Source organism: Paenibacillus sp. FSL M8-0142, from assembly GCF_038597315.1.
GTDB lineage: Bacteria > Bacillota > Bacilli > Paenibacillales > Paenibacillaceae > Paenibacillus_AQ > Paenibacillus_AQ lactis.
This window is the reverse complement of record NZ_CP152008.1, coordinates 287,959-345,629: the sequence shown is the minus strand read 5'-3', so window position 1 is coordinate 345,629 and position 57,671 is coordinate 287,959. Positions and strand designations below refer to the sequence as shown.

The following is a 57,671-nucleotide window of genomic DNA, read 5'->3' as shown; positions in this document are numbered from 1 at the left end:
TCACAAGATCGGGCAGCAGCTCCGTCCCGTCCCCTTCTATGAACCGAATATCAGACCGGCTCTTAAGAAGAGCTGCGGCCTGCTCGAGCATCGATACCCGGCGGGGATTGCCCGGCCAAATGAGCGCCCGCAGCCATAATACATCCTCTGCGCTGTGCACATCGTTCACGTGAAGATCGATCCCCATCCGGTATACGACCGGGGGACTGGAAGAGAGCAGAAACGGGGACTTCCCGCCCTTGATCTCGGAATCGATGCGAACGACGGACTCCTTGTTGCCGTATACCTCCTGGCCACCGTAAGCATAGCTGTACTGATCCCACAGCAGTTGCAGTCCGGCGCTGCACCCCAGCTCCACAAGGGCAAGCGGCTTCCGAACCTTGGCATACACGGAGCAGAATACCGGATAAAGATACGCACAGCGACGGACCTCGTTCGTCTGCACCCGCTTGCTTCGGAGGATCTCTATAATCCCTTCCCTATGCTCCAGCACAAATGACCGGAAATGCGGGTAGCTTGCCTCCATTTCCTTCGGCTGCTCCGCGAGCCCCGGGTAATAGGCGCTAAGCACCGCCCCCTTCCCCTTTAGCAGCAAATATTGAACCGCTCCGAACAGCAGATTGGGCACTGGCTGTCCGGGCGATGCCTGCGCAGCTATCGACAAAACCTCCGCATCGCCGGCGATCTGCCGCGCCAAATGCGCGTACAAATCGCTGGCTCCCGGAAACTCCTTATCGGCAAAATGCTGAAACTCCCTCACCAGCCGCTCCTGATCCATATGTCACTCTCCTAACGAAAAAATGTATAGACCGGTCTAAGACCATGTTACATCTTTCCAGCCGCGCTTTGGATTGCGATCTTTTATCGGTCCGATAAGAGAAACAGCGGAATGGTTCAGGACCTATTCCGATTATGCGCCGGGGCGGTCCAGCCGATACAACCCGCGATACCTTGGGTAGCGCTCCATCAGCTCGTCGTGCGTACCGCGCATGACGACTTTCCCTTGCTCCAAGAACAGGATCTCATCCATCTGCTCGACGCCGACGAGATGATGGGTCACCCAGATCAGCGTCCGGTCCTGAAGGCTGGAGAAAATGGTAGAGAGCAGCTCGCGCTCCGTTCTGGGATCCAGCCCGACCGTCGGTTCGTCAAGGATAACGACCGGACTCTTCTGCAGCAGAATGCGGGCAAGGGCCACTCGCTGGCGTTCTCCTCCTGAAAAACGCTGCCCTGCTTCCTGCATGCGGGTATGGAGGCCGTCCGGAAGGGAATCGACCAGCGTAGTTAGCTGGGCCATCGCAGCGGCCTGCCGGATATCCTCTTCCGTGGCATCCGGTCGTCCGAGCCGGATATTGTTTGCCAGCGTGGTGTCGAATAGATGAGGGCTCTGATTCAGGACGGAAATCACGGACGAGATATCGTCGCCAAAAAGCGCTGCATCCGTGCCGCCGATCGTGACCGTGCCCGATGAGGGTGCCAAGACGCCCTGGATAAGCTGCAGCAGGGTCGATTTGCCGGCTCCTGAACGTCCGATGACCGCCACCTTGGCTCCGGCGGGAACGTCAAGGGAAATGTCCCGGAGCGCGTGTGTACCGTTGTCCAAACAGCCTGATGCTGTCGCGCCTGCCCAACGTGCCGAATGTGCTGCATCTGTCGCTTCTGGTTGATATGCTGTATCTGCCGCTTCTGGTTGATATGCCGCATCTGCCGTTTCTGGTGAGTGTGCTGCTGGCGAATATGCTGCTTCTGTCGCATCTGGCGAAGGTGCTGCTGGTGAATGTGCTGAGTGTGCTGCATCTGTCCCATTTGCATCGTATTGAAACGAGACGGCCTCCACCTTTATATGCGCGCCGCTTCGAATGACGGCATCCACTTCGCCCCGGCTCAATGACAGCTGCTCCGGGTATCCAGTGGTGGCGGAGCCCTCTCCATGCCCGATGGCCTTCAGTCTCTGAACCGATTGACCGTACAGCGGAATCCGCTCTACCGCCTCGGACACCGGCAGAAAAGCGTCCATCAGTGGAAACACCGCAAGCACCATCGCCGCGATCAGCGTAACGTCCAGTGAACCGCCCGCATACTCCTTGCCAGCTACATACACGACCGTGACGACCGTTACCGCAACGACCGAATGCCCGATGAAGCCGCGCAGCCGCGCCCACCGCTTGAGCGCCCGGTCGGTCCGGTCCACCTCGGCTTCATCCTCCTCGTATCCCGTCAGAAACTGCTGCTGCCGGCCGCTGACGTACCATTCATGCATGCCAAGCACCGCATCGGTCAGCTTCTGGTACAGCCGGTTCCTTGCCTGCTTCATCTCCCGGTTCTTCCGCTTCGTCAGCAGCAGGGAAATGAGCGGCAGCACGAATACCAGAACGGCCACATACAAGGCCAGCAGAAGAGCAAATCCCGGATCGAATCGTCCAGCGGCCGCAATCACGCCGGCATATAGGACCAGCGCCACGAACGACGGAAATACCGTGCGGATGTAAACGTCCTGCAAATATTCAATGTCATCGGAGAGCACGCCGAGGAGATCGCCGGTCCGGTAGCGGGAAGTTAACCGGAGTGCCTGAGGCTCCAGAATCCGGTACAGCCTCAGCCGCATCCGGGACAGGATACGGAGAATCGTATCATGCCCCACAAGGCGCTCCGCATAATGCAGGACGGCGCGTCCGATCCCGAATGTGCGGACACCTACCGTCGGCACGTACACCATCAGAATGTTCTCCGGACGGAGCGCGGATTTGGAGATTAAATACCCGGACGTAAACATCAGCATGCACGCAAACAGAACGGTAAGCACGCCGAGCATGGCAATCAGCAGAAAGCGCCAAAAATTTGCCGTCACATAAGGCCGAAACCACGATTCCTGCTTCATCCGATTCCCTCCATCTGCGAAGTAATCAACCCGTAATACACGCCCTTCAATTGCATGAGCTCCTCATGCGTTCCCGTCTCTGCGACGCGCCCCCGGTGGAGCACGATGATAACATCCATATCCTGCATCCAATGCAGTCTGTGCGTAGCAAGGAATACCCACTTGTCCCGGAATAGGGACAGCATCGTCTCTTTCAGCTCATATTCCGTCTCGATGTCAAGATGGGCCGTCGGCTCATCCAGCAGCAGCACCTGCCGCCCGCCGAGCAGCGCTCTCGCCAAGGCGACGCGCTGGGCCTGCCCGCCGCTTAAGGCTCGCCCTCCAGCTCCAATCATTTCATGAAGTCCATTCGGCAACGCGCGCACAAGGTCAATCAGTCCCGCCGCCTCAACAGCGGCCCGTACGTCCGCATCGGAAGCATCCGGCGCATAGAACCGCACATTATCCTCAAGCGTACTGCTGAACAAATACGGATGCTGCGGCATATACGTCACCCCGCTTCGCCAAGCCTCGCGGTTCCCGTCCTCCAGCGTCACGCCGTTCAGCCTGATCTCACCTGCGGTAGGAGCCGTAAAGCCACCAAGCAGATCAATCAGCGAGGATTTGCCGGCTCCGCTCTCCCCCACGATCCCGATCCTGCCCTTGCCCGGAATCCGGAAGCTGACGTCCTCCAGAGAAGCCGGCCCGTGCTCTTCATGCCGCAGGCCGACACCGGACAGCTCCAGCATGCTGCAATCATCCCATCGAAATACAGCCGGCGAGCTTCCGCAGTTTGTCGAACTATCCTTAATTTTAAGTATCGGGGCCGAGAGAGGCGTTCCGACTTTACGTGCCGTATCCGTTGTCGCCGCATGCGGTGCATCAGCTGTCATCCCCATTGCGGTATTGATTGTCTCGACTTTGGCCGCGTTAGTCGCTCGGGCGATAGCCGTGTCGGTTGTCTTCGGCACCGCTCCTTCAGCATCGGCAGCTGCATCAGCTGTGTGTATCCAACCTGCACCGCCGGCAGCCTCACCAACACCCGAATGGGCCACAGCGGCTTCGCCGAAGCCAACGGCGCCCGTATACCGAGCAGTCTCCACCGCTTCCGGCTTGCCGGTCTCCTCGGCCCGCGATGCCCGAATGATCGACTGCATCGCTTCCCCCGCCTGCTTGCCGTCCAGCGTCGCATGGAAATCGGCGCCGACCATCCGCACCGGAAGGAAGTACTCCGGCGCGAGAATCAGAACCAGCAGCGCCGGCAGCAGCTCGATACTTCCGTTTATGAGCCGCAGACCAAGGTTGACCGCAACGGACGCAACGGACAGCATGGTGAAGAAGTCCAGCGCGAAGGAGGACAGAAAGGCCACGCGCAAGGTGCGCATGGTCGCTTTCCGGTAATCTTCGCTGACCTGCCGAATGCTGCCGCTGTGCTTGCGGCTCTGGCCTAGAAATTTCAGCGTCATAAGCCCCCTGAGCGAGTCGACGAAATGATTGGACAGCATCCGGTAAGAATCCAGCTGCCGCTCAGTCTGCTTCCTTGCAGCGAGGCCGACAAGAATCAGGAAGGCAATCAGAATCGGCATGGTCACGAGCAAAATAATGCCCGAAATCCGGTCGGTCATGAATACGTACAGCCATACCAGCGCAGGAGTTATGCCCGCGCCCATCATCCGGGGGATGGTCAGCTCCGCATATTTGCGGAACTTGCCGATGCCCTCCAGCACAAGCGTAACCACATTGCCCGTTCCTTCCTTCCGGATCAGCGCCGGCCCTCTCCGGAAGAGCACGCCGAGCAGCTCCTTACGAAGGCTTGTGCCGGTCTGCTCCGCAGAGCGCTGCGCAATCCCTTGCTGGACGGCTCCGACCCCGTGCCGCATCAGAAAAGCAAGCAGGAACAGGGCAATGGTTCCCCCCTGCTCCTGCAGCGAGGCTCCCGCGAACAGCGCGGAAACCGTCTGTGCAAGCCATTTGGCCTGCAGGAGGATGGCCATGCTCTGTGCCAGGGTACATACGGCGACCAGAAGAAACGTCGTCTTGGCGCCACGGTAGCCCAGCAGATCTTTTCCCATCAGTATTCCAAATGCTCCTTCTCATGTACCCGTTTGTGGAAAACGAAGTAACTCCAGATTTGATAACCCAAGACGAAAGGCAGCAGCGTGACGGCCACGATGGTCATCACCTTCAGCGAATACGGGCCGGAAGCCGCATTATAGATCGTCAGATCGAACGCCTGGCTGATAGAGCTGATCATGACCCGCGGGAACAATCCCGCGAACACGGAGGCTACCGTAAGAGCGATCACGGCACCGGTCATCCCGAACGCCCAGCCATCCCGCTTGAGGCTCATGAAATATCCGCCGAGCAGGAAGGCCAGCAGCGCCAGCCCCAGCAGAACGGCGATCAGGCCGCCCCGGCGCTCGAACACGTCCGTCATGAAATACGTCATGACGCCGAATGCCGCGAACAGTCCCGCAACCGGAAGCAGCAGCTTCCGTGCCATGGAGCGTGCGCGCTCTTGCAAGTCCGAGGTCGTGCGAAGCGTCGTGAACATCAAGCCGTGCAGCAGGCACAGCAGCGTCATCGTCAGCCCGCCAACCACCGTATAGGCATTGACGATATCGAAGAAACCGGCGTGCATTTCCATTGCTTCGTTAATCGGCAGCCCCTGGATCAGGCAGGCAAATACGACGCCGAGCAGGAACGGAGGCAGCACGCTGCCTGTGAAAATGGCGCCGTCCCATACCCTTTTCCAGCGGGCATTCCCCACCTTCCCCCGGAACTCAAAGGCTACGCCGCGGCCGATCAAGGCCAGCAGGAGGAAGACAAGCGGAATGTAGAACCCGCTGAACAAGGTCGCGTACCAGTTCGGGAACGCCGCGAACATCGCGCCCCCTGCCGTTAGCAGCCATACCTCGTTCGCGTCCCAGAACGGGCCGATGGAATTGATGAGCACGCGGCGCTCCGTGTCGCTTTTGGCCAGAAGCTGCGTGGACATCCCAACGCCGAAATCAAAGCCCTCGAGAAAAAAGAACCCGATAAACAATACCGCAACCAGCACAAACCATACTTCATTAAGAGACAGCATTGTAGCCCTCCTTGTTAAACGGATCGCTTGCGTGGCGGTGGTCCGCCTCCTCCGCATACGGCCCTTTCTTAATCACCTTGACGAACAGATAGGCCATGACAGCCGCCAGCACCGCGTAAATCGCCGTAAACACGATCAGCGAGAACAGAATCGACCCGGCGCTGACATTCGGCGAAATGCTGTTCTCCGTCGTAATGAGCCCGAACACCGTCCACGGCTGGCGCCCGATCTCCGTCATAATCCAGCCCGAGCTGTTCGCTATGATCGGCAGGGAGATGCCAATCAGCATCATGCTCAGGAACCACTTCCCGGCCTGCTCGACCTTTTTGCGCAGCATCAGCCAAGCACCGTACAGACCAAGCAGAATCATGGCCGTTCCGGCCGCCACCATAATCCGGAAGCTCCAGAAGGTCGTGCGCACCGGAGGAATATAATCGCCCGGGCCGTATTCCTGCTCGTACTGGTACTGCAGCTCTTTCATCCCGATCACTTCGCCGCTAAATTTGCTGTAAGACAGGAAGCTGAGCAAATACGGGACTTTGAATTCCGCCGAGTTCTCCTGCTTATCCGGATCGATCGACGCAAAGACCGTCCACGGCGCCGGGTCATCGCTCGTTTCCCACAGGCCCTCCGCAGCAGCCATCTTCATCGGCTGAGTCTGCACGAGGTACTGCGCCTGCTGGTGGCCGAACACCGCAACCAGAATGGAGGTAATCAGGCCAACCACAATCGCGAGGTTGAACGATCTTTTGAAAAAGTCCAGGTCCTGCTTCTTCATCAGCTTATACGCGCTCACCCCGGCTACGAGGAAAGCGCCGGTAGCCAGCGCCCCGAAAATCGTATGCGGGAACTCCACCAGCAGCTGACCGTTCGTGATCAGCGCGAAAAAGTCGTTCATCTCCGCCCGACCGTTGTTGATCTCGAATCCGACCGGACGCTGCATGAACGAGTTGGCGGCCAGAATCCAGAACGCCGACATCAAGGTGCCGAAGGACACCAGCCAGATGCTCAGCAGATGGACCTTCTTCGAAAGCCGGTCCCAGCCGAAGATCCACAGGCCGATGAACGTCGATTCGAGGAAAAAGGCCAGCAGTGCCTCGATCGCCAGCGGCGCGCCAAACACGTCCCCGACGAACCGGGAATAATCGGACCAGTTCATACCGAACTGGAATTCCTGCAGAATCCCCGTCACTACGCCGACCGCAAAGTTAATGAGAAACAGCTTGCCCCAGAATTTGGCCATCCGTTTATACACGTCCTGGCCTTTGACAACGTACATCGTCTCCATGACGGCGATCAGAAACGCCAACCCGATGGAGATCGGTACGAAAATAAAGTGAAAAATAGTTGTCGATGCGAACTGTATTCGCGCCAGCATCACCGGATCCATAACATACCCCTTCCTTTAGCTCACGTCATCATTTTAACTTTGATTCTTTTAGTATTGTCGCAGACTGGAGCAGGCAGGATTGTGATTAACATCACAATATCGGAGTCGAAAACGGATAAAAAGTTATAAATTTGTGACAAAAATCACGAAGTCCCGAACTTAAAAGGGACAGGCCCGCCATCCCTGGTGAGCCTGCCCCTTGTATCCTATACCACGTGCCTCTCCCGGCGCGCGTCGTTCCTCATCACTGCTGCACGACCCTCGTCGTTATTGCTCGTACGATGCGGCATGCAGATCATTGCATTAGCTTGTACATTTTATTGAACCGGACCCACCTCAGTCTCGATCAGCTTAAACTCTATCACATCCGCAATCCCGCGGTTCGTGATGCGGATTTCCGGAATGACCGGGAGCGCGATGAGGGAGAAGGTCATGAACGGCGCGTTGATGAAGCAGCCAAGCTCCTTCCACGCATCCTCCAGCGCCGCCACCTCCTCGGCCACGATTTCCACCGGGCGGTCAGCCAGAAGGCCGGCAATCGGCATTGCCACCTTCGCCAGCACCTTCCCGTCCCGGACGACGATCATGCCTCCGCCGCAAGCCGCCAGCTCGTTGGCGGCAAATGCCATATCGTCCACATTCGTGCCCATCACCAGCAGGTTGTGGCTGTCATGGGCCACGGTCGAAGCGACCGCACCCGACTTCAGACCGAAGCCGCTCGCGAACCCTAGCGAGATTTGGCCGGTTCCGCGGTGACGCTCGATACAGGCAAGCTGCACGACGTCCTGCTCCAGGTCCGGCCGGATGATACCGCCCTCCACCGGGAGAACCGCCGTCATTTTAGCTGTACGGGCACTGTTCTCAATGACGCGCACGACATTGACTTCCGTTCGCGCTGCCGAACCCGATTTGCTGCGGAGCAGGAAATCTTCCGGGGTGAGGGCCCGGGCTAGACGCACCGATTGATAAGCCTTCTCCGGGTATTGGTAGGACGGAAACTCCACCACAAGGCGGCCGTTCTCCGCAACGACCTCGCCATCGGCAATGACGACCGATGGAACCATGCGCTTCAAATCGTCAATGAGCAGGATGTCCGCCGATTTTCCCGGGGAGATGCTGCCGAGGTCCAGCTCCATTCCGAAATAGCGAGCAACGTTGATCGTGCCCATTTGAATCGCGGTTACGGGGTCAACCCCTTCTTCCATCGCCCGCCGCACGATATGGTTCATATGGCCGAGCCGCACCAGCGTCTGCGGGTATACATCGTCGGTAATGAGCGACATGTTGTCCGTGCGCACCTTATCCTCGGTCACCACTTTGATGACCTCCTTGATGTCCTGCCATGCCGAACCCTCGCGGATCATCAGATGCATCCCGAGCCTAACCTTCTCCAGCGCCTGCTCCCGTGTCACCGTCTCGTGGTCGGAGCTAACCCCTGTAGCCAAATAAGCCTGAAGCATTCGGTCATCCTCAGCCGGAAAATGTCCGGTTACCGTCTTGCCCGCACGCAGCGTTGCTTCAATCTCTCCGAGCATCGTCGGATCGCCGTTCACGACGCCTGGGAAGTTCATTACTTCACCGAGGCCTGCCGTGCCGGGCCAGGTCAGCCCCTCTTCGATATCGGATACGCCAAGCTGGGCGCCGCCATCCTCCAGATCGAATGTTGCGGGGACGCAGGAAGGAATGGTCGTGAATACCTTCAGCGGCAGCTGCTGACCTTCCTCATGCATCCAGCGCACGCCTTCCATGCCGAACACGTTGGCAATCTCGTGCGGATCCATATAGATACCGGTCGTTCCGCTTACGATGGCCGCCTTGGCAAATTCGGTCACCGTCAGCATCGTGGATTCGACGTGCATATGGCCATCAAGCAGTCCCGGCGTAATATACCGCCCTTTGCCATCAATCACTTTCGTGCCCTCGCCGATGGTATGATCCGCATTGCCGATATAGGCAATGCGCCCGGCTGCAACCGCCACGTCCATATTCGCTTGAAGCTCGCCCGTAAATACGTTGACCAGCGTGCCGTTCTTGATCACCAGCTCGGCTGGCGACTGCCCCAAAGCAACCTGTCCCAGCTGCCGGCTGACCTCGTATCGTTTATGTCTTTTGCTTGAACTCATGATGATTGCACGCTCCCCTTTTTTGCTGATTGGATATCTACGCAGTGAGTCTGATGATGCCCTTCATCGCAAATTTTTCACGCATGGAGGGAGGGGCCCATGGTTTAGATCAATACGATCCCCCTGAGCTGCCGGAACGCAAAACAACCCGGACAGCGTACCTGCCCGGGATGCCTAAAGATTGAATTCATCAAGATGAGAAAGTCCCTTGCTTATCTGCTGCGCTCGCGTAATATTGCCGCTGATTCCGGATTAGACCTTGCGCCGGTCCCACTCGGACGAATACGTGAAACGCCACGCGTACCGGGGTACCGCCATGCCTCGCGATTCCCCTTCAAAGCTCGGGCTGTCCTATTCTCATCTTTTATGTAGTCAAGTCATTTACGGTAACCTGGTAGAGACGCCTGGGCCCTATTCCCCGGCATATACATCAAGATTTGCTGCTAAGACCTTTACCCTATTCAATTCTACTCATTTGTTGTTAGAATTATAATCCTCCTGTCCAAGAAGTCAAGTGACAGGAAGGAACCGGCCTCTTTAGGAAATACCAGGATGCCGCCATAATCATGGCCGCAAGCCAGAAGCCTATGTATCGAATGAAGCACCCCTGTATTACAGACTGACTTCGGCTGGAGCCCTTGATACCTTTTTGGCGTACAGCATCATCAGCGGAATGCTGACGGCAAACGCCCCCGCAACAAGCAGGAACGGAATGCGCGGATCGATGCCATAAGCCCAGCCTCCGATCACGCCGGAAGGCGTAATCACGATCAGGATAAGCACCTGGAGCAGCGCGAATATTTTGGCCCGGTTATCGTCATCAATGGCATTCGCAACCGCCGTTTCAAGATACGGATAGGTCATCATCGTTCCAACCGCCGCCATAATCGTGCTTACGCTGAGCACGACAAGGTCGCCCTCCGGGGCGATGACGAGAACGACGTTCGCAAGCACCGAAATGATGAATCCCCAGACCATCGTCCGGTTCACTTTGGACTCACTGATCCGCGGCATGATCCATCTCATGAACATCAGCATGATGATGGAGGAGAATGCCGGAAAGACGGAAATCAACCCGCTGCCGAGATGCAAATATTCCACCATAAAAATAGACACATAGGTCGTCTTTACGGTCATCTGAAAGTTAAACAGAATATAAACGCCGAAGATGATCAGCAGGAGCGGGCTTTTCAGCATGCCCTTCATGACGGATATATAGTCGACCATGCCTTCGCGCAGGCTCATGGACTTTGTCTCCTTCATCTTGCGGTAGCCGATCTCCGTCTCCCGGGTCGCATAATGCCTGCCGATGAATTGAATCGTCATGAGGATACAGGCCAGCACGAACATGATCCGCACTCCAGGCACCAACGAGAAGTGATACACCAGCAATCCCCCGAGTGGGGCGAACAAGCCCCCTACTACGCTGATCAGCTGCAGCAGCGTAAACACATACGTCCGCTCCTTAGGGGCCGTGTCTTCAACAAGCAGGCAATAGAACGCCGTATGGGGCACTTTTTGAAAACCGTTGATTACAGCCGCGATGACAAAGAACCAGAAGTTTTGCGAGACGGCCCATAGCAGCGTAGCAATGCTCCAGCTGAGCACGTCGAAATAGAGCAGCGCACGCTTGCGGCCCATCCGGTCCGTAAGATAGCCGCTAAGAAGCGAGGAAAGCACTTGGACGAGCAGGCCGATCGAGGTGATCCAGCCGATTCCCGTCTCGGTTACGCCAAGCTGGTACATAAAGATGGAGCTGTACGTCGCAAACATGCTGTAGGGAATCAGGAACAGCGGTTCATAGACGAGACAGCCCCTGGCATTACCGGTTAATTGCCGAAAAGAAGTTGAGCCCATGGATGTCCTCCGGTCGATAGATAGTAGGCAAATGAAATCATTTCCAGGCTATTATAGCGCACCAAGGATCGTAGCGGGTGGATTTTTTTGCAGCTATCCGGCCGAGATCGGCAATCCCGCATTCAGGCGTGCAACCCTAGTTATAGAGCCGATTCCTGCCGGCATCCGCTCTCACTTTCCCCTCGAGTCCTTGCCGGTATCGGGCTCATCCCCGTCTCCCTGCCCAGCCTCGGGCAGCAGTACGGTAATGGTCGTGCCCCGACCCAGCTCGGACCAGATGCCTACCTTGCCTGCATGAGCCTCCACGATGGCCTTCGCAATGCTCATCCCGAGACCCGAGCCGTCCACGCTCTCCTCCGTGTTCGTTCCGCGGTAATACCTCTCGAACAGGTTAGCCTTCGTCTCCTCGTCCATGCCGTTGCCCTGATCCGCGACGATGATTGCGGCACCGCCAGGCCGGCTTTCGACCCGAACCTCGATCTTGACCCCTTCCGGATTATGCTTGACCGCATTGATAATCAGGTTATCCATGAGGCGCTGCAGCCACTTCGCATTACCGTTCACGAGCAGCGGCATTTCCCCGCCGATATAGGTAAAGGTCGCTTCATTCAACGTGGCATCGTTCACGTATTTCAGTACACAGCGGCGGACCAGCTCATTCAGATCGAGCGGGATAAGCTCCTGCGGGCGGATCGTGCTCTTGAGGCGGAACACGAGCGAGAAATCGTCGATCAGTTCCAGCATATAATCCCCTTTTTCCCGGATGACGGTGCCCATCTCCCGCAGCTCCTCCGCACTCCAATCATTCGGAGCGCTTTCCAGCATGTAACCGTAACCCTGAATGGAGGAGAGCGGAGTGCGCAGATCATGCGATATCCCCGACATCCATTCCTCCCGGTTCCGTTCCAGACGTTCGCGTTCCCGTTCGGCCTCTGCCAGCTGCTCGGCCATCCGGTAAAAGGAATGGATCACTTCCTTGTACAGCTTATATCGCATGCGAAGCTTGCCATTCTTGCGGAAGACCCGTTTGCGGTCTTTCGGCGTCAGCACTTCTTCATACGCTCCGCTGCCCATCCGCTCGAACCAGCCGGTAAAGAGCAGTAACGGGCGACTGTAACGATAGCCGTGCCAGATCGCAATGGCGAGCGAGAGAAGCAGCACGCTCATCATGGCCCACAGGGCGACGCGTATCAGCTCGTTCATCATCGGCCGTTTCCCCAGCGCTTCATCCTGCGGGGTATGGTAGATCCAGGTGTTGCCGCTGTTCTTGTCCCGAAATACGGCAATATGCGTCGAATAGGTACCCGGCTGCTCCTGCATGGCGATGATCTCCAACGGGTGGTACTCCGACTTATCTCCGGCGCCTTCCCCGAGCGACTGCACGATACGGCCTTCCCCGTCAATGATATGGAGGTAGCCGCCTGCGCCGCCAAGCTTCCCTTGCAGCTCCCTTTCGAATTCAGGGTCGACAAGCCCGTCCTTCTCATAAGCGGCCACCCAGTCCAGGAGCTGGTCCGATCCGGCATCGACCCGACCTGCCAGGAACAGCAGCGGTTCTTTATAGAACAGGTCCATCTGCCAGTCCATCGTATATTTGCCGAGCCTCCGTTCTTCCTTTATGGCGAGCAGGGTGCTGACGGAGTACTCGCTTGGAACATCCGAAGGGGTATTCGTGGCATGAATGACGTTCCCTTCCATATCGACGACCTGAAGCCACATGCCGCTCTCCTGCAGCAGCACCTTCCAATGCTCCTCCAGCTGAACGCTCCCCTTCTCCGCAACGGTTTCCCCTACGATGCTGTCCAGCACCCCTGCCGGGAAGTTCCGCTTGATCTCCTCGTTGCTGATATGACTAATAAGGAAAAACATCAGCACGATGATAAAACAGAACATGAATGCCGAGAATGCAATCAATTGATAGGTAAAATGAAAGGCAAGCCTTCTTCGCAGTCTCATCGGCCGCTCTCCTTGACGAGCTTATAGCCGAGTCCCCGAACCGTAAGCAGATACTGCGGGTTGCTCGGATCCTCCTCGATCCGCTCCCGGATGCGCCGGATATGCACCATCACGGTATTGTCCTCGCCCATGCCGTCAATGCCCCATACCGCTTCGTACAGCTGGGATTTGGAGAAGACGACGCCGGGATGCTTGCAGAAATACAGCAGCAGCTGGAACACCTGCGCCGGACACGGCACCGGTTCCCCAAGAACCGTCAGCTCGCCGGCAGCCTCATCCACTCTAAACCGGCCGAAATCCCAGGAGCTTCGAATAACGGCCGGACCGGCCGCCGCATTCGTTCCGATGCCGCCGCGCCGCAGCCGCGCTTTGATCCGGGCCGCAATCTCCAGCGGATTAAACGGCTTGGTCACATAATCGTCCCCGCCCATGGCAAAGCCGGTGAGCACGTCAAGATCCGAAGCCTTGGCTGTCAGAAACAGGATGTGCGGACTTCCGTAGGCACGCAGCTGAGGACACAGATCAAAGCCCGTGCCGTCGGGCAGCATGACGTCCAGCAGCACGAAGTCCGCGCCATGTGCGGCGATTTCCCGAAGGGCCTCCTTGCAGCTGGCGGCCGTGTATATCCGGTTGAAGCCTTCTTTACGCAGCACCATCTGGAGCATTTTCACGATCGAAGGCTCATCATCTACTATTAAAATTCGTGTATTGTCCATAATTCTCACCCGTACATTATGCTAGCACAGCAACCTTAACAGGAGTTAAACAAATGCCGGAGGCGTTAAGAAAAAGTTAGGTTGCCGTTTCCTTTATATTCAAGTGCAATGGCTATACTTATGGCTAAGAGGTGATGATGTGTGAGTACACATAAACGTTCAACGGTCGTCGACGCGATTCGCGGGTTAAGCCTGGCGGGCATTCTGATGGCCAATATGCTCATTTTTCAATACGGCATGTTCGGAAAGGATGAGCTGCATTTCTTCCAGCCCTCCGCGCTGGATACGATCAGCCACAATATCCTGAAGGTATTCGTGGAAGGCAGCTTCATGCCGATCTTTACCTTCCTGTTCGGCTACAGCATGGTGATGATGAGGGAGAGCCTTACAGCCAAAGGCCTGAAATACGGACGCAGCTTCTCCCGCCGCTCTGTGCTGCTGATCGGGCTCGGCCTGCTGCACTCGACCTTTATTTGGGAAGGCGACATTCTATTGTTCTATGGGGGAATCGGCTTCTTTCTGCTCCTGTTCGTGAAACGCAAGGCGAAGACGCTGCTGATCTGGGGAATTATTCTGCTGGCCCTCATGACGGCCCTTGGATACGGCTCCATGGAACCGACTCCGGAAGACGCCTCCCGAATGGAAGCCTATGTGACCAAATCAATCGAGGTCTACGGCAGCGGCAGCTTTGGTGAAATCATGGATTTTCGGTCAAACGAGGAGATGCCGCTCAATCTGCCGGATTGGCTGATGCTCCTTGTGGTCCTGATCGCTCCGCTTATGAGCGCCCCGATGTTCCTGTTCGGTATGGCGGCGGCCAAACGGCGACGCTTCCTCCATCCGTCCATGGAAATCCGGCTGTATATCCGGTGGGCGCTGCTCATTCCCGTCGGCCTTGCGCTGAAGACCGCCGGCGTAATGCTGGGCACGACGCATGAATGGAACGGCATCTTCATGATGCTTGGCGGCCCGCTGCTGGCTCTAGGGTATATTTACTTGTTTGCTTCGTTATACGCCTTCTCATCAAGGCAATCGGTCGTGATCCGGGCATTCGAGGCGGTGGGCCGCATGTCGCTGACCAACTATTTGACGCAGAGCGTCGTCTGCGTGCTCATCTTCTACGGATTCGGACTCGGCTTGTTCGGCAAGCTCGGCGTGCTGCAAGGGGCGCTTTTGGCGATCGGCATCTATGCGGTGCTGGCAGCAGGCAGTCTGCTGTGGCTGAAGCGATTCCGCAGCGGTCCCGTGGAGAGACTGCTCCGGATGGGCACCTATTGGTCCTGGAGCGGCCGGCCCAAGACCAAGGCCGCTCCGGCTCCGGCCATCGATACGCCGGGCGAGGGGCCGGCGGCAACGTAAGCATCAGGGGTACAAGAGGCAGCCCGCTCGGCCCGCCTCACCTGCACCGGCTCCCCCAAGATGAAATCGGTCCGTCCGTTCCTGTATAATGGACATACGTTAGAGGAACAGGATGAATGAAAAGGAGGATGCGGCATGCTGGTTGTGACCAACTCGATTAAAGTGAAGCCCGGCCACGGCAAGGAGATCGCACAGCGATTCGCTGAGGCCAAAGGGGTTCAGGAAATTGAAGGATTCGTGCGGATGGAGGTATGGCATGAAGCCAAGGAAGGCGCCGAAGCCGAGGAACTGAAGGTATCTACCGTTTGGGAGGATGAGGAAGCATTCAAGCGCTGGACGTCCAGCGAATCGTTCCGCCAATCCCACGGTCAGGGCCGTAACGAGAATATATTAGGCGCTTCCCTGAATAAATACGAGCTGCTGATTAGCCATTCCAAGTAAGGCAGCGAAAAACGGAAGGCACGTAAAATTGGTTTAAAAGATAAAGGCCTCGGCGCACGTCTCCAAGAATGTGCGCCGGGCGACAGATTGTGCGAAACACAATTAGATCCAGCTGCAGGCATATCGGGGAAGCTCTCCCTTTGCCTGTCAGCTGGATTCTTATTTTTATAGGGACTGTTACCCCAGCCAGTTCCCGCCGCCATCAAAATCACCAAATACAATGACGTCCGAATGGTTATATTAAGCAGGACACGCTTGTTATCTCATATTTTGATGCAAAGGAGCCGAATCATTAATGGAAAGCACCCATGATTTCGTAGAAAAAATGAATGAGAATGCGGAGAAAGCCCGCCGCAACAAAAACAACGGCAAAGGGACGCCTAGCGACAAACTCCCGACGAAGCAGCACGGGACAAAAAAATGAAGCCGGCCTCGTCCGCGATCCCGTCAAGATCGCGGATGAACCGTCTCCACCGATACCGTCCCGCCTGCACACCGGTTTCTTACTATAAGCTCGCGGAAGCCTGCTTCAGCAGGGCAGAAAGCGCCTGCTCATCCACATCCTGTCCTTGGGCAATTTTCATCGTTTTCCGCTCCGGCGGTCCATCAAATGTATCCTCCGGCCATGCCAATCCCTCCGCGTTAAAAATCGTAAAGCTCACCGCGCTCTTGGCAACGCTGATCACGGCCGCGTATTTTCCGTTTTTCAAGAAATGCGGCTTTTTGTACTGCATCCGTTCCTGAACCTCCGGGATCGCGTTGTGGACAAGCTCCCTGAGATTCGTACTCAACTCGATCTTCCAGGCATCGCCTAATGCTTCGATGTAATCGGACACTTCTTGGTTTTGGTTCATTTTTTACAGCTCCCTCTATGTCACTGGATAATGGGCTCACGCTGCAGTAATGCTGCGAAGGCATGTATCCTAAGCACATGCGATCATGTCAAAACGCCAAACACGCTACCGACAAGCTTTATGCTCACTCACTAGGTATGACCGGTATCTTGGAGATCCACGTTCTTATGCCTAGCCCTGCTTCACCAGCTGCCACGTCATGCCGAACCGGTCCACGAGCTCGCCGTAATAGAAATTCCCCCATGGCTGAAGGGCAAACGGATATTTCTCCACGCCTCCGGCGCTCAGGTTACGGTAAGCGGTGCGTGCAGCCTCCTCGTCATCAAACGATAGCGACAGTCCCATATTAGCGCTCAGTTCCGCATCTTGAAAGGCATCCGACATGATTAACGTATTCCCTCCCGCCAGTGTCATCGATAGATGCATCACTTTATCCTTGCTCGATTCCGGCGTGCCCGGAGCGTCCCCGAAGGTAGACAACGCATGGATTTCTCCTCCGACCGCTTCGATATAGAACGCGGCTTGTGCTCTCGCGTCACCGGAAATAATAAATGGAATCAATTGTGCTTGCATATTCTTCATCCTCTTTTCATTTGTTTTTTAATAAGATGTTAGGCAAGTACGTAAAGTGTTCCTACGATCGCTGTTGCTCCCAAATTTCTTAATCTGATGAATTCATATTAGGGTAGAAATTCGGTCGCAAAGGCGACCACTAAGCTTATGCTTCCGATGTAGCTTTCATTTAGAAAGCTTTAGACTTCTTCGGAATCACTTTACTCCCTTGCTAATATCTCATTTTTTTGTTCATCTTATATAAGTGACGAACGGCCATCGCCCAAATCGACATCCACTCGAAATTTTTTCGAAAAATTTTTTGTATGGGAGAGAGCCCACCGTTATTCGCCGCTTGACGCGCATTCCGCGGCACGGCTAAGCAATAATTGCTTCTCCCGCTGGTTATCGGTCAGCGAAGCGGCTCGCTTGAATTCTTGGCATGCCTCATCCAGCCGACCCAGCTTGAACAGCAAATCTCCTCTGACGCTTGGCAGAAGATGGTATCCTTTCAGAGACGGCTCGGCTTGTAAAATGTCCACGATCTCAAGCCCGATCTCCGGCCCGAACGCCATGGAAAGCGCGACCGCCCGGTTCAATTCCACAATCGGGGAAGGGGAGACCTGAGCGAGCGCCTCATACAAGGCCGAAATCCGGATCCAGTCGGTATCCTCGGCCTTCGGCGCACCCGCATGGCAGGCGGAGATCGCGGCCTGGATCGCATACGGACCGGTCATGCCGCCCAGCTGCTCCACCCGCTCCAGCGCGGCAAAACCGCGCCGGATCAGCAGGTAGTCCCATAGTCCCCGGTTCTGATCCATGAGCAGAACCGGCTCGCCGCGTTGATCCACCCGGGCCTTGAAGCGGGAAGCCTGAAATTCCATTAACGCCACCAAGCCGTGGACCTCCGGCTCCGCGGGCGCAATCTCGGCCAGAATCCGTCCGATGCGAAGCGCCTCCTGGCACAGGAGCGGCCTTATCCACTGGCTGCCCGATGTCGCGGCATATCCTTCGTTGAACATTAGATAAATGACCTCAAGCACCGACGAAAGCCGCGGTTTAAGCTCCGGACCTTGCGGAATTTCGAACGCCACCCGGGTCGCGGACAGCGTCCGCTTGGCACGGACGATCCGCTGCGCGACGGTTGCCTCGGAAGTCAGGTAGGCATGGGCAATCTCGGCCGTCGTGAGCCCGCCAAGAAGGCGCAGGGTCAGGGCGACCCGCGCCTCCGGCGAGAGGACCGGGTGGCAGGTCATGAAGATCAGCCGCAGCAGATCATCCCCCACCTCGCCGGGTTCCGGCACATCCGGCTCGGAATCGGCCCACGGCTCCTGCTCCCGGCCAATCAGCTCATACTTCCGATCGCGCAGCTTGTTTCGACGAAGCATGTCCAGCGCTTTACGCTTGGCCACGGTCATCAGCCAGCCGCCCGGATTCTCCGGCATTCCCGTCTCCGGCCACCGTTCCAGTGCGGTCACGAGCGCGTCCTGCGCCAGGTCCTCCGCCAGTCCGATATCGCGCACCATTCGAGTCAAATGGGCAATAATCCGGGAGGACTCAATTCTCCAGATTGCGTCTATCGTACGATGTGTGTCCATGGATCCCTCTATCGCTTCTGCCGCTCGATATGCTCACGCATCTCATATTGCTGGGCCTGGGATTCGGGATCCTCCGTCAATTCAGTCGGCTCGAACACCTGCCGAAGCTCGATCTGCCCCGCGCCATACCCGTGAGGGTCCGGCATGCGCATCGCCCACTCGATCGCCTCTTCCCGCGATTTCACTTCGATCAACGTATAGCCGGCGATCAGTTCCTTGGCCTCGGTGAAGGGCCCGTCCGTCACCTTCGGTTTCCCTCCTGGCTCCGGATACGAAATCCGGATCGCGCCTGAGCTTGGATGCAGTCCGTCCGCTGCGAGCAGCACGCCGGCCCGGGCCAGCTCCATGTTGTACCTCATCATGGCGTCAAGCTGCTCCTTGCTCGGCAGCACACCCGCCTCGGAATCCTCGGTTGCTTTTACAATCATCATAAATCTCATGGGAAGTTCCCTCCTGTTATCAAATAGGACCTCGAAATCGGGCCTTTACTAGTTCAACGAACAACCGACTAGGGAATCGACATGGCAAAAACATTTTTTAGAGAAAAAAATCAACTATCAACCATTTCGTGAGTAAACGGAGGATTCCTTTTATAAAAAAGACAGCTAGAGAGATTTATTGCTCGGCGACATTGTCACGTAAAAGGGGACTCCCGCTGGGAGTCCCCTTTGTCATATCAAAAAATATCCATGCTCAAATACCGTTCGCCCGTGTCCGGCGCAATGCAGACGACCCGCTTTCCTTCGCCCAGCCGCTCGGCGACGCGCATTGCCGCGAATACCGAAGCGCCGGAGGACGGCCCCACAAGGATCCCCTCCTTGCGGGCCAAGTCCCTTGCCGTCTGCAGCGCATCCTCGTCCGCAATCTGAATAATTTCATTATAAATGCCGGTATTCAGAATCTTTGGCCCGAACCCCGGACTCGTCCCCACCAGCTTATGAGGACCCGGCTGCCCGCCGGAAAGGACAGGAGAGCCCTTGGGCTCCACGACCGCAATATGCAGGTCCGGCAGATGCCTCCTTAGCTCCTCGCCCGTGCCCGTTACCGTTCCGCCGGTGCCGGCCGTAGCGACAAACGCATCCAACCGTCCTTGGGTCTGCTGCAGAATTTCCGGGGCAGTCGTGGCGCGATGAATATCCGGATTGGCTGCATTCTCAAACTGCTGCGGAATGAAGCTCCCGGGGATCTGCTCCCGCAACTCAAGGGCCTTCGCAATCGAACCCGGCATGCGCTCGCTGCTCGGCGTCAGGACAACCTCGGCCCCGTAGGCCTTTAGCAAATTGATCCGTTCCTTGGACATATTATCCGGCATAATGAGGATGGCGCGATACCCTTTGGCAGCGGCGATCATGGCAAGTCCGATGCCGGTATTTCCGCTGGTCGGCTCGATAATGGTGCCGCCGGGCTTAAGCAGGCCCTTCGTTTCCGCCGTATGAATCAAATTGTAAGCGGCCCGGTCCTTCACGCTGCCGGACGGGTTGAATTTCTCCAGCTTCACATAGATCTCGGCCGCCCCTGGCGGCGCGAGACGCTGAAGCTTTACCATCGGCGTCTCCCCGATCATATCTGCAACGCTTTTATAAATGTTGGCCATGATGCTTCATACTCCTTATATGTTCAAAAATTATATTCAAAAATAATATTCCCGCGGTTTCTGTCATCATTTATCTAACAAAGGTAATAAGCTTACTCGGATTATAGGAGAGTTTCCTCTCGCTTGTCAATGAAGCTGTCTGCTGAGAACGTCCATACCGGACAGCCGCCAAGCCCGCTTTATGGTATGCTGTTCATGAGATTATCCCGATCGGGGATCCGTAATCGCCATACGGCCCCTTGTTTGATCACGGATAAGAGGAAACCTTGTTCACATATGTGGCAACTATAACGAACCGAAGATGGTATATAGCCATTGTACAATAGAGGAGGCGCAAGAAAGCGTGAATACCCCGCTGTCACTGCAACATCAACCGATCCTCCTGCTGGATCGGACCGACGATTTGAATTCAGATGATGTGCTGCTCCATTTTGCATTGGATGAGCTGTTATGCCGGCAGGCCGGAAGCGGCGGTCCTGCCGTGTGTCATTTGTGGCGCCACCCGAGGGCGTTTGTCATGGGCGCTCGAGACAGCCGTCTTCCGCAAGCGCCCGAAGGGGAAACATGGCTCCGCTCCCTTGGCTACGACACTGCCGTCCGCCACTCTGGCGGCGCAGCCGTGCCGCTGGACCCCGGCGTCGTCAATGTGTCCCTGATCGTTCCCTTTCAATCGGCCGGCCCGGCACCGGACTTTCATCAGGATTTCGAGCTGATGGTTGCGCTGATCCGCCAGGCGCTTCAAGGCACGGAACGGCAAGTAGACACCGGCGAAGTCGCAGGCGCCTTTTGCCCGGGAACGTTCGACTTAAGCATCGACGGCCTTAAATTTTGCGGCATCGCCCAGCGGCGGCAGCGGAAGGCTTTCATTGTCCAGGCTTTCGTTATCGCGGAGGGGTCCGGCAGCGAGCGTGCCCGGCTCGTCCGTACCTTTTACGATATCGCAGCCGCAGGCGCCGACCCGAAGCTGTACCCGGTCGTGGAGGATACCAGCACCGCCAGTCTGGAGCAACTGACGGGGATCGGCACGGGCGAAGACGCCGTACACCGCTTTGTCGACGATGTGCGGAACGTGATCCGGAGCTGGCAGGCGGATCAGGATTTGACCGAAGCCGCCGCCTCATTCGCCATGCCGGAGGCCGAGAGCATCCGTACGATGGCCATGCAGATGCGTCAGCGGTATCAGCGAACAGAATAACTTTCTTTTTACAAAAAATTAAAAGCGTTCATCATCCAACTCCCTCCCAATCCGGCAGGGAGTATTCGGCATGCCTGCTCCTCATCGCTCGAGGCGAACGATAGCTTCCTCCCATCCCCTCTTTAATCCCGCCGCAGCTCGCTTACCTCCTTTTGATATTTCCGCACCCGAAATTACTTCTATTTTACAAATCCCCCATGAACGATGATATGGACTTAACATTTCCAGCTTACACTTGTCCTATCGAACATTTAATCATGAGGGGTGGATTAGTTTGAGTAAAACGATGGACCGCAAAACCTTCCTTTCTTATCTGGGCACCGGCGCAACCGCGCTTGCAGCTGCTTCTGCCGGCTTAGGCGTTCTGGAGGGCAAAGCTTCCGCGATGTCGGGGACAGCCAATCATCTGTTCGGATTCAAGACAAACCGCGTCAGCGGATATTTCGATCCGATCGAGCCTACCAAGGCCGACGAGCTCGTCCTGCCGAGAAATTTCAAATACGACGTCATTGCCGCATTCGACGACGTGATCAATCCGGCCGGCGAAAAATTCGGCTCCGGCTGCGATTACAACGCCTTTTTCCCGATCAACGGGTCCAATGTCCGCGGTTTGCTGGTCAATAACCATGAATATTCCACCATCTTCTCGATCGGCCCGGTGAAAGACGGCAAAATGACGGCCGACCAAATCGAGAAAAACTTGTACTATCAAGGCATGTCGGTGATCGAGGTGTACCGTGACGAGAAGGGCGTATGGAAGATGGACACATCCTCCAAGCATGCCCGCCGCATTAACGGTTTCACCAAGTTCGACATTACCGGCCCGGCGCGCGGCATTCCGGCGCTGAAGGGAGCAACGACGGCTACCGGCACATTCGCCAACTGCTCCGGAGGCGTAACCCTCTGGAATACGGTGCTGTCCTGCGAAGAGAATTTCGAGGAAACCGCAAGCATCTCGGGATTGCCGGAAACCCATTACGGCTGGGTCGTCGAGGTCGATCCATTCGATAAATCCTTCCTTAAAAAGCATACGGCGCTCGGAAGATTCAACCACGAGAATACGGCAATGGGTCTTGCGAAAGACGGCCGGGTCGTGGTCTACATGGGCGATGACAAGAAGGATGCCTGCGTGTATAAATTCATCAGCAACGGCAAATACGACAAGAGCAAGGGACGCGCCAACTCCGCCCTGCTGGAGGACGGCACGCTCTACGTAGCCAACCTGAAATCCGGAAAATGGCAGCCGGTTACGCTGGAAGAGGTGCTGAAGGCGGCAGCCGACGCGCCGGAGGTTAAAGGCAAGTTCAAGTCCCAAGGCGATGTCGTCACGTATTGCCAGGAAGCCGCTCGCCTCGTAGGCGGAACGCCGACGGACCGTCCGGAGGATATCGAAATTTCGCCGTTCGACAACACCGTCTTCGTCTGCCATACGAACAATGACAACCACGGCAATATTCATGGCCATATTACGCGGATCTTCGAAGCCGGGAACGATCTGGCAGCGCTCGAGTTCGATTTTGAAATCTTCGCGGCAGGCGGCCGGCAATCGGGCTTCAGCTCCCCGGACAACCTGGCGTTCGATTCCAACGGCGATCTGTGGGTCGTGACGGACATCTCCAGCAGCAGCCAAAATAAAGGCGTGCATAAATCCTTCATGAATAACGGACTGTTCGTTATTCCAACGAGCGGACCGGATCAAGGCAAAGCGCTGCAGTTCGCCTCCGGCCCGGTGGAATGCGAGCTGACAGGCCCGTTCTTCTCGCCGGACGAGCAGACGCTCTTCCTGTCTGTACAGCATCCGGGCGAGAACACGGAGGATCTGAGCAAGCCGACCAGCACCTGGCCGCACCGCTCGGGAGAGAACATGGCGCGCTGCGCAGTAGTCGCCATCAGCGGCTTCAAGCTGGACTAATCTCAACTATAGATAGGAGCGATAGTCATGCCGTTTGGCAATATCGGAATCGGTGGCTTAATCTTGATTTTAATTATCGCCTTGATCATCTTCGGGCCTTCCAAGCTACCTGAGCTGGGACGGGCATTCGGCAGAACCCTGAGCGAATTCAAAGGCGCAACCCGGGGCTTGGTGAACGGGGATGAAGAGAATGAGGACGGGAAGAAAGACGATGCTCCTAAAGCGGCTGCTGCAGCGGGCAAGCAAGGCAGCTAACCCGAACGACCAGAGCGCGATCGAGCATCTCGAGGAAATGCGGAGGCGCCTGATCCGCACCCTGATCGCGTTCCTCGTTGCGATGGTGGCCGCCTTTATCTACGTCGAGGAGATTTACCGCTGGCTGGTTCGGGATATGGACGAGAAGCTTGTGCTTCTCGGTCCTTCCGAGGTCATGTGGGTCTACATGATCATCGCCGGCGTCGTGGCGCTGGCCGTCACGCTTCCGGTTGCGGCCTATCAGGTCTGGAAGTTCGTGCAGCCTGCGCTGCCGGATGGCGCCCAGCGCTCCGCGCTGCTCCTCATCCCGGTCATTAGCGTGCTGTTCATTGTCGGGCTCGTATTCGGCTACTTCGTGCTGTTTCCGATGGTGCTGCAGTTCATGCAGCGGATGGCGGAAGGCCAATTCGAGACGATGTACACGGCTCAGCGGTATTTCACCTTCATGATTCATATGACCGTCCCGTTCGGATTCCTGTTCGAAATGCCGGCCATTGTCGTATTTCTTACCAAGCTTGGCATCGTGAATCCGCTTCGGCTGGCCAAGATGCGCAAGGCAGCCTACTTTCTGCTCTGCATCGTAGCCGTAACGATCACACCGCCGGATATCATGTCCGACCTGATCGTGATCGTCCCGCTGTTTCTGCTGTATGAGATCAGCGTATCGATCTCCAAAGTCGTTTACCGCAAGCAGCTGCAATTATCGCCTGCAAGCGGAGGCACATCCTGATCCTTCAGCTCCCCCTTGAAGGATGATACCCATGGAACCCGCGAATCTGCTCCCTTACCTAAGTAAGCGGCAGACTCGCGGTTTTTTTCGTATTCGCTCCGCCCAGACAAGTTTATTTTCCCCTTTCTCTGTAGCTTCTGGAAAGAATCCATCAAAACTTTTAAATGATGCATTGATTTATGAGGCAAGTTCTCCTAGTATTTTTAATAGATCATTTAACGGCTCGGCAATCCGGCAATTGCTTCGCTGTCTTTATGATAGCGCTATCACGGTGCTATTAAATAACGGGAGGCCTGCAAATATGAAATGGAATCACTTCAAGTCCAAGCTTTTGGTTAAGTATACACTCTCATATATATCCATTTTCCTGATCCCTCTTGTTATTTTGACCGTCATCATTTATCACAACGCCGTTAAGACCTTACGATCGGAAATTGAGCAGACCAACGTCAATCAGCTGACCCAGGCCAAAACCGTCATCGACGACCGTATGAAGGAGCTGCAGGATATCGCATTCCGTATCGCCTACGACGAACAGTTGACGCGTTATTGGACGCACCATCCGTATTACAGCCGGGAATCGATTGGCGCCCTGGTCAAATATAAAGCCACCAGCTCGATTATCGATGAGCTGTTCCTGTTCTTTCGCGGGGATAATAATATCTATTCTTCCCAAGGTCTGGAGAACCTCGACGTGTTCACCGGCCGCTACAAATTCAACACCTGGAACAAGGAGGATCTGATCCGGGACTTGAATACCGTGCGCCTCCCGACGATGCGCCCGGCGGAGCAGGTCATCCAGGGCACCCGGGGGCAGAAATCCATGCTGGCCTATCTTGTGCCGATCGCCCCGAACAACACCCCTGCCCATGGAACCGTCATGTATTTGATCCATGAATCCAATTTGACGGGCTTGATCGATTCCATCTTGACCGATTACCATGGCATGACCTATATATTCGATAATAACGGCCAGGTGCTGGCCGCCAATCATCACGGTGACACCATTACGAAGAACGACGTAAAAGCGCTGTTTCAATTGGAGCCCGGTACGCACAGCCTGTCCCTGAACGGAGAGACCCATTCGGTGGTTTCCGTCAAATCGGATGACGGCTGGACGTATGTTACAGCTATGCCCAGCAGCCAGTTTTTCAGCCGCATCGTCCACATTCGGACCTTTGTTGTATTGGTGTTCTCGTTCGTTGTCATCATGGGTACCGTCCTTGCGATTTTACTGGCCCGGAGGCAGTACCACCCGATCTCCGATCTGATGGAGTTCGTGCGCTTGAGAAATGTCCGCAGCCTCTCCGAGCCCCCCTCCCAGACCAACGAGCTGGACTGGATCAAGAAGACGCTGCATGACTACAGCAAGCGCGTTGACCTTCAGGAGCCTTACGCGCGCAACCATATTCTGCTGATGCTGCTGAAGCACGGACATACCGGGGAATTGCCGTCCGACCTGAAGGAGCAGCTCGGCATCCGCTTCAACCGCTCCCATTATTTCGTCGTTACGATGGGCTGGGAGACGCATGCCCTGCCCGAAGCGGATCCATCAGGCGGCTGGCCGCTGATGCAGCTGATGAACGAGGTCGAGCTGCCGGAGCTGACCGCCCATGCGTACGGAGTGGAGCTGCCGCAGCCTGACCGGCTTGCGCTCATCGTCGGATTCAATGCCGATACCGGGCATGAGGCCAGCCTGAACGGCATCATGGAAGCGATCGTGGAGGCGCTCCGGTCGATGGTTATGGAGCACGCCGGCAGCCCGCCTGTCATCGGGACCGGCAACCGCTACAGTCATCCGGAGCAGCTGAACCAGTCCTACATTGAGGCTTCCACCGCATTTGAGGCCTCCATGCTTCACGGTCAGGGCAGCACCACCTTCTTCCATGCGCTCTCCGGAGCGAAGGATTCCTCCTCCTTCTGGGTGCCGAAGGACGTGCTGCTGAAGCTCGATCAGAGCTTGAAGCAGGGAAGCTACGACGTGGCGGCCCGGATGATCTCCACCGCGCTGGACAGCCTGAAGGAGGAAATGCCGTCGGTTCCGCTGCTGCGCTGCATCTGCTTCGACATTTTGAATACGCTGCTGAAGACGGCCTCGGAGCTCGGCATGCACCATGTCGTTCAAGAGCTTCCGAGTATCACATCATACGACTCCCTGGAGGACCTGGAGAAGAAGCTCGCCGGTCTCGCCGCCGACATCTGTACCCATGTCGAGGCGAAGAGCGAGACGGAAGAAAGCTCCTTGATGGACGAAATCGTAAGCTATATCGATGCGAACTATTCGGATTATGACCTTAGCCTGGGAACGATCTCATCGAAATTTTCGATCTCCTCGTCCTATTTCAGCCGCTCCTTCAAGGAGAAGGTCGGGGTGAACTTCACCCAATATATCTGGCAGAAACGGATGGACGAAGTCATCCGGCAGCTGCTGCATACGTCCGATCCGTTGAAGGACATTATTTCGCGGGTCGGCTACCTGGATACGCCGAACTTCATCCGCAAATTCAAGAAGGAAACCGGCTATACGCCGGGACAATACCGCAAAATGCACAGCCAGAATGGAAGTGCCGACGCCTCGGATGATGAGGATGAGGAATATATCGGGTAGCCGGTTGCTGCCTGCATGCACTACAAACAAAAACCTCCCCTGAAGCTCGCAAGCTTAGGGGAGGTTTTGTTTGTGCTCATATGTCCAAAGAACCATCCAGGTATCCCTGGATTCGCAACGCGCACATTGGGCATGTGCCGTCTATCTTGGTATTACGGAGCCTTCTGTACGGCCTATTCGATTGCTCGGGAACGGGCCGATTATTTGCTCCCCAGGCCTTGATGCATCGCATCCAGCAAGCGTCCGGTCTTGTCGCAGCCGTATTCCCAGAACATGATGCCCGCCAGGCCCTCGTCCCGGACATAGCCGCATTTGCGGCCGATCGACTCCTCATCGTCGTAGGAAATCAGACACGAGCCGTTAAACAAAAACGGCGCGCACGCCTCGTCGTCCCAGTACCGGACATAGCCGTTCTTGTCGATGTAATCGGCGGCAAGCTCGGCGTAGCCTGGCCCATAACCGCCCGTGGTACCGGCCATCTGGTGCAGACCCCGGTTGCGGTCCGGAACCTCGCGCCACATCCGGGAATAGAACGCTGCCCCGATCACGATTTTCTCCTTCGGCACGCCGGCGCGCACGAACAGGTTTACGGAAGCATCGACGCTGATCCGGAACAGATCGCCGGACGGCGCATACAGATTCGTATGATGCCCGGTGAGGATCTGAAAGCCGCCGCGCATGTCATACGTCATCAGCTGGACGAAGTCCAGATACTGCTGGACCTGATCCATCTCTGTGCCATCCACATAATATTGATCGGCTCCCGCCGCGATCGTCAGCAGATAATGGCGGCCATCGCGCTCGCCCTTGGCATCCAGCGCTTCGCGGATCGCCTTCAGCAGCAGCGTGAAATTCCGCTTATCGTCCGGGCTCGAAGCAATGCCGGCTTCGCCGTAGCAAGGATATTCCCAATCAAGATCAATCCCGTCAAACGGATGCGATTCCAGCACCCGGACGGCCGAAGCCGCCATGCGGCTTCTTCCTTCTTCGGTGGAGGCCGCTTCGGAGAATCCCCCCGCGCTCCAGCCGCCGACGGACAGGAGCACCGTAAGGCTGGGATGATCCCGCTTCATGGCATGCAGAACCTCCGCGTTCTTCAAATGCTCCGTCGTAATTTCATCATTCCGAACATGGCCGAAAGCCACGTTCAGATGGGTCAGCTTCAATAAATCCTCCCGCTTCATCTCGGGAAGAACGGCATCAACGGCATAGCCAGCCACAATATATTGCTTCATGTTCCTTCGCCCTCCAGCTCTCCATTTTAAGAGGATATTCCCGACAGTATGCGCAGCGCTTCCTTGCCCGTACCGATCTTATAGCCTGAAGCCGTATACCGGATCTGGTCCTGACTGTCCAGCACGAACAGATGCGGAAATCCGGCTTCGCGGGCCGGCGATTTCGAGATGAAATCAGGCAGGGCCGAGTAGCTGGCGTCACGCGCAAACACCGTGCGCTGCGGCAGCTTCGGATAGCTGGCAGGATCGAACGAAGCGGTCCATTCCTTCTCTCCGATCACCAGGACAATCGGAACGTTAAGCTGATCCAGCGACTCCGCCAGCTCACTCAATTCGCGGAGCAGATGCTTCGTCGGCTCGCGCTCCGGCTCAAGCCAAGCGGCTATCGCGCCTTCGGCACCCAACAGGTCTCCCATAAGCGCAGCCTTTCCATCAAGCAGGGCCAGCCCATGCTCGCGCGTAAGCGTGCCGAGCACCGGAATCTCTTCCCGGGTGTCGCGGAACGTCAAGGATACCGCAGCGGTTCCGTCTGCACGGACTGTAAAATAGGTGAAGCGCACTCGAACCGTGCCGTCCTTGAGACGGACACCGGTCGTTAAGCGATAAGCCCCTGCCTCGACCTCGAACGGATCATCATATACGTTAGACATGCCGTATGGATAAATCAGCGTCTTATATACGCCGTTCGTAAGGCGGGCGAGCGAAAAGTTCTCGCCGTAGGAGGCGGACGGCACGTCCTGTCCGGCATTCGAATCCTTTAACAGACGCAAGAGACCCCATCCGCCGGCTTCCTGATTCGCCTCACGATCAGCGCTGCCGGCAGCGTCCGGCTGCAGCGAAGCCTCTTCCCAAGCGCCGTTATGCCAGTACTGCGGCTTCTGCTCGCTCGGGTGCAGCCGCGCCGGGATGCCCAAGCTGCGGCATACGGCGACGAACAGAATGTCCAGCGACTCCGAATCGCCCTTCCGCAATCGGAAGGTGCCTGCCGGGTTGCCTTTCCCCTTCAGATTAGGAAGGTCCTCCCACAGCTCGAAGCCATCCGCCAGGCGGCCTGCAAGCTTCGCCGGCGTTACCCGGAAGGCTGCGATCTCTTCAGGGGTAAAGGTCCCCTGGAACAAACGGCGATACGGCACGAGCATTTCAAACGATACGCGCGGACAGAGAATGTATGGGACGAACAGTTCCTCCGCCCAGCTCCCTTGATGCTCCATCGCACCGGCCAAATGATCGTTCAGCGTAGGCCGGAAGGTATCGATCAAGTCCTTCTCGTTCAGAGATTCCAAGAGCCGCAGCGGCCACTCGCCATACTCGCCGGACTGCTCTTCAAGGAAAGCGGCAATCTCTCTGCTGTTGCCCCGGGCTTTATGCAGGACGTCCCACACCCGCTCCGGCGGCAGCCCGAGTCCGCGGGCGATGCTCTCCGCCTCCTCGGCTTTCAGGAAGGTATCCTCGTATTCGGTCCGGATCCTCGTCCCTTCCTCCAAGCGGCGGTTATGGCGTTCCAGCTCCTCCTCGGACGGCTGTTCATCGGCATCCCCCTGAGCTTCGGGAGGAGGAACCATATCGAAATCAACCGTACCGACCGGCTGCGCCGCTTCGGCGACCACGATTTGCACCTGCTCTCCGTCCCCGGCGCCCAGCTTATGCTCGCCCCAAGCGCCGTCTTTCACGGCACGGATCAGCACGTCGCCATAGCCCGTCTTGAACGAAGCTTCCCCCTGCTCATTGGTCGGCAGAATCGCAATCGGATACAGCTCCGCCATGTTATACAGCTCGAAACGCACCTCGGCGCCGGCCACCGGTGCCCCGTTGTTATCCTTGACTTTGACATGGATCGTGCGTGTTCTTGCATAATTCTCGAGCAGATTGATTTCGGTAAACCACTTATCGGCCAGCGTAATATCCTCCGGTCCAGGGTAATCGGCGAAAATCCGGGTGTTGATCAGCATCGCTCGCCGTGCGGGCGGACTGAACCAGCCTTGATTCAGGCGGGCTTCCGGCTCGCATGCGCCGATGTAATACCATTGCCCGTCAGCCCATGCCTCCACCCAGGCATGATTGCTGTCGCAATGGGCCCAGCGCGGCGTATATACTTGACGGGCCGGGATGCCGATGCTGCGCAGGGCGGCTACCGCGAGCGTGGATTCCTCGCCGCAGCGTCCGCGCGCGTTCCGGATCATCGTCAGCGGCGATATCGTCCGCAGATCGCTCCCGATGTACGTTGCCTTCTCATGGCACCAGTAATTGGTCTCGAGAATGGCATCCTTCATCGATAACCGCGAAGTTCGCTCTGCCAGCGCATCATATAGAATGCCGCGGGAATCCTCGATATTTTCCGTGTTGACGCGGTAAGGCAGCACGAAGTGCAGGAATAGATGATCCGGCACTCGATTTCCCCAAGGCACCTGCTTTCGGATCGCCAGCGTCCGGCGCACATGGCTGAGGAACAGCTCCCCGTCGTAATCGGCCATGTCATTCACCGGCATGTAGGCGTATAGATACTTCAAAGCCCACGTTTCCTCTTCGGTCAGCTCTTGGTCAAATATGCCGAACAGCTCCTGCTTTCTGGCCTCACCCAGGATCAGCTTCTCTTTGAATTTCGCCTCGATGGTCTCCCGCATATCGGGTTCCAATGAAAATGCGGAGGTTTGAATGGTCATATCGGCTTTCACTCCTTCCACAGCTTCCCGTCTTCCCGTATACAGATCACGGCGCTGCCGTCCGAGGACGGTGCGGTGATCTGGAACAGGCCGCGGGTCGTTTCGATGACGGGCTCGATGCTCCATGAATCCTCGCCCATCAGCAGCTTCAAATCCTTTGTGAATTCGCCATGCCCTTCGTAATAATTGCGCTCGCGGTAATAGAGCTTGCGGAGCTCCCATTTGATCCGCTCGTCTTTTGGCAATTCAAAGCCCGAGCCCGCTTCGCCCTCCGCGAAGACGACGTAGCCCCACAGCTCCGGATAATGCATATTGATGATGCCCATCGGCGACCAGACCCAGTTGTCCTCCGGGTATGGCTTGCCTGTCTCCGGATTGAGCACCTTGCGGTATTCGCCGTCCTGCACCTCTGTCCGCCATTCCACGCGGGAGAAGTTAACGCGCCAGAATTCACCCGGCACCGGCGGACGCCCCTCCTTCGCACATTCCCGCAGACTGCTCCAAGGCATCGCCACTTCCACGCTCCACTTCCGGTTATCCGCCCCGGGACGGTTCAGCTCTCCGTCGATATGCACGGCGGTCTTTAGCCCTGCGATATCCCAGCCGTTGACCGGAGGCCCGCCGTCCCGGTACGGCTTGACCAGCAGCAGATCCCATACGGTATTCAGCGCATTGATTTCGAACTCGTAATATTGATGACTATCCCCGTCCGGATCGATAAAAATCTCAAAATCATTGTCGTAAAAGATCACCGAGTCCCGCTCGGTCAGCGTTGCCCAGATCTGATCCTCGATCAGCTCCGCCGCGAAGTAGAAATACTCGTCATCCCACAGCATTTTGACCCGGGTCCGCTTTTCGGGCTTCGGCCTAAGATCCCCCTCGATATCCACGAAATCCTCGGTCCATTCCGCCGCTTCCCAGAACGGCTTATCGATCCGTCCATCCAGCTCAAGGGGCTCCTTCGCACGACGGCATATGTAATGTTTCGGAGCATATTCGATCTGCGGCTCCGGCACTCCGCTTCGGTTCATTTCATTCCCTCCGTTTGACCCGGGAGGAGGCGCCGGCTGCATAACCCGCGCCCTCCCGGCGATTGTTTAGTTATGGGTGACAACGGCTCCGGAGCCGCCGTACATCTCCAGCTCTTCGTCAAACTCAAGTTTCAGCACCGTTACCTGTTCATGAGCATCTTCCGGAGTCATATGGATCCAGGTCGTTCCCGGAATGTTGAACCATGGCACCCCGCCATGAATTTCGTGGGTCAGCTCCTTGCCCGAATGCAGCACCGTAATCCTCTTGATCGGGTTGCAAAGACCTTTCAGGCATACATTCTCCTTCGGATCGTCATAGACGAACAGGTACAGCGTCTTGCGGTCTTTCGAAATGGTGCTTCCCCCTAGATAATAACGGGTCATGATGCCTTCCCCGGTTCCGAATACGGCCTCTTCATGCGTCCGGATCCAGTCGCCCAGACCGAGCAGAATGTCCTCCTGCCGCTTGTCGATCGTGCCGTCTTCCCGCGGGCCGATATCGAGCAGCATATTGCCGCCCATCGAAATGCAATCGCAGAACATCCGAATGATCTGATTCAGCGATTTGTACTTGTGATCCGTCGGCACGTAGCCCCAGGATGTATTGATGGTCGTGCAGAATTCCCACGGCCCCTCCGGCCTCGTGATCGGAATGCCCTGCTCCGGCGTCTTGTAATCGCCATGCCCCTGAAGCCTTGAATTGATGATCAGATCCGGATTAAAGGACTTTAAATAATCCTTGAATGCCGGCAGGTTCCACTGCTCGGCGCTGCGCTCCCAGTCCCCGTCGAACCACAGCAGGTCCACCTTCCCGTAATTCGTCAGAATCTCGCGCAGCTGCTGATTGTTAAATTGAAGGAACCTCTGCCATCTCTCCTCATCCTGAACGCCGTCCACCGGGCTAGAGAACCGGTTGACGCTCCCGAGGTCTTCCGGAACGCGGCCTCCTTCATACACGGTCGGATAGTCCGGATGCGACCAGTCGATCAGCGAAAAATACATCCCGAGCCGAAGCCCCCGCTTCGTCACCGCTTCGGCATATTCCTTGATAATATCCCGCTTCGCAGGCGTCCGCTTGACCACATTCAAGTCGCTGTACTGCGTATCCCACAATGCAACGCCGTCATGGTGCTTTGTCGTCAGCACCGCATATTTCGCGCCGGATTTCTCGATCAGATCCGCCCAAGCCTCGGCATCGAATTTCGATGCCGTAAAGCCGTCCAGCTGTTTCATATACTCCTCATAGCTGATCCTTCCGTTATAGAAGGACCAGGATTCGGAGACCCCGTCCACCGCGTAGATGCCGTAGTGGATAAAGATCCCCAGCTTCGCCTCCTCAAACCATGGCTGCATATCGTCCGCACCTTTCCCCGATGTACTTGTAGCTTTCTTAAGCTTCCCGAGCTGTCGGCCTATCCCTTAACGGATCCGGAACACATGAGCGATCGGCGCCGCCCCATGCAGCTCCCTCTCCGGCAGCCGTACCGCGATTCCGTTCTCCGTCCGGCGGTAATCCAGCACCTCCTGGCCGCCGATCAGGTCGATACGGCTCGGCTCTGTCTGAAGCGGAAGATGCACTTCCCCGGCAACCTCCTCCTGCTCGTCCTTGTACAGATAGAAGGCGTACGTTGTGTCCCCTTTTTGAGTAAAATGCACGTTCTGGACGGAATACGGCTCGCAGGTCCGCGTGCCATAGATAGCATCGCCGTATACCTTCAGCCATTCGCCCATGCCCCTCATCCGTGAGATCGCCGTCTCCGGCAGCCTTCCGTCCGGCTGGGGCCCGATGTTGAGCGCCAGATTGCCGCCCTTGGCCACGATCTCCACGAGCAGATGGATCAGCTGGCGCACCGATTTATAACGGTCCTCATACCGGAAGGAGAACGACGTTCCCATCGTGATGCAGCTCTCCCAAGGAACGTGCAGGGCACGCTCAGGCAGCGTCTGCTCCGGCGTAATGAGATTCTCGTAAGGTCCGCCGACCGTCCGGTCCGCCGACAGAAGCCACGGCTGAATCTCGCGCGCTTTCTCCACGACCTCGCCCAGCCGGATGTTCTGATCCCGATAATCATTCACCCAGCCGGCGTCAAGCCACAGCACGTCAATCCGGCCATACCTTGTCATGAGCTCCATGATTTGCTGATGCGTAAATTGGACGAATTGCTCCCATAACCAAGGGTATTCCTTCGGATTATAGCTAGGCCCCCGCGACGTGAAGCTGCCGGCTTCCATGCCGGGCGCCCAGTAGTAAGGCGTATGCCAATCGGCTTTGGAGAAGTAGGCGGAGATGCCAAGCCCCCTTGCCCGGAACGCATCGAACAGGTTCTTGGTGATATCGGCGTATTTATGCCGATGAAACGGACAATCCGTGCCCGTGATCCGGTAGTCGGTCGTATGGGTATCCCACATGCAGAAGCCGTCATGATGCTTCGTCGTAAAATTCAAATACTTGAAGCCGTTATCGGCGGCCAGGTCCGCCCACAGGTCCGGCTGGAAGCGCAGCGGATTGAACGTTTTATTCAAGTCAAAATACTGCCGCTTGAGCTCCTCCGCGTCGATGTCCCAGTCAATTCCGTCACGCGACCATTCCGCATCCTTATCGCTAAGCGCCCAGGATTCAACGAGCCCCAGCTGGGAATAAGGGCCCCAGTGCATCATGAGCCCCAGCTTCTGGTCCTTAAACCATTCAAGACGCTCCAGCAGCAGCGGATCCTCCGGCTTGACCCATTTGTCTTCACTGCTGTAATTGTGGACGCCTGCCTCCACGACCGGCTGCTCTTCTTCGATCAGCTTGTTCTCCGACATGTTAATACCTCCGAGTAGGTTGATTGTTCGTCACCGGGCGATTCGCTTCGGGCGGTCCGCAAGCCGCTCGCCGGTTTCGCTGCATTCCTCATTCATCCGTTTAAAAATAAGAGCCAACCCCCGGTCTGAAAGCCTAGACCGGGATATGTTGGCCTTTTGTTGTTCTTGTTATAGATCTGTATTATTTATTGGTGTTCCAGCGGTCGTAAGCGCCTTGGTACAGCTCGACGATGCGGTCGCCGCCCATCTTCTTAACCTGCGCTACATACTTATCCCAATTTTCAAGCGGCTCTTGGCCCGTGATGAACTTCGCTTCCATCTGCTTGACGTAAGTGTCCAGATCGGACATCAACGCCGTAGCCTCGCTTTGCTCCTCATTGGTCAAATACACGTTAGGGAATGGAGCTTTGCCGATCGGCACCAGCTTCTCTTGGTTTTGCTGATCGATCCACTCATCAAATTCGGTACGCAGCCCTTTCGCCACTTCAGGATCGTTGATGCCCGGCGTCAGAATGCCGTAGTTTGGCGTGATTTTACCGCGGTATTCCTCACGGTCGCCGCCATCCGGAACAGGAAGCCATTCTTTCACGCGGTTCTCTTTATCCTTGAACTTCCAGAGCACGCCTTCAGGTCCTTGATTGAACAGCGTCGAACCTTCATAGCTGTAGAGGTAGTCGATCCAGCGCATGGTCGCTTCAGGGGCAGGGTTCTTGCTGGAAATGGCGAACGTGCCGCGTGCCGACATGCCCGGATGCTTGCCGTATACCGGAGATCCTTCGATTTCGCTCTTCACCGGCGTCATGAGCGGATGCTCGGTGCTAGGCTCGCCACCCAGGGTGAAGTACGGATGATAGTCGTTGAATAATGCGAGCTGATTGTTTTCGCCTTTGGCTTTTTTCTGGTCTGCCGTCTGGGAGAAGGTTTCGTGATCCAGCAGCTCTTCCTTCCACAGACGGTTCATGAATGTCAGGTAGCCCTTATAGCCTTCTTCTTGGAAAGGATAATGCACCTTTCCTTCCTTGTCGGCATAGATGCCTTCGTTGTACATGCCCCAGAAGCCGAAGAAGTACATCCGCAGGTCATCCAGCTTGACGGAAGTCAGCGGAATCTCGTCCTTCTTGCCGTTGCCGTTCGGATCCTCTTCCTTCACGCGCTTCAGGAACGTATACAGCTCTTCGGTCGTTTTCGGCTCGCTGACATTGAGCGCCTTTAGGAACTTGCCGTTATACCACATCGGTCCGCGGTACCATACCGCTGCGGTATCGATAAACGGCAGTGCATACATATGGCCGTCCGGTGTCGTAAACGATTTGCGCACATCCGGATGCGCATCCAGAACCTTCTTGATGTTCGGGGCATAGCCTTCATCAATGTATTTCTCAAGCGGAATCAGGATGCCTTGACTGCCGTAAGTTACCTGCTCAGCCGGCTTCAAATCCGCAGCGTAAAACATATCCGGGAGATCACCGCTTGCAAACACCAGGTTCTTCTTCGTCTCGAAGCTGTCGATCGGCGAGAGCTGATACTCCAGCTTGATGTTCGTCAATTTCTCCATCTCTTGCAGGACAGGCATCGTCTTCCAGTCCGCCACCCCGGCATCCTGGGACATGACCGTCAGCGTAATCGGCTCATCGACGATCGGGAAGCCTTCCTTCTTGACCTCCGTGCTGCTGGACGTTCCGGAAGGTGCGGCAGAACCGCCGTCTCCCTTAGGCGAACCACAGGCTGCAAGCATGGCTGCCGACAAGGTAAGACAGAGTAAAACGGATGATGCCTTACGAAGCTTCTTCATAACAACAACTCCCCTTTTTTGGTGTAGATTATGGTTTAAGATCAGCCCTTTACAGAACCAATCATAACACCCTGCACAAAGTAACGCTGAAGGAATGGGTAGATGACAATAACTGGCACCGTCGCGACGATGATGACGGCATATTTGACCAGTGCGGCGATTTCAGCCTTCGAGTTCATGGCGGCAGCCGATGAAATGTCGATGGCTCCTCCGCCTTGGGCCGCCATCTCCTGCAGAACCAGAATTTGGCGCAGGAAGAGCTGCAGCGGATACTTCGCCGCATCGTTCAGATAGATCATGGCGCTGAAATAGCTGTTCCAGTGCCCGACGCCATAGAAGAGCGCCATGACGGCGATGATTGGCATCGACAGCGGCAGCACGATTTTGATGAACAACCGGAAATTCGTACATCCGTCGATATGAGCGGCTTCCTGCAGCTCCTTCGGAATAGTCGACTGGAAGAACGTCCGTGCAACGATAATGTTCCAGATCGAAGCGGCTCCCGGCAAAATGAGCGCCCACATGCTGTTGATCATGCCGAGATCCTTGACGAGCAGGTAGCTCGGAACGAGGCCCCCGCCGAAAAACATCGTGACCAAGAACATCGCCATGAAGAATCCACGGCCTACAAAGTCGCTCCGGCTGAGCGCGTAAGCGGCCGGCAGCGTGACAAGCAGGTTGACCGCCGTTCCGATCACGGTATAAATAATGGTGTTCTTGTAGCCGATCCAGATATTCTGGTTCTCGAACACCCGAGCATAGCCCTCGAAGGTAATTCCTTTAGGGAACAGCCACATTTCGCCCGAGGCGACGGCCTTCGGATCGCTGATCGATGCGCTGACGATATACAGCAGCGGGTACAGAACAATGACCAACGCGATCGTTAAGTACAGATAGTTGCAAAATAGAAACAGTTTATCTCCGTTGCTTTCTTTAACTCCGGATGCCATGCGTAATTCCTCCTTCTACCACAGACTGTTTTCGCTGGTGCGCCGCGCAATTTGGTTGACCGTGAGCAGCAGAATCGCATTGACCACGGAGTTGAACAAGCCGACGGCTGTTGAGAAGCTGTACTGCGCATCCACCAAACCGGAGCGATAAACGAAGGTCGAGATGACATCGGACGACTCCATATTAAGCGGGTTCTGGAGAAGCAGGATTTTCTCGAAGCCGACGCCCAGGATGCTTCCCATATTCAAAATCAGCAATATCGTAATGGTCGGAACGATCGCCGGAAGATTGATGTGCAGAATCCGCTTGAACCGGCTGGCACCGTCCACGACGGCAGCCTCATGCAGCTGCGGGTCCACGCCCGACAAGGCTGCCAGGTAGATGATCGTTCCCCAGCCCGTGCTCTGCCAAACCCCGGACAGCACGTACACCGTCTTAAACCAGGCAGGGTCGGTCAAAAATTGGGGCGGTGTGAATCCAAGAAACTCCACCAGATTGACAATCATGCCCGTCGAAGGCGTCAAGAAGGTAATAATCATACCGGACATGACGACCACCGAAATAAAATGCGGTGCATAAGTTACCGTCTGTACCGTCCGTTTGAAGAACGAGTCCCTCACCTCATTAAAGGCAAGCGCCAGAATGATCGGCAGCGGGAATCCTATAGCAAGCTCGTACAAGCTGATGCTCAGCGTGTTCCAGAGCAGGTCCCAGAAATAATAAGAATTAAAGAAGCGAACGAAGTGGTCGAATCCGACCCACGGGCTTCCCGTTATCCCTAATGTCGGGATGAAGTTTTTAAAGGCGATTTGTATCCCGTACATCGGCCCGTAATGGAATATCAGAAAGTACAGAAATGCGGGGGCGATAAACAGGTACAGCTCCCAGTTTCGGACCATCCTCCTCCATAAGGTATTTTTCTTGCGGCTTGCCGTTGTGTTAACCGATATGCTCTGCGACAGGGCGGTGTGGCCATCTTGCTGCATCGGTTTCTCCCTCCTCTTCTAATGAAAATCCGGTCAATTTAAGAGGCTGTTCAAAAAGCCGCCTTCTGATCTCGTAGCCAATCAAGGTGCTGATAGACCGACTTTTTGAACGCTCGCTTTAAGGATAAGCACCCCTGTTCAAATGTAAGGAAAGAGGTTCCTTGAGCACACTTCCTCATCTGCGGGTTTGCCGCACCGGAAAATGTTAACGCTTACATCCCAAGTGTATGGACTGCGTACCGATCCGTAAATATGTCATTTTCAATGGTCATTGTAAGCGGCTACAATCGTTGATCCTACGCGGTTTTGGCCATTTTTGCGCAGCTTGTCATTGTCATTTCGGCCAAGGAAAACATGTTGATTTTGACCGCAGCCAACGCTTTGGCATACTGTGCAAACGATTCGCGCCGTCTTGACAGATGCTGGATAGGAACGCTAAGCTTCAAAAAAACAGCCGTATCGCAAATCTCACATATTTTATTGAAACGAGGTTGAAACTCATGACGGAATCCCCTTGGATTTTAGCCGGATATGCGGGACGCAGGGTTCTCTCCGAGGTTACGGCAGAGGACGCGCTGCGACTCACCCATCTGAATGTAGCTTTTGCCCACATCCGGGAAGGCGCCATTTCGTACCCCCATCCGGAGACTGCCGATGAAATCCGCCGGCTGAAATCGGTTAACCCTAAGCTTCAGGTTCTGCTGTCGGTCGGCGGCTGGGGCTCCAGCGGCTTCTCCGAGGCAGCCGCCTCGCCGGAAGCAAGGGTACGCCTTAGCGAATCCGCTAATGAAATTTTGGAGAATTACCCTTTTGACGGAATCGACCTGGACTGGGAGTATCCCTGCTATTCCGTTGCGGGCACCTCCGCTTCGCCTGACGACAAGCGGAATTTCACGCTGCTGCTTCAGGCGCTCAGAGAGTCTCTGGACCGGTTCGGGCGGGAGAAGCACCGCCGCTATATGCTGACCATTGCCGCAGGAGCCGATCAGTATTATATAGATGGAACCGAGATCGACCTCATCCACCCCTTTCTGGATTTCATACAGCTGATGACCTACGACATGCGGGGCGGCTTCCAGACGTACACCGGGCACCACGCGAATCTGTATACGTCCACCGGCGATCTGTTCCGGATCAGTGCGGACGCCTCGGTCCGATTATTCACCGCGGCGGGGGTGCCGCGCGAGAAAATCGTCATCGGAGCTGCCTTCTATTCGAGACGATGGAACAACGTGCCAAACGTGAACAACGGATATCTCCAGGTCGCTCCGGCCGCAGGCGGTTACGGTCCGACTTATACGGAGCTTGCGGCTCAATATTTGAACAATCCCGCCTTCACACGGCATTGGGACGACGAGGCGAAGGCCCCTTACCTGTTCGACGGCAGCAGCTTCATCAGCTACGATGATCCCGAGTCGTTAACGCATAAATGCCATTACGTAAAGGAGCAGCGGCTTGCAGGGATCATGTTCTGGGAATACAGCTGCGATGGGACACGCAGCCTGCTGGATGCGATGCATAAGGCGCTCGTTCTTGAATGATCGCCCTCTCTCAAAGCCCCCCTTTCTCTAAATGGATTGTCTTCAGTTACGGCCTGTTTCTCTTATTTGGAGAAGCAGGCTGTTCTTCGTTCGTGTGATTACACAGATGCAGAATGTTTAGATGTGTAATGTTTTATAACACCAAATTGCCATCTGTTCAAATCTGTGCTTGTTGCTTGTTTTCATTCTAGGGGACCCCCCTCTTCGCGTAAATATGTCGTTTTAATCGAGATGAAATGCTGAAATCCCCTTGATACAACTAGGTTTATTCCGCATGATATGTTGATTTTGTCCTGTACGTCCAAATCCATGCACAAGGTTTACATCACCGTTCACACATAAAAAAGCCGCTCCCTTTTGTTGGGGCGGCCTTTAAACAATCCATTTTCTATCACGAATATTACGTTTCATGTTATATATATTAACTCATTTTGCTGTTCTTCGATCATCATTGGTGACGTCACCGAAGAATCGGATCGAGTACAGCGCACACAGTCCCACAATCGTGTAAACGATCCGCGAGCCTGCAGAGCTCTGTCCGCCGAACAATGCGGCGACCAGATCGTATTGAAACAAGCCGACCAGCAGCCAGTTGATGCCGCCAATGATCAGCAGCAAGAGCGCAATGGTATTCCACGTTCTCATCGTCTTCCCCCCTTATATGAACCGAATGTTGATGAACATCTTGAATCGCATGCTATATAAGATGAACGATTGAACGGGATGCAGGGCAAGTGCGCTAAAATTCTCCTGCAAATCGCTGCTGCTCCGACCTCATTCTTTTGGTTCATTCTATATAGTTCTAGTAGTTTTAGTATCTAGTTTTAACCTTTTCTTGGCATTGTAATCATCCAAGCGCAAAAAAACATCCTCCGTAAAGAAGGATGCTGCGATATCCTGCGATATCAGGATGTTGCAATGAAGGTCACTCTTTGGATTTTTGCAAAATCCTCATGTAAATGACTTATTGATTTTCGCGATCGATGGAAGAACCGCTTACGTATATTTTAGAACATTCCCTGTCTGCTCCTAAGCAGCTCGAGAAATACTTCCACGGCTTTCGTATGATAGGGAGTCTTCTGTGAAATGAGGGAGAAGCGGCGAATCACGGGCCTCCCGTTCGGCTTCAGCATATGGAGGGTGCCGAGCTGAAGCTCCTTGCGAACCACAAATCGTGACAGCAGCGTGACGCCTAAGCCTGCTTCGACTGATTCCTTGATCAGCTGTGTGCTGCCGAATTCAACCACATGCCGGGGATGAAAGCCGCTAGCAGCGAACATTCGCTCCGTCGCCTCGCGGGTGCCTGAGCCCTGCTCGCGCAAGATCCACGTCTCCGTTTGAAGCTCCGCCAGCGGGATTTCAGACCACGGGTCATAGCGCTGCCCGCGCGGAACGACAACGACCATTTCGTCCTCGGCGAACGCCTCAATATGCAGCCGCTCGTCCTGATAATCTCCCTCGACGATACCGACATCCGCCTCGTGCCGCAGGATCATTTCCGCCACTTCGGCCGTGTTTCCGATGGTGATGGTAGGACGGATTAACGGATACTGCTGTCTCAAGGAAGCGATCATCCGGGGGAGCAGATACTCGCCGAAGGTATAGCTGGATCCGATCGACAAATCGCCGCTTGCCCGATGCATCACATCATCCACAAGGGTGTTCATGCGCGTATATAACCCCAGGATCTCCTTCGCGTGATGATATACGATCTCTCCCGCTTTATTCAGTCGAACATATTTATTGCTCCGATCCAGCAGCCGCGTCCCCAGGGAACGCTCCAATGCCCGGATATATTGACTTACCGCAGGCTGCGTCATAAGCAGCTCCTCCGCTGCCCGGGTAAAGTTCCCTTTCTCAACGACGGTCACAAATACCTCTAACGCCTGATCCATTTCCTCGCCCTCTTCCTCCCTATACATTCGTTTATGTTGGACAGCTCCATATTATCATAATCAAATACTTATCATTACTATTATTATGATTTATTTTTCTTATTTAATAAAGTGGGATACGATAGGTTCAGACCAACCGAACAAACCGGAGGTTATGACTTATGGCTGAACCTGCGCATTCCCAATCGCAAGCCGCCAAGACCGGCCCTGCAGCAGCCCCGAAGACCCCGTCGATGACGGCTGTCATCGGCGGCATCGCATTTACGCTGGCCATCGCCCTCATCGGCTTAGCGCTCGCAAACCTTCCAGGTCTTCGCTATCTCGGCCAGTTGGCTTGGGCGATCCTGATTGCCGCCGTGTACCGCCAGATTCGCGGCTATCCGGAGGCGCTGCGGCCCGGAATCCAATTTACGGCCAAGCGGCTTCTTCGTCTGGCCATTATATTGTATGGGTTAAAGCTGAATATCGGCATCGTATGGCAACAAGGCCTTGGGCTCATGCTGAGGGATGTCATCAGCGTTGTGTTTGCCATCGCCGTGACACTGCTCATCGCCAAGCGGCTTAAGGCGGATATGTCCCTGTCCCTGCTGCTTGGGATTGGAACAGGCGTATGCGGGGCGGCTGCCATTGCAGCCGTATCGCCCATCGTGCAAGCCAAGGAAAAGGATACCGCGCTTGGGGCAGGGATGATTGCCTTTGTCGGTACGATTGCTGCCATTCTCTATACCTTGATACAGCCGTTACTGCCCTTATCCGATGCCCAGTTCGGAATCTGGTCGGGCGTAAGCCTTCACGAAATCGCTCATGTAGCGCTTGCGGGAGCATCCGCCGGCGAGGAAGCCTTGACGCTCGCCCTGCTCGCCAAGCCTGGCCGTGTTTTCCTGCTCCTGCCCCTGAGCGTCGTCCTGGTGCTCTGGATGAAGCGAACGCATCCGAATGAAAGCAAGGCCAGACCGGAGTTTCCCTGGTTTCTCATCGGCTTTATGGCAGCAAGCATGCTGGGCAGTTGGGAATATACCGGACAGCCGATGATTCCCCTTCCGCTCAAGGATGCGTTGTCGCAAATCGCCTCCTTTCTGCTGGCGATGGCGATGGTAGGCCTCGGATTGAATGTTCATGTCAAAGATTTGCGCAGAGCCTGGAGACCGCTGCTGGCCATGGCCATAGCGACGATCCTGTTGGTCCTGCTGACTTACATGTTGGTTTGAATACACCTGCTCCCGCTGTCTGGGAAGGCAATGTCTGCCGGCGGAAGCAGGTGGAATCCGTAGGCTGCGCCGCCGGAATCGTCAGGAACACCGGCAATTTCGAGCGTGTTGGAGAGTCTGGAAATCCTCGCGCCCCATGACCCGTGCGGCCCCGTTATCATCCGGGGCCGCACGTTTTTTTATACGCAAATTCGTTGTGTCTCGCCGTTTTGCTCGTCTGTTCCATGCCATATTCGGGAACAATTGAACTGTGGTTTAACACGGTATGCTCCCCGGGTATGGTTATGGATATGGATAGCTATACCCTGTATGACATAAACGCAAGCCATCTTTACAGAGGAGATGAACGCAAGAATGCAGCGAAATCATACGATGATGCAATTTTTCGAATGGCATGTCGCCCCTGACGGAAAGCATTGGAAACGTCTGAAGGAAGCGGCGCCCGAGCTCAGCAAGGCGGGCGTCGATACGGTATGGATCCCACCGGTAACCAAAGCGCTATCGGCGGAAGATAACGGCTACGGTGCGTATGATCTGTACGATCTGGGGGAGTTTGATCAAAAGGGCACCGTACGTACGAAATACGGCACGAAGCAGGAATTGATCGATGCCATCGCGGCCTGCCACAAGTACGGGATCGCCGTCTATGTGGATCTCGTGATGAATCATAAGGCCGGAGCGGACGAAACCGAGCGATTCCATGTGGTGCAGGTCGATGAAATGGACCGGACCAAGGAAATATCGAAGCCCTTCGAGATTGAGGGCTGGACGAAATTCACGTTCCCTGGCCGGGGCGGCAAGTACTCCTCTTTCCAGTGGAATTTTCATCATTTCAACGGGACCGACTACGATGCGGGTAGAAAGCGCGCCGGCATATACCGCATTCTCGGCGAGAACAAATCGTGGAACGAGAAGGTGGACCATGAATTCGGCAACTATGACTATCTGATGTTCGCCAATATCGATTACAGCCATCCCGAGGTCCGCAAAGAGATGATCGGATGGGGTCAATGGCTCGTCGATACCCTGCAATGCAGCGGCTTCCGGCTGGACGCGATCAAGCATATCAACCATGATTTCATCAAGGAATTTGCAACAGCCATGAAGAAGAAACGAGGAGACGACTTCTACATCGTCGGGGAGTTTTGGAATCCGGAGCTTCAGGCGTGCCGAAGCTTCCTTGATCGGGTAGATTACAAGATCGATCTGTTTGACGTATCGCTCCACTATAAGCTTCATGCTGCGGCCAAAGGCGGGCGTTCCTTCGACCTGCGGACGATCTTCGACGATACGCTGGTGCAATCCCATCCAATGAATGCCGTTACGTTCGTCAACAATCATGACTCCCAGCCCCACGAATCACTGGAATCCTGGGTGGAGGACTGGTTCAAGCAGAGCGCTTATGCCTTGATCCTGCTTCGGAAGGACGGCTACCCCGTCGTCTTCTACGGTGATTATTACGGCATCGGCGGGGAGCATTCACTTCCGGGCAAGAAGGAATCCATCGACCCGCTCCTGTATGCCCGGGCTCACCTCGCGTATGGCGAGCAGGATGATTATTTCGACCATCCCAACACGATCGGCTGGGTTCGAAGGGGGCTGCCGGAAGCCAAGCACTCCGGATGTGCGGTCGTTATGGCAAACGGGGATTCCGGCGAAAAACGCATGTATGTCGGCACCCACCGCGCTGGTGAAGAGTGGATGGATCTGACTGGCAACCGGGATGAGCGTGTTACGATCGGGAGCGACGGCTTTGGCGTCTTTCCTGTACACGGCGGCAGCGTATCGGTATGGGCACGGAATACGGACCATCAAAATTGAAGGGCTCCTAACGCGACTCTCCTTGATTGGTTCGGATGATGCACAACAAAAAAACCGGAAGCATCGAATTCGCATATCGCCATGCATCGATTGCAGGCATTTAGGCGAATCATGATCGACTTCCGGTTTTTTTCTCGTAATTGAAGCTCGGCCAGCACGCTCTTAAAGCCTCTATCCTCTCACCTGGAAACGGCGGCGCAGGCCTTCTGCGAGCAGATTAAATGTCACAATGGCAATCATCATCGCACACGCAGGATAGAATACATATTCAAATTTGCCGAGGAATATATCCGTGCGGTGTCTGGCCAGAATGGTCGCCCAGTTCAGCCCTGTCTCAACGAATTCCATCGTATAATAATCGACTTCCTTCCACTCATGCCCCAGAAAAATGTTTACAATCGCAAGCTGGCCGAGAAGGAGCAAAACCTTGCCCATGTCGAGACAGAAATTGACGATCATCTCCGGAAACATGATGGGAACGTAATAGTTCTTTGTCAGCGTTCTGGTACGGAGCCCCAGTGCGGTGCTCGCTTCCATGTACGGCTCCCTGGACATTTTGTAAGCCTGCTCCTGAACGGTGACGGCCACACGTCCGACCTCCACGCTAGCCAGGATCAGAATAGCCCAGGCCAGCCGGTGCTGGGCAAACAGGAGGAACGGAAGCGCCAGCAGCAGCGCCGATGCGAATACCGGCGGCATATAGGAGAACAGCTGGTTCCAAAACGTGATCAGCCGGTGGCAAAACCCTGTTTTCCTACGGGCCATGATCCCCAGCGGAATCGCGATGATGTACCTGACGGCCGCTATGGCCAGGACAAACAGGATCGTTTCCTTCGCGCCGACAACCAATCGGCTCAGATTATCGACCCCTTCCTTGTCCGTGCCGAGCAGGTTTTTGGACGATGGTTTAAAGGCAGGCAGCACGAGCTTCTCTTCACCGTTCTTCATGACCCACCGGGATCGCTCTTTGCTCAAATCCGCGTCGATAAACGGAAGATGGGGGCCGACGAACGCTACAAACACCAAGAAAGCAAGCAATGTGCCTCCGAGCCATAGAGGGATATTTTTCAAGTCCGGCTACCTCCATTCATTTCTTTATCTAGGATCGAAATATTTGCGGGCTGAATGACTAATCCACTGCACGACCAGGAAGAGCAGCATGAAGAAAAAAGCGATGCCGATAATGACGCCCGGTTCATATTCGGGACCCGTACCCGTGTAGGGGTTGAAATCCAGCGCCTGGAACAGCCTCCAGGCTGCGCCCGGATAGTTGCGGTAATACTCGACCACCAGCAAATTCGATAGAATGAATACGAGCAGACCCGGAAGATGCGTCAAGATCGCCGCGATGCCGTTGCGGAGCATGTGCTTGTACACCACGGCCCTGTCGCTGAGCCCCTTGGCCTTTGCCAACAGGATGTACATCTTTCCTTCCTGGGCAAGAAGCGAAGCGGAGGTCACTCTGGCGATAAAAAAGATGGGATAGATCGAGACCAGAAGCGCGGGCAGCGCGAACGCCTCCCAGCCTTCCACGGCAAAATAGCGGACGGCCGGCACATGCTTGACCAGAAACCACTGCACAAACAGCATGAGGAAAAAATCAGGTATGGACTGGAACAGCCATGTTGTCCAATGGCCGAGCACATTGAATTTCGTCTTGGACAGCTTGTAGTCTGCAACCCCTTTCAAAATCCCGACGACAAACCCGATTAAAAGCGCCGAGACGATGACCAGCAGGCTCATGCCGACGGCGACCAATGCCGCTGCCTCTGCCGTCTGCCCCTTATATCGCGACGGTCCGAGGCTTCCGTGCTCGATGATCTGGCGGAAGAAATCGCCTATATATGTAAGGTACCGGTTCATGTCGAATGAGGGATCCGCTACAACCTTATGACCATCCAATGAAATATTGATGTCTCGGGGAATCAGGACGATCAGGACAATGAAGCTAAAGGCCAGCAGGCTGATGATCGTCGATTTGAGCATTTGCGTTTTCAAATTCATATCGGCCTCCTAAGTGTCCTCGTAATACGGAAATTCATTCATATGCTTAATTGGTTATTCTACTACTACCATAATTCTCCTAGTTTAGTCCAGTAAAAAATTACATATTTTTACTCTCTTATATGTTGCTAAACTTGCGATGGAGGTGTATTGCCTGCAGCAATGTTGAACGGTAATCAGCGTCGACGCTCGGACGACAAGCCATAACGCGACCGGTACTGCAAAGAAGTTGCAATGCTTCCCGATAGCATATAATCTGGTTGCATAACCCAAGTGCGATGAAGGAGGTTTACCGGATGACCATTTATGATTACGAGGTAACGACAATCACCGGCGAACGCGAGAAGCTCGAGAAATATCGGGGTCATGTGCTGTTAATCGTAAATACGGCGACCAAATGCGGATTCGCTCCTCAATTCAGCGGGCTGGAGAAGCTGCATCAAACGTACCGCGACCAGGGACTGGCCGTGCTCGGCTTCCCCAGCAGCCAGTTTATGAACCAGGAGCTCGAGGACAATGCATCGATCGAGGAAGCGTGCAAATTGAATCACGGGGTGACCTTCCCCCTTTTCGCCAAAATCGATGTAAACGGCACCGATGCCCATCCGCTGTATAAGCATCTGACCCAACAAGCACCAGGCGTGCTCGGCAGTAAATCCATCAAATGGAACTTCACCAAATTCCTTGTGGACCGGGAGGGGAAGGTCGTCAAGCGGTTCGCCCCCGCCGATGCGCCCGAGAAAATCGAAGAGCATATCAAGAAGCTTTTACAGGCGTAGACTAGGGGAATAGCAGAAAAATGCAGCAGACCTCCTTGAATCTCTCCCTGAACCGATAAAAGTTATACTTTTCTATGACTGAAAAAAAGACGCCTCCCGAAGGGCAGCATAAATGCCTCTTCGGGTGACGCCCTATCTATGGGATCTACTGTTCCATTAACCGTTTCCGCACGCTCCATGGTTGTCGTCCAAACGTTGACGCTGATCATCGTGCAGGAGTCATCATTACACCGCGCGCCGGGCTCGGGGCCTGCCAGTCGAATCCGGCATTTACACCAGGCTCGCTTCTTCCCGGATCCACACGGCCATCTCGTTCTCCCCGCGATTCCCCCACAGATAATACGGAATTGCCTTTAATGTGGCCGATTTCGCCTGCCGCGGCGCTGCCCGGTACAATTCTCCGTTCCAGGACTCCGCCTCTTCCCGCCAGCCGGCTCCTTCGATGACAACGGCGCCTCCCGGCAAATCCGCCTCGAATCGCGACGTTAATTTCGGATCAGCCGCCAGGGTAACGGCCGAGATTGGCGCGCCATTATCGACGCTCTCCCAGCAGTATACAAGCGGTCCCCGCTGAATGGCCGCTTTGCCGGCATTCGCACGAACCAGCGGATGGGCTCTTACCTGAAGAATGTCGAGCGAGAGCGCAAGCTCCAGCGTATCGCCCGAAGCCCAGGCTCGGGTAATGTACGCATAGCCTTCCCGGATCAAGCCTGTCGCCTTCAGCTCCTCTCCATTCACACGGATGACGACTCGGCCTCGGCACCACCCCGGGATGCGCAGTGCCAGTGTCCATTCCGCCGTCTGCGGCGATTCAATGGTAAACGTGACGTTCCCGCTCCACGGAAGCTCGCTGGTCTGCTTGACCTTTACGGCGTTTCCGCGAAGGGACACCGCTGCCTCACCGCCGATGTAAAGATGGGCAAACAACGTATCCTCATTCGAGGTATATACGTATTCGCCGAGTGAGGTCAGCAGTCTCGCCACATTCGGCGGACAGCAGGCGCATGCGAACCATCCCGGCCGGACCGGCTTCACATGATGCTTGCCCGGATCGTGACGGCAGGCATCCGGCCACACCTCGAGTGGATTCACGTAGAAGAAATGGGTCCCGTCCTGCGCCATGCTGCCGATTACCGTATTGTACAGCGCCCGTTCCATCACGTCCGCAAACTCGGATTTCGGCGACAGCTCCAGCATCCGCCGGGCGAAGAAGATCAGTCCAATCGAAGCGCAGGTCTCCGCATAGACGGTATCGTTCGGAAGATCGTAATCGATTGTAAACGCCTCGCCGTGGTGGGTCGAGCCGATCCCCCCGGTAATGTACATTTGTTTATGGACGATGTTGTCCCACAGATTCTCGCATGCCTCCATTAGCGATGCATCTCCGGTGCGGGCGGCCAAATCGGCCATGGCAGTATACATATAGACGGCACGCACCGAGTGGCCCACCGCCACCTTCTGCTCCCTGACCGGCAGATGGCTCTGATGATATGAAAGATGGGGAGCTCCGGATACCGAAGCATAGAAGGAGCTTTTTCCGCGCTGTTCCCACTCTTGATGGAAAAAATGCGGCTCCCTCCCCCGCTCGTCGATAAAGTATTGGGCTAGCCGCAAATACTTCTCCTCATGGGTAACCTCATATAATTTCACAAGCGCCAGCTCAATCTCCTGGTGACCGTCAAAGCCATGGATTTTGCCCTCTTCCGGTCCGAATACCGTATCGATATAATCGGCGAACCGGCAGGCCACATCCAGCAGCTTCCGTTTGCCGGTTGCACAGTAGTGGGCAACCGCAGCTTCGATCAGATGCCCGGCGCAGTACAGCTCATGGCAGTCCGTCAGGTTGGTCCAGCGTTTAGTTGGCTCTTTTACCGTAAAATACGTATTCAAATAGCCGTCCGGCTGCTGGGCATCGGCAATCAGGTCAATCAGCTCGTCCACCTGCTGCTCCAGCTTCGGGTCAGGGTGAATGGCCAGGGAATAGGCCGCAGCCTCCAGCCATTTGGCCACATCGCTGTCCTGAAATACCATGCCTTTATATTCACCCTGCTCCCTGCCGGCGGCGATGCGGAAGTTGGCGACCGCGTGACTCGGCTCCACCCCCGGAATCCGGTCATGAAGCGCCTCGTATTGATAAGGGATGACCACTTCCCTTACCAGCCGGATATAGCGGGACCAGAAGGGATCGTTCAGCTTGACCTGTTGAAGCGGCACCGCAGCGGATCGTTCCGTTACAACTTTCATCGGATAATCACTCCTTGGGATCGTATTGTTGCCTCGACACCTCCCATTCTACGTTTTATGATAGGATGAAAGCGATAAAGGATATGACCCAGTTTTTTATACGATTTCACACATGCATTGAGGTGATTGAGCTGGCCGATTCGAATATTCTATCCATTCCATCCCTGCCCCCGCCCTACTACCTTGAATCCGGTTCAACCTTGTATGCCGCAGGGGATCAGCACCCGAATCGGAGAAATCTTGGCGTATATGATCTCATCCTCGTGCGAAGCGGCTGTCTGTACCTCGGCGAGGAGGAGGAGCAGTGGGAGCTGCACGCTGGAGATCTGGTCATCCTGCTGCCGGATGCCTATCACTATGCGGTGCAGGCATGCAGGGAGGAGACTTATTTTTACTGGCTGCATTTTCAAGCGGCAGCGGATAGTCCCACACATTCAGGCAGCATTTCACACAGCATATTCCTGCCGAAGCTGGCTCATGTCCCATACCCGGATCAAGCCTATCAGCTGTTCGAATCGCTCCACCTCCTCGCGACGGAGCCGCGCTCCATTGCCTTATGGAGGGAGCAGTCGCTGTTTATCGAGCTCATGCAGCTGCTGGACCAGTCAAGGGCCGGGCAGGAGCAATCCCGTGCACGCAAGGTGGCCGAACAAATCGAATCGTTCATCAAAATGCATTACCGGGAACCGATCAGCAATGGCCGTCTATCCGAGAGTCTTCATTTTCACTACAATTACCTGACGCGCTGCATGAAGGAATCCCACGGGGTGACGCCGTCCGAATACCTGCTGCAGTATCGCCTGGATCAAGCGAAAAGGCTACTGCTGACCACCCGTTGGCCCGTGTCCCGCATCGCCGAGCATGTCGGCTTCCAGTACCCTCCCTATTTCACGCGCCGATTCTCGGCACGCTTTGGCATATCCCCGTTGCAATACAGGAAGCAGTATACCGAATAGGGGGGATAGCTGATCGATGTGAGATTGGATTACATATTGGATGAGCCATTGAATTGCAAGTGGGGCACGTACGTAAAATGGTCCTTCGGTCGCCCTCATCCTCTATAAATCACACTAAAAAACCGCCCGGGCTAAGCGCCCGGGCGGTTCTGTGGCATTCAAATCACATGAAGGTTCCTATGGAAAGGCCAAGCCTGGGGCTAAAATGCCTACGTCGCATGTCAGCACATCCGGCGGCTTTGAGGCTGCAAAGAATTGCGGAAAGAAGCTCCTCTTCGCACAAGCTTAGCGGCAATATTAAGCTTCAGCCGGAAGATCCAGCTGCCACGATACGCCGAACTTGTCCACGATCCAGCCGAATTTGCGGCTAAAGCCGTAATTGCCCAGCGGCATCAACGGTCCTCCGCCGTCCAGCAATAGGCTATACAGCCGATCGATCTCCTCGTCCGAATCGCAGGTCAGATAGATGGAGAACGAAGGCGTGAACGTAAAGTCATGCTTCACGTTGCTGTCGATGCACATGAAGGGCTGTCCCTTCAAGGTAAAGACGGCGTGCATGACGCTTCCTTCTTCTCCCGGCTGTCCGGGACCGTACCGCGTGATGCTCGTGATCTCCGAATCCTCAATCAAGGACGTATAGAACGTCATCGCTTCCTCCGCATTCCCTTGAAACATCAAAAACGGCGTCGCTTTGTTCATCTTTCAAACCCCTCTTCTTATCGAATGGATAACATCGGTTAAAGCAGCTTGCGGTCTTTTCAAACACCCATCCTTGCCCTATTTCTCAATTTGCGCGTGGTGGGAAAACTCCAACCATCAGGTCTTTATGAAGGAAATTCGATCGTACCCGTCTCCAAGAGCTGCTTCAGCCCTCCAAACATCAGGCTCCAGCCGTGTTCCGAAGAGCTGTTGTACTCATGCAGCGCCCGCTCCACGTCCTCCGCGGTCCAGCCTTCCTCATGCGGCACGACGATCACCTGCGTAAACGTCATCTCGCAGCCTTCCTCAACCGGCTTCAGCTCGATGGTGACGATATCCTCGGTATCGCTGAATTGCGGCATTCTGAAGGTGAAGACCAGCCTGCGGGGCGGATCGATCTCCCGATATTCTCCGATCGCCCGGTAATCCTTCCCTCCGCGATGGTCGACTATCTCCCAAGTGCCGCCGACATGAGGCTCGTTTCTGGCGATCTTATTGGTCGCCTCCATCGTAAATAGCCACTTCCGCATCATTTCCGGATTCAGCCAGGCGTCAAACACCCGCTCGGGGCTCACTTGAAATATGCGCTTCATGACCAGAGTCGTTGTCGAAGCATTCTCCATAGCTGGAACTCATCCCTTTCTGCATTCAAAATCATCAGGCCTTCCTGTTACCATCGTTACCTCCTCGAGCGAGGTGCAACCCTTTAATGCTCCTCCTTCTTCGCTTTATAGAGCTCGCGCTCCAGCGCGTCGAACTGTCGCGTCCAGAAGCGCTCATAGAATCGAAGCCATTCAAGCGCCCTGGCCATGACATCCCCATTGAGCCGGCAGGTATGGATCCGGCCCTGAACCGTTCGTTCCAGCAGGCCGGAGCGCTCCAGCACCTTAATATGCTTGGAAGCGGCGGCCAGCGACATGTCGAAGGGCTCGGCCAGCTCGGACACCGTCCGTTCCCGCGAAGCGATCATCCGAACCATCTGTCTCCGGGTCGGATCGGCCAGCGCGTGAAAGATATGATCCAATTGTTTCTCATCATTATGTTCAACCATATGGTTAACTATAGGGGATCGCAAATTAAAAGTCAACCATTTGGTTGAATATATATCGTAAAAATATGAGCTGTCTCTTCAACCCGATTCGTCCAGCGATGCCGGAAGAACGAAGCCTTTTACTTTCATATGAGCCAAGCACCGCGCGCTGACACCCACGCACGGTGCGGTTTATCTGGCAGCCCTCTGGACCGCCGCTTAAGGAATGTTTCGAGATATAAAGAGGAGAGTATCTTAAGAACCTAAAAGCCCGTTAAGCATACGTCCGAGCTCCTCATAGCTGGTCGCCACATGATGGGGCTTATGCTCCGATTCAGGCTCAACCCCACGGTGATTAAACCAAATGACATGCCAGCCGGCCGCCAGGGCGCCGACCACGTCATTGCGCCAGGAATCTCCGATATAATAACAGCGTTCCGGCATGGTCCCCGTCCGTTCGTTCACGTGACGGAAGATCCGGGCATCCGGCTTGTCCCATCCGACCGCCCCGGATACGAATATGCGCTCCTGCGGAATCAGATCCCCCAGCTTCATGGCCGTAATTTTGTTCATCTGATGGTCTGCCGGCCCGTTCGTTATTAACCCTACAAGATGCCCGGCATCCTTCAATGTCTGAAGCAGCTCGCGAGCGCCATCGAACATGGTAATCTCATATTGCCGTCCTAGATACGCCCGCTGAACCGCTTCGGCTTCCTCACGGGTCAGCTGTATCCCGAACTCCGCCAAGGCCAGCTGAAAGCGGCGGGTTCTCATATCCTCAACCGCGTCCCCGTAAGCCGCCGTACCGGCCCCTCCAAGCTCTTCGGATAACCGGTCGCTGTAATACCGCATCCGGTGGTAGGCCTTTTCATATGGGAAGGATTCCCGGGGCTGCACAATCGCCTGCAGTGCATCCCGAAACGGTGCCAAATGGTCGTATAACGTATCATCTACATCAAAGAAAATCCCTTTCCGTTTTGATTGCCCAGTCATGCTCATCCCTCTTCCTATCATCGGGTCGCTTGTCTCTATCGGGATCATGCATCCACATCAATATGGTATGCTTGCCGGTAAAATCATCTGTGACCGGTTCCCTGCCACCCTGATCTTCTAATTCCTCTATTGTACATGCTGGACCTCCTGTCACACCACCCCACCCGGGCCGCCAGCTGCTTAAGGCCATGTCCCCCTCCTTTAGGGATGAACCCCTGTTTACCAATGGCGCGCCCCACTCCCCGCTCCATCTGTAAATATGTTCCTCCGCTATGATAAGATAGTTACAAACGAATGAGCAGCCAGTTCCATCGAGAAACGAAAAAGGAGATGAATCGCTTATGACCAAGGACTTGACCGAAATATGGCAAGGGGACTCCGTTCCCGAAGGCAACCGTGTCAGCAACGTGCAGCGCTTTAGCGGCTTCGAAGACACCTATGACCGGCACCGCCCGGAGGCGCCGGAGGAGGTCGTTACCCTGCTCACCGGATATCTGAGCCGCAGACCTTCGCTTGTCGTCGATCTGGGCTGCGGGACCGGATTGTCGTCTTTTGTATGGAAGGACGCTGCGGACCGGATTATCGGCGTTGAGCCTAACGATGATATGCGGGGAAAGGCTCTCGCCAAATTGCAGTCCCTCACGGAGCAGGGGGCTGACGGCCATGCTCAATCGGGCGCCATTACCTTCGTCTCCGGCTATTCGAATCAGCTGGCGCTGCCGGATGGGGCTGCGGACATCATTACCTGCTCCCAGTCCTTTCACTGGATGGAGCCTGCCAGTACTTTAAAGGAGGCCGCACGCGTGCTGCGCGAGGAGGGCGTATTCGCCACCTACGACTGTGACTGGCCGCCCAGCCTCACCTGGAGAATCGAGCATGCTTATCATGAGCTGATCCGGCTGGCCGATGACATCATCGACCGCCGCGTCAATCCGGAGGATCAGGCTTACAAAGGGGATAAAAACGAGCATTTGAAGCATATCCGGGAGAGCGGACTGTTCCGGTTCTCCAAGGAAATCGTTTTCCATCACGTCGAGCCGTTTACCGCAGACCGTTACACCGGGCTTGCCGTCAGCCAAGGCGCCATCCAAACCGTCTTCAAGTTAAATCAACCCGAGCTTCACGAGAAGATCGCGTCATTCCAAGCGATGGTGAAGGAGTATTTCCAGGAACGAACCCTTCCGCTCATGCTCAGCTACCGCATGCGAATCGGCATTAAATAACCTGGGCAGCATGACAGCAGCAGGGGCAGCCTCTCCCGTAAGAAGAAGCTGCCCCTGCTGTTGTTAACATATCAGGTCGTCCGGGCGAGGACGAACATCGTGCAGGAAGTCATCACTAAAGTGCGCACCGGGAGTTGCACACGGTTGCTGGGCTAAATTCAAACGGAATGCCAAGCCAGCCGGCCAACCAGTCAACCGGCCAGGATCATCTCCGGTTCATCGCCTGCATCAGGCGGATGATATTCTCCGAGGTTCTCTCCACATTCCGCCTCCCGCCCGCCAGCGCCTCCTCCAATGTGGAAGCGCCTGGCATAATCCCGAATATCGCATCAATTCCCAGGCCGTACAGGACCTCGGCTCCGTCGCCGACCCGCCCAGCCAGCGCCACGACCGGCTTGCCGTGCCGCTTCGCAACCTGGGCAACGCCAAGCGGCGTTTTGCCGTACTGCGTCTGGAAATCCATCGCGCCTTCTCCGGTCCATACCATATCGGCCTGCCGGATTCTGTCCTCCAGTCCGGTGAAATCGACGACCATTTCGATCCCCTTCCTTAGGTTCCCGTTCAGGAAAGCCATCAAACCTCCGCCCAGTCCGCCCGCGGCCCCGGCACCCGGTACGTCTGCAATATCCTTGCCGAGCTCCTGCTTAATCACCTCGGCATAATGGCGGAGATTGCGATCTAAAATTCGGATCATATCCGGAGTCGCCCCTTTCTGAGGCCCAAACACGCTGGAGGCCCCCGTCTCCCCGCAAAGCGGGTTCGTGACGTCACAAGCAACCTCCACCTGCACATCCTGAAGACGGGAATCGAAGCCCGACAAGTCAACCCTAGCAAGGCGCCCCAGCTCCCCTCCGCCATAGTCAAGCTCCTTGCCTTCCGCATCCAGCAGTCTGCCGCCCAGCGCCTGCACTACTCCGGCTCCGCCATCATTCGTAGCACTGCCGCCGATGCCGACCAGCAGCTTGCGGATTCCGTGGCCCAGGCAGGCTCTGATCAGCTCCCCCGTCCCGTAGGTCGTCGCCGCCAGCGGATTCCGCTCCGCCGGCGGCACGAGATGAATCCCGCTGGCACTGGCCATTTCGAGGATGCCGGTGCTGCCGTCGCCGGAAATGCCGTACGAGGCCATTACCGGATGCCCCATCGGACCCGTCACCCTTCGGGTATAAACCGTACCACCTGTCGCATCCACGAGGGATTGCATCGTTCCTTCTCCGCCGTCCGCCATAGGCACATGAATGCAGGTGACATCCGGACTTCCCTTCTTGATGCCGCGTTCCATCGCTTCACATACTTCCTTGGCTGTCAAACTCTCTTTGAAGGAGTCAGGCGCCAGCACAATGACGTAGTCCCGTTTCACGTTATCCCCTGCCAATCCTCATAATTTCAAGTCTCTTTGCCGCTTCAGGCGTCTTTTGATTGTTCCGGTCATGAATCCCCTTAGTCCTTTTCAACCTGCTTCCCGCGTTCGGATCTCGTCCGGGGCGACATGAGCGATCGTCTGCATGATCTCGAACTGTCCCCTCGAGCTGGTTCTGCGTGCCAGCAGCGTGCCGAGGATGCCGCCGGCGAACCCGATCGGAATCGAGACGATCCCCGGATGCTTCAGCGGAAATATCGCCTCGGCCCGGATCCAGCCCGTAACCGGGTCCATGACGTTCGGGCCGATCGCGATGAGCGCAAGGGACGATACCAGCCCGCAGGTAATGCTCGCCATCGCGCCGAAGGCGTTAAAGCCGCGCCAGAATAGGGTGAACAGCAGCACGGGCAAGTTCGCCGAGGCCGCAACCGCGAAGGCAAACGAAACAAGGAAGGCGACATTCAGCTTCTGCGCTCCGAGCGCGAGCACAATGGAAGCCGCGCCGACCACGATCGCAGACAGCTTGGCCACCTTCATTTGCTGTGCCTCGCTCGCCTGCCCGCTGCGGAAAATGCTGCTGTACACATCATGGGCAAAGGCCGATGAGGCGGTGAGCACGAGACCGGAGATCACGGCCAAAATCGTGGCGAACGCGACCGCCGATACGAATGCCATGAGAAACTCGCCCCCGAGTGCGCTGGCCAGCAGCGGAATCGCCAGCTCCACCCGCTCCGACAGCGCGGACCAATCCACGAAGGCAGCCGCCCCGAAGCCGAGGAAGATCGTCATCACGTAGAAGATGCTGATCGTCACGGTCGCCGTCTTCACCGACAGCCGAACCGCGCGCGGATCCCTAACCGTATAAAAGCGGGCGATGATGTGCGGTAGTCCGGCCGTGCCCAGTACCAGCGCCATGTTGAATGAGATCATATCCAGCGGGTGATCAAACATATTCCCCGGCTTCAGGAACTGTTCCTTGAGCGGTGTTCCATGCTCCATGGAGGCAAACAGCCCCAACAGATCCCAATCAAACCGTGACAGCACGATAAGGCTGATCATTAGCGTGCTGCTCACCAGCAGAATAGACTTCACGATCTGCACCCAGGAGGTTGCAAGCATGCCGCCGAAGGTAACATATACGGTCATCAGACCGCCGACAAGCACGATGGCCCATGAGGTCTCCAGGCCGAACAGCAAATGGACAAGCCAGCCTGCTCCGACCAACTGAGCAATCATATAAAAGACCGTGATCATCAGGTTATTGAGCGCGATTAATCCGCGCAGCCGTCTCTCTCTGAACCGGACCGCAACCGCATCCGCCATCGTATACCGGCCCAAATTATGAAGCGGCTCGGCGATGAGGTATTGCACAATCA

47 protein-coding genes and 1 riboswitch (2 of these 48 only partly in view) are annotated in these 57,671 nt (G+C 55.7%); of the genes, 14 read left to right on the top strand and 33 right to left on the bottom strand.

Features of this window, described 5'->3' with window-relative positions:
• From NSQ46_RS01545 to NSQ46_RS01505, 9 genes are all read right to left on the bottom strand, one after another.
• A protein-coding gene (locus NSQ46_RS01545) for a DUF2332 domain-containing protein (RefSeq protein WP_340898518.1) crosses the window boundary here: on the bottom strand, positions 1–778 show its 5' portion. It extends 248 nt beyond the left edge of the window; the window shows 778 of its 1,026 coding nt (coding positions 1–778); its start codon is at positions 776–778; its stop codon lies beyond the left edge, outside the window.
• Positions 779–910: 132 nt separating this feature from the next.
• Positions 911–2,878, bottom strand: a complete 1,968-nt coding sequence (locus tag NSQ46_RS01540; RefSeq protein ID WP_342576170.1) for an amino acid ABC transporter ATP-binding/permease protein — start codon at positions 2,876–2,878, stop codon at positions 911–913.
• Positions 2,875–4,929 carry an ABC transporter ATP-binding protein/permease gene (locus NSQ46_RS01535; RefSeq protein WP_007128887.1) on the bottom strand — a complete coding sequence of 685 codons (2,055 nt, stop codon included), beginning with the start codon at positions 4,927–4,929 and terminating at the stop codon, positions 2,875–2,877. The genes NSQ46_RS01540 and NSQ46_RS01535 overlap by 4 nt, the downstream gene beginning before the upstream one ends.
• The gene (gene cydB / locus NSQ46_RS01530) at positions 4,929–5,945 is read right to left on the bottom strand and encodes a cytochrome d ubiquinol oxidase subunit II (RefSeq protein WP_007128888.1); all 1,017 of its coding nucleotides are present in this window, start codon (positions 5,943–5,945) and stop codon (positions 4,929–4,931) included. The genes NSQ46_RS01535 and cydB overlap by 1 nt, the downstream gene beginning before the upstream one ends.
• Complete coding sequence (locus NSQ46_RS01525; protein ID WP_342576169.1) at positions 5,932–7,335, bottom strand: cytochrome ubiquinol oxidase subunit I; 1,404 nt, start codon at positions 7,333–7,335, stop codon at positions 5,932–5,934. Before NSQ46_RS01525 ends, cydB begins: the two co-directional genes overlap by 14 nt.
• Positions 7,336–7,652: 317 nt before the next feature.
• The gene (ade, locus tag NSQ46_RS01520; RefSeq protein ID WP_341342543.1) at positions 7,653–9,458 is read right to left on the bottom strand and encodes an adenine deaminase; all 1,806 of its coding nucleotides are present in this window, start codon (positions 9,456–9,458) and stop codon (positions 7,653–7,655) included.
• A 349-nt stretch (positions 9,459–9,807) separates the two neighbouring features.
• Positions 9,808–9,909, bottom strand: a riboswitch (purine riboswitch).
• A gap of 161 nt (positions 9,910–10,070) precedes the next feature.
• The gene (locus tag NSQ46_RS01515) at positions 10,071–11,315 is read right to left on the bottom strand and encodes an MFS transporter (RefSeq protein WP_342576167.1); all 1,245 of its coding nucleotides are present in this window, start codon (positions 11,313–11,315) and stop codon (positions 10,071–10,073) included.
• 171 nt (positions 11,316–11,486) lie between these two features.
• Complete coding sequence (locus NSQ46_RS01510) at positions 11,487–13,271, bottom strand: HAMP domain-containing sensor histidine kinase (RefSeq protein WP_341342545.1); 1,785 nt, start codon at positions 13,269–13,271, stop codon at positions 11,487–11,489.
• Entirely contained in the window at positions 13,268–13,987 is a 720-nt protein-coding gene (locus NSQ46_RS01505; protein WP_341342546.1) for a response regulator transcription factor, read from the bottom strand. The genes NSQ46_RS01510 and NSQ46_RS01505 overlap by 4 nt, the downstream gene beginning before the upstream one ends.
• Positions 13,988–14,128: 141 nt before the next feature.
• Between NSQ46_RS01505 and NSQ46_RS01500 the strand changes: the two genes are divergently transcribed.
• The 3 genes from NSQ46_RS01500 to NSQ46_RS01490 all read left to right on the top strand — a co-directional run bounded on the left by NSQ46_RS01500 (position 14,129) and on the right by NSQ46_RS01490 (position 16,211).
• Positions 14,129–15,346, top strand: coding sequence for a DUF418 domain-containing protein (locus tag NSQ46_RS01500; RefSeq protein ID WP_007128894.1), 1,218 nt, complete (start codon positions 14,129–14,131; stop codon positions 15,344–15,346).
• A gap of 135 nt (positions 15,347–15,481) precedes the next feature.
• Positions 15,482–15,787: an antibiotic biosynthesis monooxygenase gene (locus tag NSQ46_RS01495; RefSeq protein ID WP_007128895.1), complete on the top strand. Its 306-nt coding sequence runs from the start codon at positions 15,482–15,484 to the stop codon at positions 15,785–15,787.
• Positions 15,788–16,082: 295 nt separating this feature from the next.
• Entirely contained in the window at positions 16,083–16,211 is a 129-nt protein-coding gene (locus NSQ46_RS01490; RefSeq protein WP_007128896.1) for a DUF4023 family protein, read from the top strand.
• Between the two features lie 82 nt (positions 16,212–16,293).
• Here NSQ46_RS01490 and NSQ46_RS01485 read toward each other — a convergent pair whose 3' ends face one another.
• The 5 genes from NSQ46_RS01485 to cysK all read right to left on the bottom strand — a co-directional run bounded on the left by NSQ46_RS01485 (position 16,294) and on the right by cysK (position 20,385).
• Positions 16,294–16,641, bottom strand: a complete 348-nt coding sequence (locus NSQ46_RS01485) for a DUF1801 domain-containing protein (RefSeq protein ID WP_007128897.1) — start codon at positions 16,639–16,641, stop codon at positions 16,294–16,296.
• Between the two features lie 171 nt (positions 16,642–16,812).
• The gene (locus tag NSQ46_RS01480) at positions 16,813–17,214 is read right to left on the bottom strand and encodes a VOC family protein (RefSeq protein WP_007128898.1); all 402 of its coding nucleotides are present in this window, start codon (positions 17,212–17,214) and stop codon (positions 16,813–16,815) included.
• Positions 17,215–17,537: 323 nt separating this feature from the next.
• Positions 17,538–18,791 carry an RNA polymerase sigma factor gene (locus NSQ46_RS01475; RefSeq protein WP_007128899.1) on the bottom strand — a complete coding sequence of 418 codons (1,254 nt, stop codon included), beginning with the start codon at positions 18,789–18,791 and terminating at the stop codon, positions 17,538–17,540.
• Between the two features lie 8 nt (positions 18,792–18,799).
• Entirely contained in the window at positions 18,800–19,231 is a 432-nt protein-coding gene (locus tag NSQ46_RS01470; protein WP_007128900.1) for a YciI family protein, read from the bottom strand.
• A gap of 236 nt (positions 19,232–19,467) precedes the next feature.
• Positions 19,468–20,385 carry a cysteine synthase A gene (cysK, locus tag NSQ46_RS01465; protein WP_342576159.1) on the bottom strand — a complete coding sequence of 306 codons (918 nt, stop codon included), beginning with the start codon at positions 20,383–20,385 and terminating at the stop codon, positions 19,468–19,470.
• A 343-nt stretch (positions 20,386–20,728) separates the two neighbouring features.
• Between cysK and NSQ46_RS01460 the strand changes: the two genes are divergently transcribed.
• The 5 genes from NSQ46_RS01460 (at position 20,729) to NSQ46_RS01440 (ending at position 27,085) form a co-directional block, all read left to right on the top strand.
• Complete coding sequence (locus NSQ46_RS01460) at positions 20,729–21,580, top strand: ligase (protein ID WP_007128902.1); 852 nt, start codon at positions 20,729–20,731, stop codon at positions 21,578–21,580.
• Positions 21,581–21,866: 286 nt separating this feature from the next.
• The gene (locus NSQ46_RS01455; RefSeq protein WP_007128903.1) at positions 21,867–23,492 is read left to right on the top strand and encodes an alkaline phosphatase PhoX; all 1,626 of its coding nucleotides are present in this window, start codon (positions 21,867–21,869) and stop codon (positions 23,490–23,492) included.
• A 27-nt stretch (positions 23,493–23,519) separates the two neighbouring features.
• The gene (gene tatA, locus NSQ46_RS01450; protein WP_007128904.1) at positions 23,520–23,747 is read left to right on the top strand and encodes a twin-arginine translocase TatA/TatE family subunit; all 228 of its coding nucleotides are present in this window, start codon (positions 23,520–23,522) and stop codon (positions 23,745–23,747) included.
• 37 nt (positions 23,748–23,784) lie between these two features.
• Positions 23,785–24,477 carry a twin-arginine translocase subunit TatC gene (gene tatC / locus NSQ46_RS01445; RefSeq protein WP_050954012.1) on the top strand — a complete coding sequence of 231 codons (693 nt, stop codon included), beginning with the start codon at positions 23,785–23,787 and terminating at the stop codon, positions 24,475–24,477.
• 301 nt (positions 24,478–24,778) lie between these two features.
• The gene (locus NSQ46_RS01440) at positions 24,779–27,085 is read left to right on the top strand and encodes a helix-turn-helix domain-containing protein (RefSeq protein WP_007128906.1); all 2,307 of its coding nucleotides are present in this window, start codon (positions 24,779–24,781) and stop codon (positions 27,083–27,085) included.
• Between the two features lie 200 nt (positions 27,086–27,285).
• Here NSQ46_RS01440 and NSQ46_RS01435 read toward each other — a convergent pair whose 3' ends face one another.
• The 8 genes from NSQ46_RS01435 to NSQ46_RS01400 all read right to left on the bottom strand — a co-directional run bounded on the left by NSQ46_RS01435 (position 27,286) and on the right by NSQ46_RS01400 (position 38,545).
• Complete coding sequence (locus NSQ46_RS01435; protein WP_007128907.1) at positions 27,286–28,320, bottom strand: glycoside hydrolase family 18 protein; 1,035 nt, start codon at positions 28,318–28,320, stop codon at positions 27,286–27,288.
• Between the two features lie 26 nt (positions 28,321–28,346).
• A complete protein-coding gene (locus tag NSQ46_RS01430; protein WP_007128908.1) occupies positions 28,347–30,980 on the bottom strand; it encodes a transglutaminase domain-containing protein in 2,634 nt (877 codons plus the stop codon).
• Positions 30,981–30,988: 8 nt separating this feature from the next.
• Positions 30,989–32,011: a carbohydrate-binding family 9-like protein gene (locus NSQ46_RS01425; RefSeq protein ID WP_144879839.1), complete on the bottom strand. Its 1,023-nt coding sequence runs from the start codon at positions 32,009–32,011 to the stop codon at positions 30,989–30,991.
• A gap of 66 nt (positions 32,012–32,077) precedes the next feature.
• Entirely contained in the window at positions 32,078–33,364 is a 1,287-nt protein-coding gene (locus NSQ46_RS01420) for an alpha-L-fucosidase (RefSeq protein ID WP_342576153.1), read from the bottom strand.
• A gap of 66 nt (positions 33,365–33,430) precedes the next feature.
• Complete coding sequence (locus NSQ46_RS01415; protein WP_210094047.1) at positions 33,431–34,816, bottom strand: alpha-L-fucosidase; 1,386 nt, start codon at positions 34,814–34,816, stop codon at positions 33,431–33,433.
• A gap of 181 nt (positions 34,817–34,997) precedes the next feature.
• A complete protein-coding gene (locus NSQ46_RS01410) occupies positions 34,998–36,608 on the bottom strand; it encodes an extracellular solute-binding protein (protein ID WP_007128912.1) in 1,611 nt (536 codons plus the stop codon).
• A 41-nt stretch (positions 36,609–36,649) separates the two neighbouring features.
• Positions 36,650–37,558 (bottom strand): carbohydrate ABC transporter permease, encoded by a 909-nt coding sequence (locus NSQ46_RS01405; protein WP_007128913.1) that lies wholly within the window; start codon positions 37,556–37,558, stop codon positions 36,650–36,652.
• Positions 37,559–37,573: 15 nt separating this feature from the next.
• Positions 37,574–38,545 carry an ABC transporter permease subunit gene (locus NSQ46_RS01400; RefSeq protein WP_007128914.1) on the bottom strand — a complete coding sequence of 324 codons (972 nt, stop codon included), beginning with the start codon at positions 38,543–38,545 and terminating at the stop codon, positions 37,574–37,576.
• A gap of 500 nt (positions 38,546–39,045) precedes the next feature.
• Here NSQ46_RS01400 and NSQ46_RS01395 point away from each other — a divergent pair, with 500 nt between their 5' ends.
• Positions 39,046–40,086 (top strand): glycoside hydrolase family 18 protein, encoded by a 1,041-nt coding sequence (locus tag NSQ46_RS01395; protein WP_007128915.1) that lies wholly within the window; start codon positions 39,046–39,048, stop codon positions 40,084–40,086.
• Positions 40,087–40,512: 426 nt separating this feature from the next.
• On the opposite strand, the gene NSQ46_RS01390 is transcribed toward NSQ46_RS01395, so the two are convergent.
• Together NSQ46_RS01390 and NSQ46_RS01385 are read right to left on the bottom strand one after the other, a co-directional pair.
• Positions 40,513–40,731, bottom strand: a complete 219-nt coding sequence (locus NSQ46_RS01390; RefSeq protein ID WP_007128916.1) for a DUF378 domain-containing protein — start codon at positions 40,729–40,731, stop codon at positions 40,513–40,515.
• 362 nt (positions 40,732–41,093) lie between these two features.
• On the bottom strand, positions 41,094–41,981 hold the full coding sequence (locus NSQ46_RS01385) for a LysR family transcriptional regulator (protein ID WP_007128917.1): 888 nt from the start codon (positions 41,979–41,981) through the stop codon (positions 41,094–41,096).
• Positions 41,982–42,142: 161 nt separating this feature from the next.
• Between NSQ46_RS01385 and NSQ46_RS01380 the strand changes: the two genes are divergently transcribed.
• Both NSQ46_RS01380 and NSQ46_RS01375 read left to right on the top strand, forming a co-directional pair.
• The gene (locus NSQ46_RS01380) at positions 42,143–43,189 is read left to right on the top strand and encodes a putative sulfate exporter family transporter (RefSeq protein WP_342576148.1); all 1,047 of its coding nucleotides are present in this window, start codon (positions 42,143–42,145) and stop codon (positions 43,187–43,189) included.
• 354 nt (positions 43,190–43,543) lie between these two features.
• Positions 43,544–45,010: an alpha-amylase gene (locus tag NSQ46_RS01375; protein WP_342576146.1), complete on the top strand. Its 1,467-nt coding sequence runs from the start codon at positions 43,544–43,546 to the stop codon at positions 45,008–45,010.
• Positions 45,011–45,181: 171 nt separating this feature from the next.
• On the opposite strand, the gene NSQ46_RS01370 is transcribed toward NSQ46_RS01375, so the two are convergent.
• A complete protein-coding gene (locus tag NSQ46_RS01370; protein ID WP_007128920.1) occupies positions 45,182–46,081 on the bottom strand; it encodes an ABC transporter permease subunit in 900 nt (299 codons plus the stop codon).
• Between the two features lie 24 nt (positions 46,082–46,105).
• Complete coding sequence (locus NSQ46_RS01365; RefSeq protein ID WP_007128921.1) at positions 46,106–47,014, bottom strand: ABC transporter permease; 909 nt, start codon at positions 47,012–47,014, stop codon at positions 46,106–46,108.
• Between the two features lie 296 nt (positions 47,015–47,310).
• Between NSQ46_RS01365 and NSQ46_RS01360 the strand changes: the two genes are divergently transcribed.
• Positions 47,311–47,793 (top strand): glutathione peroxidase, encoded by a 483-nt coding sequence (locus NSQ46_RS01360; protein ID WP_007128922.1) that lies wholly within the window; start codon positions 47,311–47,313, stop codon positions 47,791–47,793.
• A 270-nt stretch (positions 47,794–48,063) separates the two neighbouring features.
• On the opposite strand, the gene NSQ46_RS01355 is transcribed toward NSQ46_RS01360, so the two are convergent.
• The gene (locus NSQ46_RS01355; RefSeq protein WP_340898480.1) at positions 48,064–50,037 is read right to left on the bottom strand and encodes a beta-L-arabinofuranosidase domain-containing protein; all 1,974 of its coding nucleotides are present in this window, start codon (positions 50,035–50,037) and stop codon (positions 48,064–48,066) included.
• Positions 50,038–50,120: 83 nt separating this feature from the next.
• On the opposite strand from NSQ46_RS01355, the gene NSQ46_RS01350 reads away from it, so the two are divergent.
• Positions 50,121–50,993, top strand: coding sequence for an AraC family transcriptional regulator (locus tag NSQ46_RS01350; protein WP_232239221.1), 873 nt, complete (start codon positions 50,121–50,123; stop codon positions 50,991–50,993).
• 297 nt (positions 50,994–51,290) lie between these two features.
• Here the strand turns inward: NSQ46_RS01350 and NSQ46_RS01345 are convergent, their stop codons facing one another.
• The 4 genes from NSQ46_RS01345 to NSQ46_RS01330 all read right to left on the bottom strand — a co-directional run bounded on the left by NSQ46_RS01345 (position 51,291) and on the right by NSQ46_RS01330 (position 53,715).
• Positions 51,291–51,692: a VOC family protein gene (locus tag NSQ46_RS01345; RefSeq protein WP_028404052.1), complete on the bottom strand. Its 402-nt coding sequence runs from the start codon at positions 51,690–51,692 to the stop codon at positions 51,291–51,293.
• A gap of 125 nt (positions 51,693–51,817) precedes the next feature.
• Positions 51,818–52,315 carry an SRPBCC domain-containing protein gene (locus tag NSQ46_RS01340; protein WP_028404051.1) on the bottom strand — a complete coding sequence of 166 codons (498 nt, stop codon included), beginning with the start codon at positions 52,313–52,315 and terminating at the stop codon, positions 51,818–51,820.
• Between the two features lie 83 nt (positions 52,316–52,398).
• On the bottom strand, positions 52,399–52,716 hold the full coding sequence (locus NSQ46_RS01335; protein WP_342576140.1) for a metalloregulator ArsR/SmtB family transcription factor: 318 nt from the start codon (positions 52,714–52,716) through the stop codon (positions 52,399–52,401).
• A 261-nt stretch (positions 52,717–52,977) separates the two neighbouring features.
• On the bottom strand, positions 52,978–53,715 hold the full coding sequence (locus tag NSQ46_RS01330; protein WP_342576138.1) for an HAD family hydrolase: 738 nt from the start codon (positions 53,713–53,715) through the stop codon (positions 52,978–52,980).
• Positions 53,716–54,056: 341 nt separating this feature from the next.
• Here NSQ46_RS01330 and NSQ46_RS01325 point away from each other — a divergent pair, with 341 nt between their 5' ends.
• A complete protein-coding gene (locus NSQ46_RS01325; protein ID WP_342576136.1) occupies positions 54,057–54,938 on the top strand; it encodes a methyltransferase domain-containing protein in 882 nt (293 codons plus the stop codon).
• Between the two features lie 205 nt (positions 54,939–55,143).
• On the opposite strand, the gene NSQ46_RS01320 is transcribed toward NSQ46_RS01325, so the two are convergent.
• Complete coding sequence (locus NSQ46_RS01320; RefSeq protein ID WP_342576134.1) at positions 55,144–56,295, bottom strand: glycerate kinase; 1,152 nt, start codon at positions 56,293–56,295, stop codon at positions 55,144–55,146.
• A gap of 90 nt (positions 56,296–56,385) precedes the next feature.
• A protein-coding gene (locus tag NSQ46_RS01315) for a cation acetate symporter (RefSeq protein WP_007128932.1) crosses the window boundary here: on the bottom strand, positions 56,386–57,671 show its 3' portion. 274 nt of this gene lie beyond the right edge of the window; only the last 1,286 of its 1,560 coding nucleotides appear in the window; its start codon lies beyond the right edge, outside the window; the stop codon is at positions 56,386–56,388.

Coding starts and splice junctions, on each gene's coding strand:
- NSQ46_RS01540 (WP_342576170.1), bottom strand. CDS start 2,878: ATGAAGCAGGAATCGTGGTTTCGGCCTTATGTGACGGCAAATTTTTGG.
- NSQ46_RS01535 (WP_007128887.1), bottom strand. CDS start 4,929: ATGGGAAAAGATCTGCTGGGCTACCGTGGCGCCAAGACGACGTTTCTT.
- cydB (WP_007128888.1), bottom strand. CDS start 5,945: ATGCTGTCTCTTAATGAAGTATGGTTTGTGCTGGTTGCGGTATTGTTT.
- NSQ46_RS01525 (WP_342576169.1), bottom strand. CDS start 7,335: ATGGATCCGGTGATGCTGGCGCGAATACAGTTCGCATCGACAACTATT.
- ade (WP_341342543.1), bottom strand. CDS start 9,458: ATGAGTTCAAGCAAAAGACATAAACGATACGAGGTCAGCCGGCAGCTG.
- NSQ46_RS01515 (WP_342576167.1), bottom strand. CDS start 11,315: ATGGGCTCAACTTCTTTTCGGCAATTAACCGGTAATGCCAGGGGCTGT.
- NSQ46_RS01510 (WP_341342545.1), bottom strand. CDS start 13,271: ATGAGACTGCGAAGAAGGCTTGCCTTTCATTTTACCTATCAATTGATT.
- NSQ46_RS01505 (WP_341342546.1), bottom strand. CDS start 13,987: ATGGACAATACACGAATTTTAATAGTAGATGATGAGCCTTCGATCGTG.
- NSQ46_RS01495 (WP_007128895.1), top strand. CDS start 15,482: ATGCTGGTTGTGACCAACTCGATTAAAGTGAAGCCCGGCCACGGCAAG.
- NSQ46_RS01490 (WP_007128896.1), top strand. CDS start 16,083: ATGGAAAGCACCCATGATTTCGTAGAAAAAATGAATGAGAATGCGGAG.
- NSQ46_RS01485 (WP_007128897.1), bottom strand. CDS start 16,641: ATGAACCAAAACCAAGAAGTGTCCGATTACATCGAAGCATTAGGCGAT.
- NSQ46_RS01480 (WP_007128898.1), bottom strand. CDS start 17,214: ATGCAAGCACAATTGATTCCATTTATTATTTCCGGTGACGCGAGAGCA.
- NSQ46_RS01475 (WP_007128899.1), bottom strand. CDS start 18,791: ATGGACACACATCGTACGATAGACGCAATCTGGAGAATTGAGTCCTCC.
- NSQ46_RS01470 (WP_007128900.1), bottom strand. CDS start 19,231: ATGAGATTTATGATGATTGTAAAAGCAACCGAGGATTCCGAGGCGGGT.
- cysK (WP_342576159.1), bottom strand. CDS start 20,385: ATGGCCAACATTTATAAAAGCGTTGCAGATATGATCGGGGAGACGCCG.
- NSQ46_RS01455 (WP_007128903.1), top strand. CDS start 21,867: ATGGACCGCAAAACCTTCCTTTCTTATCTGGGCACCGGCGCAACCGCG.
- tatA (WP_007128904.1), top strand. CDS start 23,520: ATGCCGTTTGGCAATATCGGAATCGGTGGCTTAATCTTGATTTTAATT.
- tatC (WP_050954012.1), top strand. CDS start 23,785: ATGCGGAGGCGCCTGATCCGCACCCTGATCGCGTTCCTCGTTGCGATG.
- NSQ46_RS01440 (WP_007128906.1), top strand. CDS start 24,779: ATGAAATGGAATCACTTCAAGTCCAAGCTTTTGGTTAAGTATACACTC.
- NSQ46_RS01435 (WP_007128907.1), bottom strand. CDS start 28,320: ATGAAGCAATATATTGTGGCTGGCTATGCCGTTGATGCCGTTCTTCCC.
- NSQ46_RS01430 (WP_007128908.1), bottom strand. CDS start 30,980: ATGACCATTCAAACCTCCGCATTTTCATTGGAACCCGATATGCGGGAG.
- NSQ46_RS01425 (WP_144879839.1), bottom strand. CDS start 32,011: ATGAACCGAAGCGGAGTGCCGGAGCCGCAGATCGAATATGCTCCGAAA.
- NSQ46_RS01420 (WP_342576153.1), bottom strand. CDS start 33,364: ATGCAGCCATGGTTTGAGGAGGCGAAGCTGGGGATCTTTATCCACTAC.
- NSQ46_RS01415 (WP_210094047.1), bottom strand. CDS start 34,816: ATGTCGGAGAACAAGCTGATCGAAGAAGAGCAGCCGGTCGTGGAGGCA.
- NSQ46_RS01410 (WP_007128912.1), bottom strand. CDS start 36,608: ATGAAGAAGCTTCGTAAGGCATCATCCGTTTTACTCTGTCTTACCTTG.
- NSQ46_RS01405 (WP_007128913.1), bottom strand. CDS start 37,558: ATGGCATCCGGAGTTAAAGAAAGCAACGGAGATAAACTGTTTCTATTT.
- NSQ46_RS01400 (WP_007128914.1), bottom strand. CDS start 38,545: ATGCAGCAAGATGGCCACACCGCCCTGTCGCAGAGCATATCGGTTAAC.
- NSQ46_RS01395 (WP_007128915.1), top strand. CDS start 39,046: ATGACGGAATCCCCTTGGATTTTAGCCGGATATGCGGGACGCAGGGTT.
- NSQ46_RS01390 (WP_007128916.1), bottom strand. CDS start 40,731: ATGAGAACGTGGAATACCATTGCGCTCTTGCTGCTGATCATTGGCGGC.
- NSQ46_RS01385 (WP_007128917.1), bottom strand. CDS start 41,981: ATGGATCAGGCGTTAGAGGTATTTGTGACCGTCGTTGAGAAAGGGAAC.
- NSQ46_RS01380 (WP_342576148.1), top strand. CDS start 42,143: ATGGCTGAACCTGCGCATTCCCAATCGCAAGCCGCCAAGACCGGCCCT.
- NSQ46_RS01375 (WP_342576146.1), top strand. CDS start 43,544: ATGCAGCGAAATCATACGATGATGCAATTTTTCGAATGGCATGTCGCC.
- NSQ46_RS01365 (WP_007128921.1), bottom strand. CDS start 47,014: ATGAATTTGAAAACGCAAATGCTCAAATCGACGATCATCAGCCTGCTG.
- NSQ46_RS01360 (WP_007128922.1), top strand. CDS start 47,311: ATGACCATTTATGATTACGAGGTAACGACAATCACCGGCGAACGCGAG.
- NSQ46_RS01355 (WP_340898480.1), bottom strand. CDS start 50,037: ATGAAAGTTGTAACGGAACGATCCGCTGCGGTGCCGCTTCAACAGGTC.
- NSQ46_RS01350 (WP_232239221.1), top strand. CDS start 50,121: ATGACCCAGTTTTTTATACGATTTCACACATGCATTGAGGTGATTGAG.
- NSQ46_RS01345 (WP_028404052.1), bottom strand. CDS start 51,692: ATGAACAAAGCGACGCCGTTTTTGATGTTTCAAGGGAATGCGGAGGAA.
- NSQ46_RS01340 (WP_028404051.1), bottom strand. CDS start 52,315: ATGGAGAATGCTTCGACAACGACTCTGGTCATGAAGCGCATATTTCAA.
- NSQ46_RS01330 (WP_342576138.1), bottom strand. CDS start 53,715: ATGACTGGGCAATCAAAACGGAAAGGGATTTTCTTTGATGTAGATGAT.
- NSQ46_RS01325 (WP_342576136.1), top strand. CDS start 54,057: ATGACCAAGGACTTGACCGAAATATGGCAAGGGGACTCCGTTCCCGAA.